Source organism: Rhodanobacter sp. A1T4 (assembly GCF_014207185.1).
Lineage (GTDB): Bacteria > Pseudomonadota > Gammaproteobacteria > Xanthomonadales > Rhodanobacteraceae > Rhodanobacter.
In genome coordinates this window covers 1-56,585 of record NZ_JACHCP010000002.1, presented here as the reverse complement: position 1 = coordinate 56,585, position 56,585 = coordinate 1, and the positions used below count along the sequence as shown (strand labels likewise).

At 56.4% G+C, this 56,585-nt stretch carries 60 protein-coding genes and 1 pseudogene (1 of these 61 running past the window's edge); 43 read left to right on the top strand and 18 right to left on the bottom strand.

Features of this window, described 5'->3' with window-relative positions:
* Window positions 1-578 carry the 5' portion of a response regulator gene (locus tag HDE80_RS03475; RefSeq protein WP_184667942.1) on the bottom strand. The gene continues 136 nt to the left of window position 1, outside the view, so 578 of the gene's 714 nt are visible here — the first part of the coding sequence; its start codon is at window positions 576-578; its stop codon lies off the left edge, out of view.
* Between the two features lie 300 nt (window positions 579-878).
* Between HDE80_RS03475 and HDE80_RS03470 the strand changes: the two genes are divergently transcribed.
* From HDE80_RS03470 to HDE80_RS03445, 6 genes are all read left to right on the top strand, one after another.
* On the top strand, window positions 879-1,175 hold the full coding sequence (locus HDE80_RS03470) for a hypothetical protein (RefSeq protein WP_184667940.1): 297 nt from the start codon (window positions 879-881) through the stop codon (window positions 1,173-1,175).
* Window positions 1,176-1,198: 23 nt separating this feature from the next.
* Window positions 1,199-2,131 (top strand): helix-turn-helix domain-containing protein, encoded by a 933-nt coding sequence (locus tag HDE80_RS03465; RefSeq protein WP_184667938.1) that lies wholly within the window; start codon window positions 1,199-1,201, stop codon window positions 2,129-2,131.
* Between the two features lie 291 nt (window positions 2,132-2,422).
* Window positions 2,423-5,395, top strand: coding sequence for a TonB-dependent receptor (locus HDE80_RS03460; protein ID WP_184667936.1), 2,973 nt, complete (start codon window positions 2,423-2,425; stop codon window positions 5,393-5,395).
* Between the two features lie 332 nt (window positions 5,396-5,727).
* Entirely contained in the window at window positions 5,728-7,398 is a 1,671-nt protein-coding gene (hutU, locus tag HDE80_RS03455; protein ID WP_184668807.1) for a urocanate hydratase, read from the top strand.
* A gap of 78 nt (window positions 7,399-7,476) precedes the next feature.
* Complete coding sequence (locus tag HDE80_RS03450; protein WP_184667934.1) at window positions 7,477-8,193, top strand: hypothetical protein; 717 nt, start codon at window positions 7,477-7,479, stop codon at window positions 8,191-8,193.
* Complete coding sequence (locus tag HDE80_RS03445; protein WP_184667932.1) at window positions 8,190-11,021, top strand: type I restriction enzyme HsdR N-terminal domain-containing protein; 2,832 nt, start codon at window positions 8,190-8,192, stop codon at window positions 11,019-11,021. Before HDE80_RS03450 ends, HDE80_RS03445 begins: the two co-directional genes overlap by 4 nt.
* An 898-nt stretch (window positions 11,022-11,919) precedes the next feature.
* Here the strand turns inward: HDE80_RS03445 and HDE80_RS03440 are convergent.
* Window positions 11,920-12,348, bottom strand: a complete 429-nt coding sequence (locus HDE80_RS03440) for a hypothetical protein (protein ID WP_184667930.1) — start codon at window positions 12,346-12,348, stop codon at window positions 11,920-11,922.
* Complete coding sequence (locus HDE80_RS03435; RefSeq protein WP_184667928.1) at window positions 12,348-13,220, bottom strand: DUF6731 family protein; 873 nt, start codon at window positions 13,218-13,220, stop codon at window positions 12,348-12,350. The genes HDE80_RS03440 and HDE80_RS03435 overlap by 1 nt, the downstream gene beginning before the upstream one ends.
* 542 nt (window positions 13,221-13,762) lie before the next feature.
* Between HDE80_RS03435 and HDE80_RS03430 the strand changes: the two genes are divergently transcribed.
* The 20 genes from HDE80_RS03430 (at window position 13,763) to HDE80_RS03335 (ending at window position 30,948) form a co-directional block, all read left to right on the top strand.
* On the top strand, window positions 13,763-14,401 hold the full coding sequence (locus HDE80_RS03430; protein ID WP_184667927.1) for a hypothetical protein: 639 nt from the start codon (window positions 13,763-13,765) through the stop codon (window positions 14,399-14,401).
* A 222-nt stretch (window positions 14,402-14,623) separates the two neighbouring features.
* The gene (locus HDE80_RS03425; RefSeq protein WP_184667918.1) at window positions 14,624-16,000 is read left to right on the top strand and encodes a DUF6438 domain-containing protein; all 1,377 of its coding nucleotides are present in this window, start codon (window positions 14,624-14,626) and stop codon (window positions 15,998-16,000) included.
* Window positions 16,001-16,140: 140 nt separating this feature from the next.
* Window positions 16,141-16,791: a hypothetical protein gene (locus tag HDE80_RS03420; protein WP_184667916.1), complete on the top strand. Its 651-nt coding sequence runs from the start codon at window positions 16,141-16,143 to the stop codon at window positions 16,789-16,791.
* A 113-nt stretch (window positions 16,792-16,904) separates the two neighbouring features.
* Window positions 16,905-17,759 carry a trypsin-like serine protease gene (locus HDE80_RS03415; protein WP_184667914.1) on the top strand — a complete coding sequence of 285 codons (855 nt, stop codon included), beginning with the start codon at window positions 16,905-16,907 and terminating at the stop codon, window positions 17,757-17,759.
* 386 nt (window positions 17,760-18,145) lie between these two features.
* On the top strand, window positions 18,146-20,362 hold the full coding sequence (locus HDE80_RS03410; protein ID WP_184667912.1) for a hypothetical protein: 2,217 nt from the start codon (window positions 18,146-18,148) through the stop codon (window positions 20,360-20,362).
* Window positions 20,363-20,459: 97 nt separating this feature from the next.
* Window positions 20,460-21,005 carry a hypothetical protein gene (locus tag HDE80_RS03405; protein WP_184667910.1) on the top strand — a complete coding sequence of 182 codons (546 nt, stop codon included), beginning with the start codon at window positions 20,460-20,462 and terminating at the stop codon, window positions 21,003-21,005.
* 68 nt (window positions 21,006-21,073) lie between these two features.
* Window positions 21,074-21,871: a hypothetical protein gene (locus HDE80_RS03400; RefSeq protein ID WP_184667908.1), complete on the top strand. Its 798-nt coding sequence runs from the start codon at window positions 21,074-21,076 to the stop codon at window positions 21,869-21,871.
* Between the two features lie 311 nt (window positions 21,872-22,182).
* Window positions 22,183-22,893: a hypothetical protein gene (locus HDE80_RS03395; protein WP_184667906.1), complete on the top strand. Its 711-nt coding sequence runs from the start codon at window positions 22,183-22,185 to the stop codon at window positions 22,891-22,893.
* Between the two features lie 44 nt (window positions 22,894-22,937).
* Window positions 22,938-23,207: a YlcI/YnfO family protein gene (locus HDE80_RS03390; protein WP_184667904.1), complete on the top strand. Its 270-nt coding sequence runs from the start codon at window positions 22,938-22,940 to the stop codon at window positions 23,205-23,207.
* The gene (locus HDE80_RS03385; protein WP_184667902.1) at window positions 23,204-23,512 is read left to right on the top strand and encodes a type II toxin-antitoxin system RelE/ParE family toxin; all 309 of its coding nucleotides are present in this window, start codon (window positions 23,204-23,206) and stop codon (window positions 23,510-23,512) included. The genes HDE80_RS03390 and HDE80_RS03385 overlap by 4 nt, the downstream gene beginning before the upstream one ends.
* Before the next feature lie 77 nt (window positions 23,513-23,589).
* Window positions 23,590-23,991, top strand: a complete 402-nt coding sequence (locus HDE80_RS03380; RefSeq protein ID WP_184667900.1) for a DUF2784 domain-containing protein — start codon at window positions 23,590-23,592, stop codon at window positions 23,989-23,991.
* A 223-nt stretch (window positions 23,992-24,214) separates the two neighbouring features.
* On the top strand, window positions 24,215-24,745 hold the full coding sequence (locus HDE80_RS03375; RefSeq protein ID WP_184667898.1) for a hypothetical protein: 531 nt from the start codon (window positions 24,215-24,217) through the stop codon (window positions 24,743-24,745).
* Window positions 24,746-24,995: 250 nt separating this feature from the next.
* Entirely contained in the window at window positions 24,996-26,552 is a 1,557-nt protein-coding gene (locus HDE80_RS03370; RefSeq protein ID WP_184667896.1) for a DUF4034 domain-containing protein, read from the top strand.
* 614 nt (window positions 26,553-27,166) lie between these two features.
* The gene (locus HDE80_RS03365; protein WP_184667894.1) at window positions 27,167-27,916 is read left to right on the top strand and encodes a Sir2 family NAD-dependent protein deacetylase; all 750 of its coding nucleotides are present in this window, start codon (window positions 27,167-27,169) and stop codon (window positions 27,914-27,916) included.
* Window positions 27,917-27,964: 48 nt separating this feature from the next.
* Window positions 27,965-28,267 (top strand): hypothetical protein, encoded by a 303-nt coding sequence (locus HDE80_RS03360; protein WP_184667892.1) that lies wholly within the window; start codon window positions 27,965-27,967, stop codon window positions 28,265-28,267.
* Window positions 28,268-28,641: 374 nt separating this feature from the next.
* On the top strand, window positions 28,642-28,956 hold the full coding sequence (locus HDE80_RS03355; protein ID WP_184604081.1) for a hypothetical protein: 315 nt from the start codon (window positions 28,642-28,644) through the stop codon (window positions 28,954-28,956).
* 54 nt (window positions 28,957-29,010) lie between these two features.
* Window positions 29,011-29,406, top strand: a complete 396-nt coding sequence (locus HDE80_RS03350; RefSeq protein WP_184604083.1) for a hypothetical protein — start codon at window positions 29,011-29,013, stop codon at window positions 29,404-29,406.
* An 80-nt stretch (window positions 29,407-29,486) separates the two neighbouring features.
* Window positions 29,487-29,891, top strand: coding sequence for a GFA family protein (locus tag HDE80_RS03345; protein WP_343206000.1), 405 nt, complete (start codon window positions 29,487-29,489; stop codon window positions 29,889-29,891).
* A 67-nt stretch (window positions 29,892-29,958) separates the two neighbouring features.
* Window positions 29,959-30,441 carry a hypothetical protein gene (locus HDE80_RS03340; RefSeq protein ID WP_184667891.1) on the top strand — a complete coding sequence of 161 codons (483 nt, stop codon included), beginning with the start codon at window positions 29,959-29,961 and terminating at the stop codon, window positions 30,439-30,441.
* A gap of 54 nt (window positions 30,442-30,495) precedes the next feature.
* Window positions 30,496-30,948 (top strand): hypothetical protein, encoded by a 453-nt coding sequence (locus HDE80_RS03335; RefSeq protein WP_184667890.1) that lies wholly within the window; start codon window positions 30,496-30,498, stop codon window positions 30,946-30,948.
* 249 nt (window positions 30,949-31,197) lie between these two features.
* On the opposite strand, the gene HDE80_RS03330 is transcribed toward HDE80_RS03335, so the two are convergent.
* Window positions 31,198-32,748 (bottom strand): M56 family metallopeptidase, encoded by a 1,551-nt coding sequence (locus HDE80_RS03330; RefSeq protein ID WP_184667889.1) that lies wholly within the window; start codon window positions 32,746-32,748, stop codon window positions 31,198-31,200.
* On the bottom strand, window positions 32,748-33,122 hold the full coding sequence (locus HDE80_RS03325) for a BlaI/MecI/CopY family transcriptional regulator (RefSeq protein ID WP_184667888.1): 375 nt from the start codon (window positions 33,120-33,122) through the stop codon (window positions 32,748-32,750). Before HDE80_RS03325 ends, HDE80_RS03330 begins: the two co-directional genes overlap by 1 nt.
* A gap of 446 nt (window positions 33,123-33,568) precedes the next feature.
* On the opposite strand from HDE80_RS03325, the gene HDE80_RS03320 reads away from it, so the two are divergent.
* Window positions 33,569-35,812 carry an ankyrin repeat domain-containing protein gene (locus tag HDE80_RS03320; RefSeq protein WP_184667887.1) on the top strand — a complete coding sequence of 748 codons (2,244 nt, stop codon included), beginning with the start codon at window positions 33,569-33,571 and terminating at the stop codon, window positions 35,810-35,812.
* A 160-nt stretch (window positions 35,813-35,972) separates the two neighbouring features.
* On the opposite strand, the gene HDE80_RS03315 is transcribed toward HDE80_RS03320, so the two are convergent.
* The 5 genes from HDE80_RS03315 to HDE80_RS03295 all read right to left on the bottom strand — a co-directional run bounded on the left by HDE80_RS03315 (window position 35,973) and on the right by HDE80_RS03295 (window position 38,466).
* Window positions 35,973-36,461: a PepSY domain-containing protein gene (locus HDE80_RS03315; protein ID WP_184667886.1), complete on the bottom strand. Its 489-nt coding sequence runs from the start codon at window positions 36,459-36,461 to the stop codon at window positions 35,973-35,975.
* A gap of 307 nt (window positions 36,462-36,768) precedes the next feature.
* Window positions 36,769-36,999 carry a hypothetical protein gene (locus HDE80_RS03310; RefSeq protein WP_221437410.1) on the bottom strand — a complete coding sequence of 77 codons (231 nt, stop codon included), beginning with the start codon at window positions 36,997-36,999 and terminating at the stop codon, window positions 36,769-36,771.
* A 71-nt stretch (window positions 37,000-37,070) separates the two neighbouring features.
* The gene (locus tag HDE80_RS03305; RefSeq protein ID WP_184667884.1) at window positions 37,071-37,430 is read right to left on the bottom strand and encodes a response regulator; all 360 of its coding nucleotides are present in this window, start codon (window positions 37,428-37,430) and stop codon (window positions 37,071-37,073) included.
* Between the two features lie 415 nt (window positions 37,431-37,845).
* Window positions 37,846-38,070 carry a hypothetical protein gene (locus HDE80_RS03300; protein WP_184667882.1) on the bottom strand — a complete coding sequence of 75 codons (225 nt, stop codon included), beginning with the start codon at window positions 38,068-38,070 and terminating at the stop codon, window positions 37,846-37,848.
* Between the two features lie 93 nt (window positions 38,071-38,163).
* Entirely contained in the window at window positions 38,164-38,466 is a 303-nt protein-coding gene (locus HDE80_RS03295; protein WP_345776406.1) for a DUF6582 domain-containing protein, read from the bottom strand.
* Between the two features lie 194 nt (window positions 38,467-38,660).
* Here HDE80_RS03295 and HDE80_RS03290 point away from each other — a divergent pair, with 194 nt between their 5' ends.
* The 4 genes from HDE80_RS03290 (at window position 38,661) to HDE80_RS03275 (ending at window position 41,376) form a co-directional block, all read left to right on the top strand.
* Entirely contained in the window at window positions 38,661-38,927 is a 267-nt protein-coding gene (locus HDE80_RS03290; RefSeq protein WP_184603349.1) for a hypothetical protein, read from the top strand.
* 97 nt (window positions 38,928-39,024) lie between these two features.
* Complete coding sequence (locus tag HDE80_RS03285) at window positions 39,025-39,963, top strand: cation diffusion facilitator family transporter (protein WP_184668805.1); 939 nt, start codon at window positions 39,025-39,027, stop codon at window positions 39,961-39,963.
* A 97-nt stretch (window positions 39,964-40,060) separates the two neighbouring features.
* Entirely contained in the window at window positions 40,061-40,696 is a 636-nt protein-coding gene (locus tag HDE80_RS03280; protein ID WP_184667878.1) for an NAD(P)H-dependent oxidoreductase, read from the top strand.
* Between the two features lie 77 nt (window positions 40,697-40,773).
* Window positions 40,774-41,376 (top strand): dihydrofolate reductase family protein, encoded by a 603-nt coding sequence (locus HDE80_RS03275; RefSeq protein ID WP_184667876.1) that lies wholly within the window; start codon window positions 40,774-40,776, stop codon window positions 41,374-41,376.
* Window positions 41,377-41,473: 97 nt separating this feature from the next.
* On the opposite strand, the gene HDE80_RS03270 is transcribed toward HDE80_RS03275, so the two are convergent.
* The 3 genes and pseudogenes from HDE80_RS03270 to HDE80_RS22120 all read right to left on the bottom strand — a co-directional run bounded on the left by HDE80_RS03270 (window position 41,474) and on the right by HDE80_RS22120 (window position 42,399).
* Entirely contained in the window at window positions 41,474-41,845 is a 372-nt protein-coding gene (locus tag HDE80_RS03270) for a nuclear transport factor 2 family protein (protein WP_184667874.1), read from the bottom strand.
* A gap of 158 nt (window positions 41,846-42,003) precedes the next feature.
* Window positions 42,004-42,213 (bottom strand): annotated as a pseudogene (locus HDE80_RS22125) (H-NS family nucleoid-associated regulatory protein); the annotation flags it as partial.
* 30 nt (window positions 42,214-42,243) lie between these two features.
* Complete coding sequence (locus HDE80_RS22120) at window positions 42,244-42,399, bottom strand: hypothetical protein (RefSeq protein ID WP_255483569.1); 156 nt, start codon at window positions 42,397-42,399, stop codon at window positions 42,244-42,246.
* A 516-nt stretch (window positions 42,400-42,915) separates the two neighbouring features.
* Here HDE80_RS22120 and HDE80_RS03260 point away from each other — a divergent pair.
* From HDE80_RS03260 to HDE80_RS03245, 4 genes are all read left to right on the top strand, one after another.
* On the top strand, window positions 42,916-43,179 hold the full coding sequence (locus HDE80_RS03260) for a hypothetical protein (protein ID WP_184667872.1): 264 nt from the start codon (window positions 42,916-42,918) through the stop codon (window positions 43,177-43,179).
* 659 nt (window positions 43,180-43,838) lie between these two features.
* Window positions 43,839-44,558 carry a Crp/Fnr family transcriptional regulator gene (locus tag HDE80_RS03255; RefSeq protein WP_184667870.1) on the top strand — a complete coding sequence of 240 codons (720 nt, stop codon included), beginning with the start codon at window positions 43,839-43,841 and terminating at the stop codon, window positions 44,556-44,558.
* A gap of 149 nt (window positions 44,559-44,707) precedes the next feature.
* Window positions 44,708-45,985 (top strand): divalent metal cation transporter, encoded by a 1,278-nt coding sequence (locus HDE80_RS03250; RefSeq protein WP_184667868.1) that lies wholly within the window; start codon window positions 44,708-44,710, stop codon window positions 45,983-45,985.
* A gap of 51 nt (window positions 45,986-46,036) precedes the next feature.
* Window positions 46,037-47,317, top strand: a complete 1,281-nt coding sequence (locus HDE80_RS03245) for a carbohydrate porin (protein ID WP_184667866.1) — start codon at window positions 46,037-46,039, stop codon at window positions 47,315-47,317.
* A 244-nt stretch (window positions 47,318-47,561) separates the two neighbouring features.
* Here HDE80_RS03245 and HDE80_RS03240 read toward each other — a convergent pair whose 3' ends face one another.
* The 3 genes from HDE80_RS03240 to HDE80_RS03230 all read right to left on the bottom strand — a co-directional run bounded on the left by HDE80_RS03240 (window position 47,562) and on the right by HDE80_RS03230 (window position 49,335).
* On the bottom strand, window positions 47,562-47,903 hold the full coding sequence (locus tag HDE80_RS03240) for an NAD(P)-binding domain-containing protein (protein WP_255483599.1): 342 nt from the start codon (window positions 47,901-47,903) through the stop codon (window positions 47,562-47,564).
* A gap of 48 nt (window positions 47,904-47,951) precedes the next feature.
* Window positions 47,952-48,365 carry a GFA family protein gene (locus HDE80_RS03235; protein WP_184667865.1) on the bottom strand — a complete coding sequence of 138 codons (414 nt, stop codon included), beginning with the start codon at window positions 48,363-48,365 and terminating at the stop codon, window positions 47,952-47,954.
* A 235-nt stretch (window positions 48,366-48,600) separates the two neighbouring features.
* Window positions 48,601-49,335: an SDR family oxidoreductase gene (locus HDE80_RS03230; RefSeq protein ID WP_184667863.1), complete on the bottom strand. Its 735-nt coding sequence runs from the start codon at window positions 49,333-49,335 to the stop codon at window positions 48,601-48,603.
* Between the two features lie 112 nt (window positions 49,336-49,447).
* On the opposite strand from HDE80_RS03230, the gene HDE80_RS03225 reads away from it, so the two are divergent.
* Window positions 49,448-49,810, top strand: a complete 363-nt coding sequence (locus HDE80_RS03225) for a helix-turn-helix domain-containing protein (RefSeq protein WP_184667861.1) — start codon at window positions 49,448-49,450, stop codon at window positions 49,808-49,810.
* Window positions 49,811-50,527: 717 nt separating this feature from the next.
* Here HDE80_RS03225 and HDE80_RS03220 read toward each other — a convergent pair.
* A complete protein-coding gene (locus HDE80_RS03220) occupies window positions 50,528-51,133 on the bottom strand; it encodes a TetR/AcrR family transcriptional regulator (protein WP_184602525.1) in 606 nt (201 codons plus the stop codon).
* A gap of 128 nt (window positions 51,134-51,261) precedes the next feature.
* Here HDE80_RS03220 and HDE80_RS03215 point away from each other — a divergent pair, with 128 nt between their 5' ends.
* Complete coding sequence (locus tag HDE80_RS03215) at window positions 51,262-52,185, top strand: NAD-dependent epimerase/dehydratase family protein (RefSeq protein WP_184667859.1); 924 nt, start codon at window positions 51,262-51,264, stop codon at window positions 52,183-52,185.
* Between the two features lie 2 nt (window positions 52,186-52,187).
* A complete protein-coding gene (locus HDE80_RS03210; protein ID WP_184667856.1) occupies window positions 52,188-52,535 on the top strand; it encodes a DoxX family protein in 348 nt (115 codons plus the stop codon).
* A 170-nt stretch (window positions 52,536-52,705) separates the two neighbouring features.
* Here HDE80_RS03210 and HDE80_RS03205 read toward each other — a convergent pair whose 3' ends face one another.
* Window positions 52,706-53,149 (bottom strand): MarR family transcriptional regulator, encoded by a 444-nt coding sequence (locus tag HDE80_RS03205; protein WP_184602522.1) that lies wholly within the window; start codon window positions 53,147-53,149, stop codon window positions 52,706-52,708.
* 340 nt (window positions 53,150-53,489) lie between these two features.
* Here HDE80_RS03205 and HDE80_RS03200 point away from each other — a divergent pair, with 340 nt between their 5' ends.
* From HDE80_RS03200 to HDE80_RS03185, 5 genes are all read left to right on the top strand, one after another.
* Window positions 53,490-53,798, top strand: coding sequence for a hypothetical protein (locus HDE80_RS03200; protein ID WP_184667854.1), 309 nt, complete (start codon window positions 53,490-53,492; stop codon window positions 53,796-53,798).
* Window positions 53,799-53,894: 96 nt separating this feature from the next.
* Entirely contained in the window at window positions 53,895-54,761 is an 867-nt protein-coding gene (locus HDE80_RS03195; protein WP_184667852.1) for an NmrA/HSCARG family protein, read from the top strand.
* 102 nt (window positions 54,762-54,863) lie between these two features.
* Complete coding sequence (locus HDE80_RS03190) at window positions 54,864-55,364, top strand: SRPBCC domain-containing protein (RefSeq protein ID WP_184667850.1); 501 nt, start codon at window positions 54,864-54,866, stop codon at window positions 55,362-55,364.
* A 221-nt stretch (window positions 55,365-55,585) separates the two neighbouring features.
* Complete coding sequence (locus HDE80_RS22115; protein WP_255483616.1) at window positions 55,586-56,269, top strand: hypothetical protein; 684 nt, start codon at window positions 55,586-55,588, stop codon at window positions 56,267-56,269.
* Window positions 56,203-56,585, top strand: a 383-nt coding sequence (locus HDE80_RS03185; protein WP_255483598.1) for a transposase, incomplete at its 3' end; no start/stop codon positions are given. The genes HDE80_RS22115 and HDE80_RS03185, both read left to right, overlap by 67 nt.

Genomic DNA, 56,585 nt, shown 5'->3' with positions numbered 1-56,585 from the left:
GCGCGGCGGCCGTGCACCAGGTCGAGCAACTGGTCGCGGCTCAGGATGCGCTGCGGGTGCTCGACGAAACTACGCAAAAGAGCGAATTCGCCATCGGAGAGATTGATGAAGATGCCCGTTGGATCACGCAGGTCGCGGCGCATCACATCCAGGCGCCAGCCTTCGAATTGGTAGGGGCGGGCATCTACCGTGACGACGGGTTCGCTGCTGTTGGTCCGCCGCAGTACCGCGCGTACGCGCGCCAGCAATTCGCGTGGGTTGCACGGTTTGGCCAGGTAATCGTCAGCCCCCATTTCCAGGCCGATGATGCGATCGGTATCGCCACTGAGCGCACTGAGCATGATCACTGGTGGCCCCTGTTCATGCGCGAGGCGACGCGCGGCGCTCAGGCCATCCTCACCGGGCATCATCACGTCCAGCACCACGAGATCCGGCCGTTCGCGCGCGATCGCCAGATACATCTGCGCAGCATTTGCTGCGCCCTCCGCGCGATAGCCATGTTCGCGCAGAAAGCCGGTCATCAGGCTGCACAGTTCGGGATCGTCGTCGACGACAAGTATCAGGGATGGTCGGTCCATTACCAGGAATTCGGCTTGTCTAGGCGGGTTGATGTGTTGAATACCAGATCAGTTTACGAGGCGTATGTCGGCTGGGCCAAACACTGACACAAACCTGACACATGTAGACAACCGCATGGCACATGCAGGGCGTAATTTCATCCCTGTGGCGCCAGCTACGGGCTGTTAAGCGGCGTCGCATCGGGCCCTGCGGGGCACACAGGGAGGTGGCTTGCCACGACGCCACGCCGTTCCCGGACTGGAACGAGCACGGTATCCGGCTTACTCGGGTCGGCCCATCAACCTCTACGCAAGATCTCCATGAAGACATCCACTTTTCTGCCTTCGCTGATTTTCGTCAGTATTTTCGGACTGGCTGCCGTGGTCTGCGCACAGACTCCTCCGTCGGCCGATCCATGCGCGTGCGATCCGGGCCGCAACCCCAAGGTCGATGCCGCGCTCAAGGCATGCGAGAGCGAGCTTGGCGGCACGCCGGGACATCCGGTCGCCCGCGAGTTGATAGACAAGTGCATGGAAGCCAAGGGCTTCAAACGGCCTCCCGGTCCGCCGCCGGGTTCTGGTAACCCACCGTCACCACCGCCGACGTCGGGCTCGTGAGTCTTACGATGATCGGAGGGCACATGATTCAAAGCACGAATGCGAATGCGAACCGCCGCGCGGCCGAGCATTTCTGGGCGCAGCTCAAACAGGGGCGCCCGCCAAACGGCGATACCAGTATCTTGCTCAACGGTTATGCCGGCGAGCGTTTGCGCCTGGCTACCTTCAGGCATGCGCCGCACGTGCTTACCAGCGAGAGTATCGCCCGCCCGCATCGTCAGGCGGCGCTGCTCAGCTTGCAGCTGGAAGGTGATTCGTGCGTCGAGCAGCACGGGCGCTACTGCACGGTTAACGCCGGCGATTTCTATCTGCTCGATCTTTCTCGATCGTTTCGAATGGAAACAAGGCAATCGACCGTCCAGACCATCTACCTGCCGATCGCCGTGTTGCGGGATGCTGTGCCGCAAGTCGAACAAGCCTCCGCGGTCGTACTGCATGGTCACCTGAGTTCGGTCGGCTACCTGCGTGTGCTGTACCAGGAAATCTTTGCGCGCGCGTCGCAGCTGACCGAGTCGGTGGCGGGGTATCTGCTGGATGCGATTCCGCACATGCTAGCGGCGGCGCTGCAAAGCAATGCGCCCGCATACAAGGCGCCTTCATCGCAATTGCGTCAGCACTATAAACAGTTGGTGCGGCGCTTTGCGCGAGATCACCTGGGTGACCCCGGGCTGTGCGCAGAGACCATCAGCAAGGGTGTCGGCCTGTCGACCAGTTACCTGTTCGAGTTGTTCGCCGATGAGGAAGCCACTCTGATGCGCTGGGTGCGCAGTGAGCGGCTGTCGCGCTGTCGTCGCGAGTTCGAAGATCCAACGGCGCGTCGCAAGAGCATCGCGCAAGTAGCCTACAGCTGGGGCTTCGGTGACATGGCCCACTTCAGTCGCTGTTTTCGTGAAGTCTTTGGCGTGTCGCCGCGTGGATATCGCCAGAATGCGCTTTTCGGAATGCATGAAAAATGAAATCACGGACGTCTAGACGTCCGATTAATAATCAAGTTATGCCCTATTTTTTGTCATTCTGTCACGTGACTTTAACGTTAAATTGAAATTGCTTCGATACAGCCAGCGCAAAAGGTGAGGGTATCAATCCTCCATTGGCAGATCGTCGTCAGGACGCCGTTCTCGTTACCTTTTCCCCACTGCCGACCAAGCTGGTCGCAGGAACGCCGCATCGCATGCGTGTGTTTCTGCAGTGCTGCAATTCAATTAACCAAGGGGTTTCTCGTTGTGCTTATAAACAGATTGCAAATAATGCACCTCAGCCAGCTCAGTCTCGCGCTGGCTCTGGCCATCGGCAGCACAAGCGCACTGGCGCAGTCGACCACTGGCAGCATCTTTGGTCAGGCGCCCGTCGCCAAGGGTGAGTCTGTGCAGGTAAAAAACACGACCGGCATCAGTCGCGAAGTGCCGGTCGATGCGAACGGTCGCTATACCGTTGGTTCGTTGCCGCTGGGTACCTACACGGTATCGCTGATAAAGGACGGTAGTGCCATCGACTCACGCGCCGACGTGAGCCTGCGAGTGGGTTCGGGTACGGAAGTGTCGTTCGTCGCCGTTGCCGCCAAGAGCCTGGACACGGTCAGCGTATCGGCCAGTTCGCTGCCGCCCATCGACGTAACGAGCGTAGACGCACGCACGGTGATTACCGCACAGGATCTCGTCAGGTTGCCGCTGGCTCGCAGTGCCGAAGCCATCGCCTTGCTTGCCCCTGGCGTGGTTCCCGGTTATAGCGGTTTCACCAGTGGCACCACGGGTGGCTCGCTGGTTTCTTTCAGCGGCTCATCGGTCACCGAGAACGCTTACTATCTCAACGGTTTCAACACGACCGATCCCCTCAGTGGTTTTGGCGGTATCAGCCTGCCATATGGCGCGATCGATCAGGAAGAGATTCTCAGCGGCGGCTACGGCGCGGCCTTCGGTCGTTCCGATGGCGGCGTCATCAGTCAGAGTGGCAAGCGCGGCACCAACGACTGGCACTTTGGTGCCCAGGTGCAGTGGACGCCGGCATTTGCCAATGAAACAACGCCCGACACGTACTACGTGACCGGTTCCAACGCCGGCCAAATCTACCGTCGCAATTCGGACGACAAATCGTGGCTCGCCACCGAGAGCGCCTATATCGGTGGCCCGCTGATCAAGGACAAGCTGTTCTTCTTCGCCGCCGTCGAAGGTCAGAAGCAGTCGGGTAACAACATCGGCAGCACGACCTCGTCTTACAACACGAATTACGAGTATCACAACCCGAAGTGGTATTCGAAAATCGACTGGAATATCAACGACAGCAATATCCTCGAGCTGACCGGCGCGTCGACCACGCATTCCTATCAAGGCAACGAGTACACCTACGATTACACCACCGGCAAGACGGGTGCGTTCAATAGCTCGGACACATCGATCAAGAACAATGCGCAGGTCTACATCGCCAAGTACACCAGCTACATCACCGACGATCTGACGCTTACTGCCCTGTATGGCAAGCAGAAGATGACGTATTACAACGAGACACCCGGATCATCCAGCGACCTGATCTATATCGACGATTCGGAAAACGAGAACCCTGCCATTACGGGTGGCACGCCAATAACCAATAGCCAGACCGTCTCCTCTCAGGCTGATCCCGACCACACGGCAACCACCAACAACCTGCGTCTGGATCTGGCGTACAAGCTGGGCAATCACACCATTACGGCCGGTATCGACAACCTCAACTCGCACGATGTCGATGACGGCACAACGTCGACCATGTGGGTCTATGGCTACGGGGATGCCAACACGGCGATCAGCGACAGCCCCTATGTCGCCGCACCGGCGACTGGCGCCGGTGGTTCGACGGGTTACTACGTGTCCAAGTACATCTATGACACGTCGGCCTCGGTACGCGTCGCACAGCGTGCGCAGTATGTGGAGGACAGCTGGCAGGTCGACGATCGCTGGCTCGTCAAGCTCGGCCTGCGCAACGACCAGTTCACCAACTACAACCCGAACGGTGAAGCCTTTCTGCGTGTGACCAAGCCACAATGGGCGCCACGCCTCGGCTTCAGCTGGGACGTCAACGGCGATTCCTCGTTGAAGGTCTATGGCAATGCCGGTCGTTATTATCTCGCCATGCCGGCCTCGGTGGCTTTGCGCGCGGCGGCGGGGTCGCTGTACACCAACGAGTACTACACCTATACCGGTATCGATGCCAACGGATATCCGACGGGCCTGACGCAGCTCGCTTCATCCACGGGCGGTGCGGTATCGGCCAATGACGAGTACGGCCAGTCGCCGGACGCCAAGACCGTTGCTGCGGCCAACATCAAGTCCGAGTATCAGGACGAATTCCTGCTGGGCTTTGCGCAACAGATCAATACGAGTTACGTATGGGGCATGAAGGCTCAGGTACGTAAACTGCGCAACATCCTGGACGATATCTGCGATACCAGCACGATTCTGACCAAGGCCGAGTCGCTGGGTTACAGCATCGATACCAGCGCGATGAACGGCTGCTACTTGTCCAACCCGGGTCGCAGCAACACCTACGTGTTGAAGAACACCGCCGGTGGCTACGACGATGTCACGGTGTCCGCGGCCGAGTTCGGCGATCCCCAGGCCAAGCGCAGTTACTACGGCCTGGAAACCTTTCTCGAGCATCCGTTCGATGGCAAGTGGCAGGGCAAGATCGATTACGTCTTTTCGCGCAGCTACGGCGATACCGAAGGCCAAGTGCGTTCGGATATCGGCCAGAGTGACGTCTCGGCGACGGTCGACTGGGATTACGGCCAGGTGATGGAGCACTCCAACGGCACGCTGGCCAACGATCGCAAGCATCAGCTGAAGATTTACGGCTCTTACCAGCTGGCGCCGGAGTGGATGCTCTCGGGCAACATCTTCATCGCCTCGGGTACGCCCAAGACCTGCCTTGGCTATTACGGGGCGGACGAAACCAACCCGATCGGTTACGGCAGCTACTACCACTATTGCGGTGGTGTCGCCTCGCCGCCAGGCGCTGCGGGCCGCGAACCGTGGCAGCACATCTTTTCGCTGTCCGCCGAATACCGTCCGATGTGGGCTGGCCAGAAACTTGGTTTCAATGTGATGGTCTACAACTTGTTCAATAATTCGGTACCGACGTCAACCTATGCCATCTATGGCAGCTCAACCGCTCTTAATACCAATTACGACCGGGTCACCTACTGGAGCACGCCGCGATACGTGCGCTTTGGTGTGAACTACGACTTCTAATCACTGCCCCGGTCAATATTTCGCATACCAATAACAAGTGCCTGAGCTTTGCCCGAGCTTACCCCCAAGGCACAACGATACCCTCCGATAGGCCGCGATCCCTCAGTCGCGGCCTCTTTTTTTATGAGGTGTAGCGCTGGCATCGTGCCGGACAATGGGTTGCTGGGGCGTTGGCGACGACCAGGCAGCAAGCAGGATCAGGCGACTCCCATAGGGTCGTGCGCGGTGTTGGGCGGGGGTGGTCTGCCTTGCCCCTGACGCCGATCGACCCGCAACCACGCATTGGCGGCTGACCTATACTTCAGGGAGTCATCCACTTGAGCCCGTTGCCCATGACCGCACCGACCCGCATCGACACCACCCGCGTCATCCGCGCACCGCGCGGCACCGAACTCAGCTGCAAGAGCTGGCTGAGCGAGGCGCCGTTTCGCATGTTGCAGAACAACCTCGATCCGGAGGTGGCGGAGAACCCGGCGGAGCTGGTGGTGTACGGCGGTATCGGTCGCGCGGCGCGCAACTGGGAATGCTTCGATGCGATCCTGCGAGCGCTGCGCGAGTTGAACGACGACGAGACCTTGCTGGTGCAGTCCGGCAAGCCGGTCGGCGTGTTTCCCACGCACGAAAACGCGCCGCGTGTGCTCATCGCCAATTCCAATCTGGTGCCAGCGTGGGCGACCTGGGAGCACTTCAACGAGCTCGATAAGAAGGGCTTGATGATGTACGGTCAGATGACCGCCGGCTCGTGGATATATATCGGCTCGCAGGGCATCGTGCAGGGCACCTACGAAACCTTCGTCGAGATGGGCCGCCAGCATTACAACGGCAGCCTGAAAGGCAAGTGGATACTCACCGCCGGTCTCGGCGGCATGGGCGGCGCGCAGCCGCTGGCCGCGTCGTTGGCCGGTGCGTGCTCGCTCAATATCGAATGCCAGCAGAGCCGTATCGATATGCGTCTGAAGACGCGCTACGTCGACGAGCAGGCCACCGATCTGGATGACGCGCTGGCGCGCATCGAAAAATATACAAAGGCGGGTGAGGCGAAATCGATCGCGTTGCTTGGCAACGCTGCCGACATCCTGCCGGAACTGGTCAAGCGCGGCGTGCGCCCCGATGCCGTCACCGACCAGACCAGCGCGCACGATCCGGTCAACGGTTACCTGCCGCAGGGCTGGACGGTGGAGCAGTGGTTCGAGCGCCGCAAGAGTGACCCCGACGGCACGCGCGATGCCGCCAAGCACTCCATGCGCACCCACGTCGAGGCCATGCTCGCCTTCCACGCGCAAGGCATCCCCACCTTCGACTACGGCAACAACATCCGCCAGATGGCCAAGGATGAAGGCCTCGCCAACGCGTTCGCGTTCCCCGGTTTCGTGCCGGCCTACGTGCGCCCGCTGTTTTGCCGCGGCATCGGCCCGTTCCGCTGGGTCGCGTTGTCCGGCGACCCGGAAGACATCTACAAGACCGACGCCAAGGTCAAGGAACTCATCCCCGACGACAAGCACCTGCACAACTGGCTCGACATGGCCAAGGAGCGCATCAGCTTCCAGGGCCTGCCAGCACGCATCTGCTGGGTCGGCCTTGGCCAACGCCACAAACTCGGTCTCGCCTTCAACGAGATGGTGCGCAACGGCGAGCTGAAAGCGCCGGTTGTCATCGGCCGCGATCATCTGGACAGCGGCAGCGTCGCCTCACCCAATCGCGAAACCGAAGCAATGAAGGACGGCAGCGACGCCGTCAGCGACTGGCCGCTGCTCAATGCCATGCTCAACACCGCTGGTGGTGCGACCTGGGTGTCGCTGCATCATGGTGGTGGCGTAGGCATGGGTTACTCGCAACACTCCGGCGTGGTGATCGTCTGCGACGGCACGCCGGAAGCGGACAAGCGCATTGCGCGCGTGCTGTGGAACGATCCGGGCACCGGCGTGATGCGGCATGCGGATGCGGGGTATGACGAGGCGATTGCGTGTGCGAAGGAGCAGGGGTTGAAGTTGCCGATGGTGTGAGTTTCATAAGCGATTTTTATGCGCATGACCTAATCGCATAGATTCTTAGCAATTCAACCTAAATCTTGGTAGCTGTCGATGACCAAACCAATCGGCGAAGGCATCTGCGTCCATTGCTTGAGGTACGTAGATAAGCTTACCTGGGATCATGTTTTCCCCGTTTCCTGGTATCCACATCGCACCTCCCCAGGCATTGAGATGTGGAAGATGCCCGCGTGCCATGAGTGCAATCATGCATACGGCAGGATGGAAGAGAATTTGCTGCTTCGCTTGGCTATGTGTGTCGACCCAGAGGCGCCCGCAACTAAGGAGATTGTTCAAAGAGCACTTCGCGCTGTCGATGCGGACGCTGGCAGAAATTACAAAGACAAGCTTCGACGCTACAAGAAGAGAGAAAGTATCCTCCGTAATATTTCGAGTGGCGACCAAATTAGCTCCGAGGGTATCTATCCACAACTCGGAGAAAGATGGGGGCGACCTGTTGATCAGCAATCGGCGATTTCCGTGAAGGCTGAAAGCTTTGCAAAGTTCGCTGAAAAAATCGTGCGGGGAATCGTCTTTATACAAGATGGCCATTTGATCGATGACCGATACCAAATCGTATTCGCCGCTTTGACGCCCGAAGGCGATCGTGAACTAGATAGTTCCTTTCGAGATCACGGTTCTATTCATGCTCTTGAGCCCGGTATAGTTGTAACCCGTATTGCGCCCGAATCAGATCCTTGTGTCGGAGCCTTTAGAATCGAGGTCTGGGGGCAGTTCCGAATGTTCGTTACAGTGCAGCTACGCGCATGACTGATTTTTGGTCAAAGGTACCTTTACTAAACGAGTTCCATAGTGAAGCGGATGTTGAGCTCCGGCTAGTGCAGCCGCTATTGCAAGCGCTTGGTTATGAGAGCGACGATATCGCGCCAAAGCACCCGGTTGTCTTTCACGAAGGAAGAGTCGGTAGAAGGCCCGAAGCAGACTTTGTGTGCTTCTGGGGATTGCTGCGCACGCGGGACAATTCGCTGCTCGTCATCGAGGCAAAGAAGCCTGGTGAGTCTATGGAGGACGCCAAAAAGCAGGGTGAGTCTTACGCTCAAAACTTGCGGGCGCCGCTTCTGTTGCTCACAGATGGCAAGACACTGGAACTTTGGCAGATGCAGATCACGTCGGAAAGCCAGTGCGTCCTAAATATACCGGTCACATCCTTGGCGTCCCAACAAGGTAACGTCGAGCGATTTTTAAACAAAGTCGCCGTCTACAACTACTGCAAGTCGCTTTCGTTCAAAACGATCGTCGAGGCTGCGGCTGATTTCGGCGGTTATGAAAAGGCCGAACTGAGACGAATGTTGCGCGCCGAGCCATCCATCGTGCGGACTCTGCGACGCGCAGAAACTACCCTTCAGGCCAACTCACTAGAGACGAGTCGCCTGCTAAGCGACTTTTCTTCCGGCGCAATTGTGATCGCGGCATCCGGCTACGGTAAGACGACGCTATGCAAGGATGTTTTCAAGCAGGCAATAGAAGAGCGTTGGTGTGGACATCATAAATCACTTCCATTTGATGTCCCCCTTCCTGACCTCGAGCAGTCGGGCGACTCGCTGGTAGCGTTCGTGCGAAAGCGTTTGTCGGCGCATCATTCTGGTGTAACCGCTACATCATTCGCTACGATGCTAAGCGACACTGGAGTGACCATCTTTTGCGATAGCTTTGACCGAATCACGGCACAGTTCCAAAAGAAGGTTACCGTCGAGTTTACAAATCTTCTCCGCGACTACCCCCGGATACAGCTTTTCATTTTTTCTCGAGCAGCGCTCAAGCCGAATGTGTCGCTGCCATTGCTTGAGCTTGAAAAACTGTCGGATGAGCAAGCTCTTGAACTTGAAAGGGTCATTCTGAGTGACGGAGATGCCCATAATTTCTCAATCATCGGCATGATGTCTTCAACGTTGCGGTCCCTCTGCGTCAATCCGCTGCTATTACGCCTGACTCTGGAGTATTGGAAGCGTGAGCGTGATTTTCCGCGAAAGATCGAGTTCCTATTTCAATCATGGATCGACACCGTCCTCGAAACCGAGCCGAGCGATCCCGTATCAAAGCTGCAGCGGGAACAAGCTCTTGTCGCATTGGCGGAGGCCACTACTACGGCTCCGATTAGTGGAGCCAAAGCCATTGCTCGATTGAGTGATCGAGGCATTCCGGCAGCGGTGCTCAACGAACTTATCCAATGCAACGCCGTCAGGATGACTGGGGAAGTCCTCGAGCTACAGCATGAAGGCCTGGCCGACTATTTGCGAGCTAAGGCTTTGGCCACTGCAAACGAGGCTGAGCTATCGCACGCAATCACGACGCTTACAGTTCCCCCAGATTCCTTCTTCCCAGTCTTGCTGATGGCACAGCTTCCTAGCCGTAACTTGCAGTCCGCGCTTTGGAAGCGCCTAACGTCAGCCCGCATCGGCATATATCTTGATGCCCTGCGTTATCGCTTTGACGTCTCCGATGAGCTTTCTCAGATGGACTTGGAAAGACTTTCCCAAGAATATCTGCACGATCTCATCGACGGCATCGAAGTTCCCCTCGCCGGATTTTTCCCCGAGATGCGCGCTTCGGTAACGAATATGCTGACCGGCGTTATAGATTCCACTCTTGCAGCGACAGGGTATGCCAGTGCTCAGCCTGGTTTCATTCAATATAAGCTGCATGCGCGGGAGCCCGGGGAGCCCCGTGTGATAGCTGGTGCACCGACATTTCCTGGCATCATCCGTGGAGTTAATCTCGATCTATCTCGCTACCGTATCGACAGCGCGCGCTTGCTTGGCATGACTTTGCTGCAGAATACATTGCAGGATGCAATCAATCACCTCGACATCAAAGGGGGACCAACATGGGCTGCCGAGCGGCTTATTGGGCGTGTGCGCTACCTTGTCGAGAATCATGGCGTAGCCGCAGAAATAACGGATGATTTAGATAAGTTGTACTCACTATTGAAGCCGTCAGAGAGCATTTGGATCGATGACGGCTCGTACTTTTGCAAAGAGAGATTTTCCATCCAATCGCTTCTGGATGACATCGCCACATTGCGGGTGGCTGGCGTAACTAAGCTCGAACCTTGGTGGTCCAATTTGGGATGGGACGACGACGCCTTAGTAGTGGATGAAGAAATCTACCGTCGCGTACTGGATGAAGAGCATCGACGGGTGCAAAAGGTTTATGCCGAAATTGTTGAGGCGTCTTTTCGTGGCATGAAAGCGGAGATGATATATTTTCCACTATTGCCGATTCGTTGGAAGTTGACCGTACATAGGCGTGATCGTCGCGAAGGGCTTTCGACCATCTATTTCCATTGGTTTCCGGTAGAGTCTTGGCAAGACGCGGGAGCGGATGTCTCTTTTTCGAGTGCTGGCCCGAGTGCGATGCCCGATTGGAAAGAAGTGCAAGAAGCACTCGTCAAGCTAGGACGCCCATCTACACGTATTCCTTCTTTTGGGGGATGGACGATGCATTTTCCTTACGATGGCACGATGCCTAATGGTTATTTCAGCGGAGCAACGTCTGTCACAAACGAGGTTTGTTCGTGGCTCGAGGATGACCTTAAGCATCTCTTTGAGGGACTACCTTCAAGCGATGGCGCGTTTTAGTTTTTGTGGTATCAGGAAAATGCCGCCGATGTTTCACTTCTGTGATGCGAGTGTATGAGCACGTCGTCGTGGGCGAACGCGTTGCATTGGTGGCTCAAGCATGTCCTAGGTAGTGTCGACGGCTTTTGCGCACGGGTTATCAAAAGGATGTCCGCACCCATCTTTCAGCGCCGGTGGTAGTTCGTGTGGCTGTTGTGGAATCTGAGTGACATTGAAGCGTTCGGCGACCTCGCTGCTTAGTTCATCCCTACGACTAAAGCCATAGATGCTTAAAGCGCGATTTGGCTCAATGACTGTCTCTAGGCACGCACCTAGAATTGCGAATAAGTCCGCGCGAATGAGTGTGAGCATCACCTCGTCGCGACTCCATCCAGGGCCACGTCGAGCCAGCTGAGGCGTGCCTCCGTGGGTGTACTTGTGAAGCCACTTTGATCGCCCGCCCTTCTGAAATCCGTCAACAATTACTTGTATCGGTGGAAATATTAGCGTCAGGTCTTTTGCCATATCTCGTAACAGCGGTAAGTCAGCCGCACTGTTCTCAACCGGAGTCGTTGGCAATGCTTGTATGCTTTCGCAGCTTGCCACATACATCAGCCAAAAAGCGGCAGTCGAAGCCTCAAGTAAGGGACGTAAGAGAGCGCCAGCAGTTCCGAACTCTTCTGCCTCAACCAATCTGATAAGACCAGAGTGATGCTCGTGTGCGAGATCGACAGCGCAACGGGCGAAGTTGGCCCTAAGTGAGGGCGCTGGCCCCTGCGGTAGCAGTACTCTCACTTGGTCATTTTGCGCTCTTGACTGCGAAGCGCGTTCTCGAATCGTACGAAGACATTCTTGATCCATTCTTGGCTCCGTACAGATTTTTTGTCGATCGCGTCCATTAATTACTAAAGTGCCGGGTTTAGTTGCGTGTGGCGAGTAAAGAGGTAGCAACTCTACTAACACGAAAAATTGCCACTATAGAAAAAACGGTCAGGCCGCCAAGAAGCGCCTCAAGCTGCCAGTATTTTTCTGGTACCCAAAAAGCTATCCAAGTAAAAAAACAAAGAACGAGGCTTGACCATAATGCTTCATTCAAATAAACAAGCAAATCCTTGAGATATTCAGATTCACGCAATCTGGTGAATGATTCATTACTCATAGAGAAGAGAAGGGCATTTAACGTTGCCATAAAACCAGAAAAAATTCCGCCTAAGGTAAGCAAGGCGGATTTATAACCATCTCCGCTGGGCATTTTCATGTCCAGAGCATAATGTGCGATTAACAACCCCCCTGTGCAGACGATGCCGCACATCCAAGGATAAAATCGCTCTCGCTGCAGCTCAGTCATTACAGGACATTTCTCCAGTTACTCCAAGCCCACGCTAGTGCGCGGAAACGCTCGTTCTGATCCAGACGCCTTCCTGGGCCAATCGTAATATGCGATTCAGTTACTAACTTTTCATCGAGAAGATCAACCACCTCAATGTGCCCGTCTGGCGTCTCACGGCCTGCGATTTGCGCGCTGGTCACCATATCGGTGTGCTGAATCATTTGGGTCAACGCATCTTTGACGCGCCCAGTCAGGCGTCGTTTACGCTCGGTGCCTACCGAAATAGTGATCTTTAGTTTCGCTCCGTCCAGATCCGCGCCTATCGCCGCGATGGTGCCTAGGCCTATACCTTGCTGACGATCTTTAGCTCGCATTTTGGTTAGATCTAACGCCATTTCAAAGCGCCGTACTTCATTAGCGGCCAAAAATCTACGCTGTGCATCGGGATCAAGTTTGATAGTTAACTCATAAGAATTGGCTTGATTTGCAGCATATGAGGAAAAGTACCCCGCCATAGCAGAGGGGCGCACTCCATAATGATTGTATTGCGTGATGAGCCATTTCTTCTGTGGGATATATAGGGCAGCAGTTTCCTCCCCGAAATATTCATCTGGGGCTAACGCAATGTCATTTACAGCAACGTCCTTGGATGCCTTGCCAGGCCCATGTGTATCTCGAAGCTTGACGAAATCAATGTAAGTTAGCTTTTCGCCCGAGGCATTTATCGGATCAGTTTTAACCCGATCAATCCGTACGCTGGAGGTAATAACTGTCCGAATTCTGTCTGAGATTCGGTGGTTGCTAATCGTATTGATCAGTGTTTCGAGAGGTACACTATTCGCTGTTTTCGATACCTTGAACGCATGGATGTAAATCTTAGCTGTGGTCATCGCTGTTCCCCTGTGGTCCTGCCATGGACGGGAGCCGGTGGTAGCCCTCCCCCTCGTCGCTAAGCCTACACCCACATTCGATGGGCCTCACTTCCAACGTGCGGCACGTCTCAAGCAGGGGATTCGGATAAGGCTCAGCGATCGAACGCTTCTCTGCCAGCAGCAGTAAGCCATGAAGTTTGATTTCACGGAAAAGGGGGCGGAGGCAATTAATTTGGGTTAATTCCCTCCATCCGCCCCTTTTCCCAAATAGGTTCACTTATCCACGCCTCCCTTGACTCCCCTCTATTGCAGTAGCAGACTCGATTCCAAGGAGCCTAGAAACTCCGTCGTACAGCGGTACCCACCTCCGATAAACCGGTGGGGTTTTTGTACCTACGTGTGTTGTAGGTGCAACCGACGCGATGCCTGCGTCGGGAGGGCGGCTAATACAACACCCGCAAGGGGAATACGCCCGCCGTCTGTACGCGGTTTCTAGCCTCCCGACTTCCCGTCCGGCGTCATGCCGTGGACGGGCACTTCGATGGAATCAGGAGGCGGCCATGTCAACGTTCGATTCGTATGATCGGGAAACGATGGGTTATTTTCTGCCGGAGAACAGCCAGCTCCGGCTGCAGAAACTGCACGAGTACGCTGAGTTTCTTTCGCATATCGCGCAACCGCGCACGCCGGACGTGCAGCAGGAATGGATCCCCGAGATCAATGTGGAGCAGGTGGCGATCTGCCTGGAATTGCTGGCGGAGCAGGTAGGGCTCGTGCTGGACGACCTCTCGTTTCCGGCCTACCGCTCCGAAAGCGACGCAGCGCCTGCGGCCAGCGCGACGCCTGAAGCCGCAGAGGCGATGCCCAGCGACGCGGCTGGCCGCTACCTCTTCGGCATGACCCTGGAGCAGGTCGATACGCTCAACCAGCTGATCGACATGATCGTAGCTCATGGCGATGTGGTGACCGCCAGCCATGACGCCGAGCTGGCCGACCACACGCTGTCGCTGCTGGGACATGCCATCTTCAGCGACGCGCGCGCGGTACGCGAGATCATCCGTCAGGTGGAATCGCAGAGGCTCAACCCACCGCGCAGTTCGCACACCGGCGTAAGCGAAGAGCAGGGTGTCTACCGCGTCGCGCGAAAACGGGCTCGCGTTCACTGGGTAAAGAACGCGAGCACAGGTCAGATTCACTAGAATCCTGGTAACTCCAGGTTCACTTACTGAGCTAAGTAAGCTGCGTGGGTCAGAGCCACTTACTCGACTTCTACGAGAATTTTCTGAGACGCGCGAATGAGCGCTGACCTGGTTGACTTGCACGTCTATTCGATTGACTGATGCCACAATACCGCTTCCGCCTGCTGCCCATAGCGGGCATCCGATTTTTTAGGTGAGTTGGGTCTTTGAAGGGGAACATGTATGAATGCGATTCAGAACAAGGAAGTTCCGTATGGTTGGTCGAGTGCGCTGATGCTGGCGATTGCCCTCTGCGCCATGCTCTCGACCGCCGCCCATGCTTTTGATGCTCAGCAAAGCGAACCAGCCAACACGACGATTAGTTTGACCCGCTCGGCTTGCTTCGGTGATTGCCCAAACTACACCGTAGTAATTCACGGCGACGGACAGGTGCGCTTCACCACGGATATATCGCCAGTCAGCGATGTCGATGCGATACATCGCCAATTCGCTCAGTCAAAGGGTGTGCTCGTACCTGGGACACATCAGGACCGCGTGCTTCCGCAATCAGTTGCAGATTTGCTCGCACAATTCCAGCGTATTGGGTTCTGGGGTTTGCAAGATCGCTATGAGGCGCGCGTGACCGACAATCCCACGCAAATCATCACGCTAGAAATAGGTGGCCGCCACAAGAAGGTCGTCGACTACGTGGGGACCGAGGCGGGTATGCCGCAGTCGGTGCGAGACTTGGAGGACTCGATCGACCGCGTAGCGGGCACGGCACGCTGGGTAGACGGCACTACCGCTCTTATTCCATGGTTGGTAGACCAGAAGTTCGATTTCCATTCAATGCAGGCGACCGAACTTGCTGTTGCCGGAGAAAGGGGTGCGGCTGATCAAGCCACTGTGCTGGCGCTGATCGATCGCGGCGCGCCGCTGAATCTTCCCGTCGCGGGCGATCCATCACCAATCGACGGCACGCCCAACCTTGAGCCAGGCGGCATCTTAATGATGCAGGCGGCAATCTTTCGCGGACATGTAGAGTTGTTTCGCCGTTTGGCTAAGGTCGGCTGGCTTGCCCGCTGGGGCAAAAATAATGCGGCTGAATCGTTTGCGATGAACGCAGCAGGCTGTTCGCCGGAATTGGTCGATGCGGCAGCCGCTGCAGGTGTCGATATCGACGCGGCACAGCGGCCGATAGCTAAAGCCGCTGCCTGGGAAGGGCAAAGTCGCACAGCGCTTAGTGAGCTTGCCGCCACGTATAGGTGCAACGGGAACGAAGACGCACAGCTTCAAACCGCCAAGCGTTTGTTGGCGCACGGCGCGAACCCCAATCATCGCGATAGCTTGGGCCGTACCGCGCTATACGGAGTTGAGAATCTACAGCTGCTCAACTTTTTGTTGGCCAGGGGAGCAGATGCCACTATCAAATCCAACGATGGGAAAAGCGTGATCTTTGGAAGTTGGGCCGACACAATCGTCTTGCGCTTGTTGCAAGCTGGAGCAAGCCCTGTCGGGCACTACGATGACGGCAAGACATTGGCGCAACAGACTGTATCGCGAGACATGCCGCAAGTTGCGAAGTGGTTGGCTGATCACCCTGAGTCATACCATCGATAAAAAATAACGGTGCCGAAAAAGGAGGCCGGTTCGTTTAATTTCGTTTTGTAAATCGCAACAAAAAGGCCAGGTTCACTTTCTTTTGGCACGGTCGAGCGAAACGCGGGGTAAAGGATATGTACTCTCAGGGAAAAGCACCGATGGGCGATCATCTTGAAATCATGAGGCGTGTGGGTAAGGTCCTGATCGTTGTAGGCCTCATCGACATCTGCTTCATGGTGTACTGCCTCGCCAATGGAAAGGGCTACTCGTCGAGCCTCAATATCTTTGCCTTGGTCGCCGGAATTTTCTTATGGCGCGGCAGCATGCGAGCAGCCCGCCTCGTGACGCGGTATTCGGCATTTGGTCTGGCCGGCGGCTTGGGCCTATGCCTGCTTCTGGTTCCTTTCATGCGTCCCGCGGGGTTATGGTTGGCGGAATTCAGGCTGAGTCCTTTGGTTACTTTGGCCTCCATAGCCATGATGGTGGTGATGTTGGGATTGCTACTGTGGACCTATCGCGAGATGCGTTCGCCGGCAGTCGTTGCGGGGCTGGTTGCGGCTAGCGAGGATTCGGCGGTCCCTGTCCGTTACTTCGTCATTGGTGCGCTGATCCCACTGTTCATCGCCGTAATTTTTCATTTCACGCTGCATGGCGATATCGGTGCGAAAGCCATCGAATTGGCCAAGGCGAAGTACGGAGACAGCTACCAATACAGCCCGACTTCCTTCAGTGAGGCAGGTAGCCACGCCTCGGTGACGCTCGATGCCTACAACAGTCACGAAATTAAATCGGTGACTGTCGGTTGGTAGCGACAAAGGGCTCGAACTAAGTGGGTCCGGGTCCCTTGATCGAATCCGACCCCGCGTGAGTTCGTATCGAGATCAGAGAATTTCCCCCCGTCCTTTCTTACCTGAGAACACGCATGTTGTCGAAGTCTCTTTGCCTGGTGTTGTTGGTCCTTTCCTTCTCCGCCAGTGCGGTCGTCATTCGCGACGATGTCGACGACGCGAAGTATCGGGTTGCGGATGCCGAACTGCCTGCACTCGCCGATATACCGACGGAAGGCCAAGGCGTGTTGATCGATCCGCGGTGGGTAATCACGGCGGCACATGCGGTGACATGGCAATCCGGCGGCATCAACGAGGTGACCATTAATCATGTCCCTCGGCATGTTGAACGCGTTGTGCTTTATCCGGGGTATCAGAAACTTCCTCAACCCCTTGTCGACAAGGCACTAAAAACCAATGACGCGACGCAGATCATCGCTTTCCTCTCAGCATCGAATGACGTCGCGTTGTTGAAATTGAGCGAGCCGGTCACTGATGTTGCCCCGATCGCCATCTACAGAAAAAACGAAGAACTGGGAAAGATCATCAAGATCGTGGGTAAAGGTGCGACTGGAACGGGAGCGAGCGGGCAGGTTGCCAGCGGTGCCCATCGCACGGCTCTCCGTCGTGCATTCAACAAGATCATTGGCGTTCAAGACCGATGGCTCTGCTACACATTCCATAAGCCGCCATCGGCATTGCCGCTGGAAGGGATATCGGGCGATGGCGACAGCGGCGGCCCCGTACTCATCCAGGTCAACGGCCAATGGCAAGTGGCTGGGCTGGTTTCCTGGAAACGTGGGAAAGACAATTCAATCCTTATGCACCCAGGCTTTTATGGCCAAACCAACTACAACGTCCGCCTGAGCCATTACGCGAAATGGATTGATAACGTCATCCTTACCGACAAAACACACAGCGGTAGTAGCACCGTGGATGGTGAGAACTGATTAGCGAAGGGTGTTAGGGATATTTTCCGCCTTACGTAATCCGGCGGTGCAGTCGAAGTTTCCTCAGCGTTCGATAGCGACTTTCTGCAATTCCACTTGTAGGCCTCAACTTTAGTATTTAATTGCCAGATTTGTGGTGCCTGATACGCTGGTTGGCATCGGGCTTTTGTAGGGACGCCCGATGACAATACACCGCAGGACATATGAGGTTACTCGGGAAGGGGCAACCTTACACTTTTAGCTCGAAACCTTAGATCGCGACCCCGTCTAAATTGCGGATACGCCTCCTAATTTTTGCGTAAATAGTAAATGGTGCTTGAGAGAATAGACTGCGACAGATTCAATGATCGCCACAGGTCGTGGCAGCGGGAAAACAGGAGTAGTCATTGAAAAGCATTTTCATCGTGAAAAGCGGTTGGTCGCGCCGGTTCGCTATCGTCGTATCAGTACTACTAGGTTGCGCTGGCGCCTGCAAAGCTTCGACGACTGCAGTGTTTCCAGATGGGTTTCTCCGATATCCACCGTACAACGCGTTTGATTTTGAAGCCACGCGTCTTGTTCCGGCCTCAGAGGGCGCCCTGACAATCTTTGAGATGTCGGACTCCGACATGAGGTATATCGGTGCTGGCGTTCGATGGATGTCCTACGCTGACTATGAGAAGAAGGAAGCCGAGGCCGACTATGACGGAGTTGAGGCTAAGTTGTGGTCGGAAGTTCAAGCGATGCGGGCGGCTCCAGACGGAGATGCGGCATATGCTGCGGGCAAATCTCTACCGGTAGCGATCCGCCTGTACATCGCAGGCGCCCTTGATTTTCACGTTGCCCATCCGGCTAAGGTAAATGCATCTCAGGACGGGTCGGTACAAGGAGCTCGGCCGGCGCCCGCTGTTGCGATGAATGCTGCACAAAGAGTGGCCTTAAATAGAGCCATCTCTCGTTTCCAGGCTATAGTGCAATTGCCCGTCGCTGAGGCGAATTATCGGGACGTGGCCGCCGCTTATATGTTGGGCAAGTCCTTGATACTTCGAGGATCGCCCGGAGATGAAGTCAAGGCGCAAAGCGCGTTCGTGCTCTGTCGAGATTTGGCGAAACGCGGTATGCGAGATCCGCTGGGATTGGCCGTTTCAAGTTTCGGTGAACAAGCCAGGCTTGAACGCGCGCTGGGCGACATTCCGTCAGCTGTCGCGCTTTATGCTGAGCAAGCAAGTTACCAGTCGAGCCAGGGCGTAGCGTCACTGAAGTGGGTGGCCCAGGCTCTTTATGCTGATCCAACATCGATGGCCAAAGCCGAGCGCCATCCTTTGGTGCAACGGCTTCTGGTTGATTACGCGCTGGCGATCAACGACAACGGCATCCTTGAAGATTTCATCTATAAGGACTACTCGACTCCGTCTACACACAGGCATGCATCACCCGCTCTCTACGACGTCGCCGGAATAGGACCAATTTTGGAGGCCGCGAAAAGCTGGCCTCTCGATGAGGTGGCAGCTCCCGATCATCTAGCCGCGCTTGCTTATCGATTCAATAATCTTGTCTTTGCACGGAAGCTTTTGGCAAGACAAAACAGCGCATTAGCTTGGTGGCTTCGTTCGAAATTAAGCCTCGCCGGTGGAGATCGGCCATCAGCAGAGCGCGCTCTGCTCGCCGCGCGAAAACTCACTGCTTCTGATAGTTTTCAAAATGCGTCAAGCGGATTGTCATCCTTCAATGCTGAGGGAATATGTCACGAACTCATACAGCTTGAGCGTGCGCGAAGCGAATTTCAGTTGGCGTTGAGTAACGGCCTTGCATGCGACAGGCAGGCTATTTACGTCGATAACATGGGTGAACTCAGCTACATCGCCAATGGAATTTTGACGACAGCTGAAGAGATAGCCTTTGTAAATTCTCATACGAAAGGTGATCAGAAGGATGGGGCAGGCGATGGCCTGAGGTCCGAATTGGCAACGCGACTCGTCAGAGAGGGGCATCTCCATCAGGCGCTTGAGTATGCCGAACACTATGGCGCCGCCTACACGGATGCCGCAGGGACGGATGGCCCGGAGAAACCAAGGAGCCAGTACGATCTGCTTCAAGAATACGTCGGTGCACAGGATCAGATAAAAAGCGGCGGTTCACAGGTCAAAAGGGCGCAGGCTTGGTATGTATCGGCCGTCTTGACGCGAGTCCATTTTGACTCAATCTTTGGCGGTGACTCTTACGCAGGTGAGCATGCAGCGGCTGGTTATCCTTTTCCCGCCGTCTCTCCAGCCGAAAAAAATCGCGTAAGAGCTGGAGCTCAAAAGCAACATCAGCGAGATACCCATTGGTACATCGCCTACGACGATGCGCTTGAAGCAGCGAAACTGGTTCAACCAAGATCACAAGCTTATGCGGCCATACTTTGCCATGCAGCGCATTGGATGCATCAGGCGCCAGCCGTTGGAGGGCATAAACCTGCTGCTGCGTTCGCCGCGACATATCGTCTGTACATCAAAAACGGCGCATACGTACCGTGGGGGAAAACGTTTGGTCAGGTATGCCCTCAACCCGATTTTCAGGAAAGAAAGGGGCAGATTCATTTTCCACTATTTGGATATGAGCCAGACGCCTTTATGCGATAAAAAGCGGGTAACTCCGGAGCGCACTTTTACGCCGACTTAGGGTGTCGACTTTGACTACAGTGTCGATGCAAATACGGCATACCAGGAAGGATGGCGTATGAGAATTTTGCTGTTTTTGGTATTGACCTTTGCGGCTCCGAATATTGCGCTGGCCGATCCCTGCATCGACAACATTCCGTCGAGGCTTCAGGCGGCTTTGCGGCAGCGGTTCACCGATGAGCGCTTACCCGTCGCTACCGATTCAGCCGAAGAGAATCAGCTAGCAGCCAAGAAAGAGGGGAAATGCCTTCTGGAAGCTCGCATGGATTTGGATGGCGATGGCCGCAAGGATTTTGTGCTGCTGATGCCCTCTGCGAAACACCCCAAAGAGTATCGGCTTGTCGTAGCGTTTCAGCGGTCTAATGGCTGGCATCTGATGACGATAGAAAAAGATTTGGGCTACGAATTCGCCACCCTTGCGATAGATCCCGCACCTCCTGGTCTCTATGTGCATACGGATGCTTTTGCGTTCGTTCCCTCACCTAGGGAAGTCGAAAGATTCCACGCTAAGCACAGTGGCTTTTATCTGGGCATTGTAGAGGGTGCGGCGGACGCTTATTTTCTGAATAAGGGACACTGGCTACACGTCCATTCGATTGATTGATGCCGCTTCGATTGCACGAGAAGGCCGTTTATGTTCCTGTTTCACGCGCGCTCACATGAGGGGACACAGTGTTTAAGCGTCTGCTTTTTTTGATCGTGTGCTTGAGCGTGGCTCGACTGTGCCCGGCAGAAGATTTCCGTCCGTTCGATGGTCCGCAGCCGGTTCTCGTCGCTATTGAAACGGACCCTTGGGCGATGGTGTTGGGTTCCGACTCGCCGAGGGTCGCTATCTACGAGAATGGCGATGTGATTTTTGTGCGGGGGAGCGGAGTCAGTGAAGCCTATTACTTCACTCGGCTGGCACCAAACGAACTCAACGGACTTTTACTACAAGCCAAGACGGCTCTTGTCGGCCAAGGACTGAAGCATCGCTACGACCTAGGCAGCGCGACGGATTTGCCTATGGCAAAGTTTTATTTCCATGACGGCGGTACTTCCGTGGCTACCGAGGTCTACGGTCTGGACTGCTTGCCACCCAACCGATTCCAGCGAAAATCCGGCTCGGGAATGCCACCACATTCTTTGCTGGATTTGAATAAATCGCTTTGCAGTCTAGATGTCGCCAACAGCAAAAAGTGGGTGCCGCGATACGTCGAAGTGATGATGTGGGACTATGGATATGCGCCAGGCCGTTCTGCTTTTTGGCCAAAGGATTGGCCAGGACTGAATTCGCCGCGAACGATCAAACGCGGCGACGCTTACTCGATCTTTTTGGATGGAACAATGCTCCCAAAATTGCAGTCTTTTCTGAGAGGCATCGGGCAAAAGAGTGCGACAGTGATCGACGGAAAAAAGATGGCTGTTTCCTATCGCTATCCCTTTCCGAGCGAGCCGATTTGGAGCAAGGCATTTCGGTCGATCGAATAGAAGGCAAAGAGCTATCGGGATCCTATTCGCTTATCCGCGCATGTCTTGACTCGCCTTCCTTGCAGAGTAGCAGACTCAATCCCAAGGAGCCTAGAAACTCCCCAAACAGCGGTACCCACCTCCGACAAACCGGTGGGTTTTTTGTGCCTGCATCTGTGGGCGCAGCCGACGTGACAACTGCGTCGGGAGGGCGGCGAATACAACACCCGAAAGGGGAATAAGCCCGCCGACTGTTTGCGGTTTCTAGCCTCCCGACTTCCCGTCCGGCATCATGCCGTGGACGGGCACTGCGATGGAATCAGGAGGCGGCCATGTCAACGTTCGATTCGGATGATCGGGACACGATGGGTTATTTTCTGCCAGAGGACAGCCAGCTCCGGCTGAAGAAGCTGCGCGAGTACGCCGAGTTTCTGTCGCATATAGCGCAGCCGCGCACGGCGGACGTGGCGCAGGAATGGATCCCCGAGATCAATGTGAGGCAGGTGGCGATCTGCCTGGAATTGCTGGCGGAGCAGGTGGGTCTCGTGCTGGACGACCTCTCGTTTCCGGCCTGCCGCTCCGAAAGCGAGGCGGCGCCTGCAGCCGACGCAAAGCCTGAAGCCGTGGAGGCGATGCCCAGCGACGCAGATGGATGCTACCTCTTCGGCATGACCCTTGAGCAGGTCGATACGCTCAACCAGCTGATCGACATGATCGTAGCCCATGGCGATGTAGTGACCGCCAGCCATGACGCCGAGCTAGCCGACCACACGCTATCGCTGCTGGGGAACGCCATCTTCGGCGACGCGCGCGCGGTGCGAGAGATCATCCGCCAGGTGGAATCGCAGCGGCTAGGGCCGGCGCGCGGTTCGCACACCGGCGTAAGCGAAGAGCAGGGCGTCTACCGTGTCGCGCGAAAACGCTTGGAAAGCGGGACGGGGAAGTTAAATCACCTCGTAAGCCAGCCCGGAACGAGCATGCGCTGCGTCCGCCCTGGGGTCTCGGGGGCCGCCTTTTTTCCGGTGATTTGTCCGGGTCGTTGAATTGCGCCAATATGTATCGCAATTGCATCGCATCAGGAGGTTTCATGAAGAGCGCGACTATTCCTTCGCTACGTGTGGAGCCGGTTCTGCGCCGCGCTGCGGAAGAAGTTCTGCGTGACGGAGAAAGTCTGTCCGGCTTTGTCGAGTCCGCATTGCGGGCGCAGATTCAGCAGCGGCAGCAGCAGGCTGCCTTCATCGCACGGGGACTGGCTTCCCGGGATCAGGCTAAGGCTACCGGGGTGTACTTTTCGTCGGCTGCCGTGATGAAAAAGCTGGAAGCGCGGCTGGCCAAGGCAAAGAAAACCTCGGCGTGAAGTTCAAGGTCCGTTTCACGGAGGAGGCGCTTGCCGACCTTGAACGGCTGTATGAGTTTGCCCTGACTCGCGACGACGGTGACTGGACCACGGCCGAGCGAGCACTGGCTGCTATCCGCAATGGCTTGGGCTTGTTGGAGACGTCCCCCTTCAGTTGCCGAAAGGCCGCGCCTGACAACACCTTCCTGCGCGAGTTGATCATTGCCTTCGGCGTATCCGGCTATGTTGCGCTGTTTGAAATCGATGATGGCAAAACCGTTACCGTGCTGGCGGTGCGGCACCAACGCGAAGACGATTACCATTGATTCTGGAACTAGCGGGGTCAGCCTACGTACCTTCCCTTTGTTCGACTCCTCCGTTCTGACGACACTCCAGGATTTTGATGGCCGCGATCATCGTGCTGGCGCTCCACCTCGCAATCATCGCGTTCAACCTCGCGGGTTGTGTGCTTATTCCGCTTGGCGCGTGGCTCGGCTGGCGTTGGGTGCGTGGGTTTCGGTGGCGGCTGGCGCACCTGCTCAGCCTCGCTGTCGTAGCGGTTCAAGCCATGCTGGGGCGCGCCTGTTTTCTGACCATCTGGCAGGACGAACTTTCCGGTACGGCGCATGTGCAGCCGTTGATCGAGCAATGGATGAACGGGCTGATCTACTGGCCATTGCCGCTGTGGGTATTTGCCGCCGCGTACGTCGCGGTGTTTGTGTATGTGATCGCGTTGTGGATATGGGTGCGGCCAAGAAAGTCGAGATCGGGAAAAGGTGTCGAGGACCATTTTCCAACACGATGAACGAATAGCGCGGGGCAGGTCCACTTAACTGAGTCATGTAAGCGTCCGCGTCTCTAGTAGGATCTGGCCAACTTAATTGGTGGAGACGACCTTGCAATGGCTTTCTAAGCATCGACGGAATTGGATCTTTCTAGCGACAGTTCTGGTCACGCCTTATGCCAACGCTCAAGCGATGGGCGGTAGCAATATAAGCACTTACATAGCTTCACCGTCCGACTCATGTATGACGAAGCTATGGAACGGGTTGTTACCTCTCGTGGCCAAAGATCACAGTTACATCAGCTTGGCTGATGTGGAACGCGTCACTGGTGTAAAGATGCAGCATGTCGTCCAAGTGGCACCGATGGATTCTATCGGTAGCTACGAAATGCATCGCCCCATGCTGCTTCATTCGTACGATCCTTGGATGCTCTCCGTCCGCGACGAAATTCAAGGCGAGCCGTCACCAGCCGAACCGAATAGCCGCAATTCTTCTTGGCAGGTTGCTCAAGGGCGGGCTACTGGCAGCCGAGGTTTCACCTCTGTTCTCGACATCGCTTGCAGTGGCATGGGCGCGCTCACCCTTGTCAAGGTTGAGGCAGATTTACAGACGGCAGGCTTCAAAGTGGCGGCGAAATCAACAAGGCCACTTCAACAATATGTGGAGATCTTCGCGAATCAGTGGGGTGATCAGATCCATGTCTATTACGAAGCTCCCGTGGACGTTGCCCCTGTCGTGACCTCGCTTCATATCGTTGGTAGGAATGTGCATTGAAGGGGCCAGCAAAAACATAGTTCAGAGTGGAGTTCTTTGAGGGCGATGTTGGAAAGTCGACTCTGCCCCCGGTTTCGGCGGCGAAGACCATGCGCACCTTTCTGACATGATTCGCAACCCTCTGATAATCTCGTGCGCTTGGAAGCCAAAGGGGATCACGATGGACTTGTGGAAGCAATGGAAGCGGTTGGCCGGTATGTCGCTGCTTATGGTTTTGGCAGGCTGTACGACGGCAGTTACAAGCAAGCAAATGCCGAGCGCCATGCAAAATGGCGCGCACCCACCACAGGTGACGCAACCGCCCACGCACAACATGCCGTTCGCGGGAATGGGTCGTACTACTTTCGTCTACTCGATCGATGACATTCATGCGTTCCTGACCAAGGTCAAGGCGGCGGAAGCGATCAACAGTCTGGTGCAGCGTTGCCTCGCCTATCCCGATCCGCCGAATAGTCACTGGTCGCACGCGACTGTCGTGGCCTATTGCCGCTACCACCTGCAGAAGGTGATCTCGTTCGCCGAGGCGCAGAAGCTCATCCAGACCGGACATGCCGCCGATCTCGACCACCAGCTTGAGCAGGATCTGCAGGCACAGCTCAGTGTACCCGCGGCACCGGGCGTGCTGGACCGTACCTATTACAACGCTTTCGACAATGGCTCGTTCGATGTCCGCTCGACGCTGGATGCCTGGAAGCGCGCGTCGCCATCCAGCGCGTTCGCCTATGCGGCCAGTGGCATGGCGTATGTGGCGATGGCTTCCGATGCACGCGGTGGGGCCTATATCCGTGATACACCTCAAAGCAACATCGACGCCATGGACCGCCTGCTGGCACAGGCCGACACCGACCTGCAGCGCGCGGTTGCCCTGAACCCCAAGGTCACGCCGGCCTATGTCTCGATGATCCATGCCGGCTCGATGAGTCTGGGTGATGACTACACGCTCAATGCCGCCAAACGCGGACTGGCGGCCGCGCCTGACAACTATTCGATCTACGGCGTGCTCAGTGGTGCGGCGGAGCCCAAATGGGGCGGCTCGCTGGAAGCCATGGATCGTGTTGCTGTCCAGGCGCAGGCTTACGTAAAACAAAATCCGTTGCTGGCGATCCTGCTTTCGGCGGGGCCTGCTTACAAGTATGACGTGTGCAACTGCGAATCGTCGGCCAATTGGTCGGCTTTTCCCGTGGTGTTCGACAACGTCGCCAGCACGTCGCTCCTGTCCAACGCCGGTTTTGCCGCCAGCGAAAACGGGCATCCCGAACTGGCGGTGATCTATCTGTCAGAGGTGATGCGTTTTCAGCCTGGCGCTTGGGGTGTGCGCCGGCGGCGTGACTTCGAACTTCCTGCCGTGGGCGAATCCGACATGGCGATGGAGGACGCCAACCGCCTCATCGCCGGCAATCCCCAGATTGCCGCCAACTACCGGCTGCGTGGCGACATCTACATGTCGCTGATGGACTACCCGTCTGCCGAAAAGGATCTCGAGCACGCACTGGCCATGGCTCCCGACGACATCGAGGTGCTTTCCTCATTGGGAAACCTCTACACCAACCAGACACACGAGTGGGACAAGGCGTGGGATATTGCTGATCGCATCATCCGCAAATACCCCGGCAGTCCAGGCGGGTGGGCCATGCGGGCGACCATTGTGGAGAATCAGCCGCGCGCCGATTTGAGTGCCACCTATCAGTATTTTGTAGATCACTTTGGCAACGACCCGATCATGCAGTGGCATATCAGCCGCATGCGTGAACTCCTCACCAAATCATCGCAACCGGTTCCGGCAAGTCTGACTCCGCAGCACCCCTAGGACGTGACTCTCGTGTCACCGGTATTGCCGATCTCTCCACTCGCCGCATCACGTTCCACCACGGACAAAGGAAAGACATGATCCGCTTGTCCGTTGCCATCCTCGTCGTCTGTTGCGGTCTCGTTTGATGCGAGATGTATAACCCGACCCGGGTCGGTCTATTAGGTAGTTAGGCCGCAATGACGAAAGCAAGCCAGCCGAGCTACACCGATAAAATTTGCCCTGTCTGTGGCGGCAGCACAGTAGTTCAGGCTGCCCCTGCATTGGGCACTCGGTCATCGAAGTTCCATTGCTCAAGTTGCGGCGCCCACTTAAAGGTCGGCTTTACGCCGCGGTTGCTTTGGGGCATCGCTATGGCGCCCATTGTTCCAGGAGGCGTACTTCTCTTGTACTGGCTACAACCGCACATCGGCTTGCCCCGTGTGGCAATGGCTGGGTTAACCGGCGGCTTCATCGGTCTTGCTGTCGCCTATACTTTCAGCTTAATTCGCAAAGTCATGGTCTTTCGCCCTTACCAAAAACAGCCCTAGACTCGTATGCTGAGGTTTGTGCCTAACCATTCGTTCAAGGCGGACGCCTCCGGCGCCGCTTAACTCCAGCGTTAGAGCCCGCATGTGAAGCCCGACGTTCAACCAAACAAGATTGTGGTTCTATCCGGCTCTGGTTTGAGTGCAGAGAGCGGCTTACCCACGTTCCGAGATTCCAATGGCCTATGGAACGAATATTCCTGGCACGAGGTTGCGAGCCCCGAGGGCTGGGAGACCCGCCCTGATGCTGTTCTCGCCTTCTACAACGAGCGCCGGCTAAAGGCATGGCATGCCTTGCCAAATTCAGCGCACGCCGCAATTGCTTGGCTAGAAGCGGCCTTTGACGTAGTTGTTATTACGCAGAACGTTGACGAGCTTCATGAGCGCGCCGGATCTAGTAATGTGATCCACCTTCATGGGCAGCTGGCGTATGCACGGAGCACATCGGGCAACCCCAAGCGGTATCGTATAGATGACGCCCCCATTTCGCTCGGCCAGCTCTGCGAGGATGGGACTCAACTCAGACCAGACATAGTTTGGTTTGGAGAAGAAACCCAGCATATGGAGGAGGCCCGGTTGCACATGGCCACTGCCGCAAAGGTTCTGGTGGTTGGCACATCCCTTACCGTGCACCCTGCTGCTTCCTTAGTTAAGGCCTCCCGTGGCAGAGCTGAGAAGGTACTTGTCTCGCTTGAAATGGAGAGAATTCCTTACGGGTTCAAGTTTCTGCGCGGCAACGCCACCAGCATCATTCCAAGCTTGGTCAAAGAGTGGCTCACGCGCAGTGGGGCGGGCTCTAACAATTCGTTCAAGGCGGACGCCTCCGGCGCCGCTTAACTCCAGCGTTAGGCACCAATGCGCCACCTCGGCAAATTGAGGCACACAATGAGTTCGAAACAAGATCGTTATGTTCTGCGCCTGGCTTGGTACGACGAGGAGCAATGGCAGCTACTTTGTGCGTTGGTACCCAATCGCGGCGAGCTCGATGACACGTACGAACAATGGCAGCAATCTGCACACCAAGCTATTCGCGAGATCGAGTCCAACGGACGTAAAGTGGAGCGTGTCTCTGTCGACGTGTTAGCCATGTCAGAATGGTGCCGTGAGCGTAATGTTTCGCTAACGGGGGCGGCGCGCGCCGAGTACGTAGCCCAATTGGCAAAAGCGCCTCGCGGCGGTTGTGCCTAACCAATCATTCGAGGCGGGCGCCTCCGGCTCCAGCGTTAGGCGTCAAGAGAAATGACCTCATCCATCGACAAACTCCATGATGCGTCTCTAGTTGCCGTTAACTTCGACTGGCAGGCACGCACATGCAGCTTCAATTTCTCGCACACCACATAAGCTTGAGCCGTTCACGGTCACTTTCTACAGCGTCACTGAGCTACTAATTCCCGCATCCTATCCTTGGGGTTCGTCGGTCTCAGTGTTGGAATTTCGCGAGAAAGGTGAGGGGCTTTACGAGCTTGCTATGCAGTCTGGCGACACAATCACGGTAGTGGCGCCTAACTGCTCGTTCAAGGCGGACGGCTGCGCCGCCGCTCAACTCCAGCGTTAGGTGGCAAATGAAGTCGACAGCATCGAAATGGAAAATTGCGGCTTTGATCCTAGTCACGTTGCCAACGGCTATTTGGCTCTCTCCAAAGAATCCAGATCTTCCCGTATCAAAGTTTGTGTATTTCCTTGGCTTTTTACCGCTTTTCATCGCAGCCGCCATGGAGCTTCAAAGTGAGTGGGAGGCTGTCTTAGACAAGTGGCGCAACCCCGAGTCTCATGTAAAAAATGACCAGAAAGGCAACAAAGTTTTTTATATTCTTTGTCTTACCCTTGCTGGCCTTGTGCTACTTATAATTTGCGTTGGCTCCATGCTGCACACCTAACATTTCGTTCAAGGCGGACGGCTTCGCTGCCGCTTAACTCCAGCGTTAGCCAACATGCGCATACTCGCCTTTATTGTCTTAGCCATCGTCTGTTCACAGACACTTGCATCGCCTTGCAGCGCAGTGAGTCAAAAGCTCACAACCGCGCAAAAGGTCGCATGGGCGCCTGTCTTGGCACAACAACTCAAGACCAGCTCGGCTTCGGTGCAGCAGGTCTTTTCTTTTGCCAATTGGCACATCATCTATGTCGAAACATTCGACTCCGATTCTCCTTTTCTGTTCCTCAAAGGCGAGCCTGTCCGCACTCACTTCGTAACAATATGGAGCGGTGCGGCCCGTCCAGCAGAAGAGCAAAGCATCAGGGCTTGGGCGATTCAGCACGCGCCAGGCATACCTCCCGAATTAGCCAGTTGTTTCGCTTGGCACGTTTCTAAAGCGCGTAACAGGTAAAGTTGGCGAACAACTCGTTCAAGGCGGACGGCGCCGCCGCCGCTTAAATCCAGCGTTAGGCCTCATTGGAGGAATCAGCAGTGATCAAGGAAGTTGGCGGAGTCCCCATACAACCCAAGCATCGGGCTACTTGCCATTGCGGCTCAGTGGAGCTGGAATTAGATCTCCCGGATGGCATCGTCAATCCGAGACGTTGTGACTGCTCCATTTGCAGGCGCAAAGGCGCTGTCGTAGCCTCCGTATCGCTGAGCGGCATCCGCATCGTCAAAGGAGCCGAGTACCTCAAGCTCTATCAGTTCAACACTCTCATAGCCAAGCACTACTTTTGCTCCAACTGCGGTATCTACACGCATCATCAACGCCGTTCAAATCCGGAGCAATATGGCTACAACGTTGGCTGCCTTGAGGGTGTCAATCCCTTAGCCATTCCAGATGTTCCCACAAATGACGGCGTCAACCATCCAGCGGATCGGCATGAGGCCTGACATCTCGTTCAAGGCGGACGCCTCCGGCGCCGCTTAACTCCAGCGTTAGGCCGCAGAAAAGTCCACGATGATCGAGTATCGAGTCACAAAGTACGATCCAGCCCTCCGCGATATCGGGGGCGCGTACGCTCTTCCCGAATGGTCTTCGTTTACCGACATCGGCTGCATGTTCAATGGATCACCGCTGTCTGAAGCTGAGTATTTGCAGGTTGAAAACGCCTACATCAGTTCTGCTCTTGAATTCCTTTGCGAGTCCGGTGTTTCTTCACTGGCAGTTCGCGAACTCGAGAATCATCGCGGGGCACAGCTAACATTCGGCGAGGGTTCAACCCTGTCGCTAGAGCAGCTCAAAACCGCACTCCCCCGCGTACTAAGAGAGGAATTTTGGTGCAAGTTTGAGGGGCCAGATTCGTTCATACATATCGGGTACGACTACTATATGTACGTTGGCGTGCCGACACCTTGCTCCAAGGCGGAGCAAGTAGCTGCCGGTATCGGCCTGTTCGTAGAGCCGTTCAAGTCGCCATACGGTGGCTTGGTTGCGGCCTAGCAATTCGTTCAAGGCGGACGCCTCCGGTGCCGCTTAACTCCAGCGTTAGAGCTCATGATTGACGCACAGGCACGATCCAAACTTGCAGAGCTTTCGCGTTCATTGGTCGCGGGGCTCATCACGAACTATCAGTTTGACGATCGCATTCCGAGATCAAGCGATCCCGCAATTCGTGAAATTTACAACAAGGCTTTCTGGCTCATGTACTGCGATTTGCGTCAGTACCACCTCAAAGGGCGCGATCGGCTTTCTCCGCAAGTACGCGAAGTCGCTGCACGCTGCATCCTCTTTCTCAAGTCGGGGCTTCCATACGGTTGGCCTGTTCTCTCACAGCCTGCAGCTGTTCTGCTCACCATAGCCAATTTGTTCACACTGGGCATTGCCGGCAGGATTTACTCGCATCGGGCCACTCGCGGTCGCGACATTTCCTATTGGCCATTTCTTTCAGGCGAGCAATACTCAGCGACGTTACGTTCACCGGCCTATCTATCGGACAATGAGTTCTAACTAGTCGTTCAAGGCGGACGGGCTTCGCCGCCGCTTAACTCCAGCGTTAAATCTCAGGGGAATGGCTGCTTTGCGGCATGAATTATTAGCATGCGACCGGCCGTTGTTGGCCGATGGTTGCCCTTGCGGTGCTGGTGACAGCCGTGCAAGCTGCGACGAGCAGAGGTCGACCCGAAGCGGACATCTGGGCGCCTCGCATCAGATATGAGGAGTCCCCTCATATACAAGGAGGTCCATCCGAATGGTGGTTTACTCGCGATGGACAGAACCAACGATGATGCCGTTCGAATCCATCACGAACCATACTTCCTCGCTGCCGTTCTCATGGCGCACTAGATATTTGTCCCATCCCTGGGGTGTCACGCCAGTGAACTCATGCGACGTCGTTGGGCCAAGCTGCTTCTGGTGCTCCTGATAGCGTGCCATCTGCTGACGCATCACCTGGGCCAGTGCCGGGCCTATACGTGGTGAATTTGGATCATGATTGAGCACGATCTGAAACGCCTGCTCACTGCCGGGGAACGGCTGTTGGGCCTTCACTCTTGCATCCAGCGCCACGGCGATTTCCTGTGCCTTGACGGCATCAATGCGCGGTGCAGTGGTATCACGGCCGCCCTGATGTAGTACGAGCGCAGTGGCCTGTCCTTGCGGACTCTGCACAAAACTGATGCTCGCCTTAACCATCGTGGCGAAGAACTCCGTATCGCTGCTCGCATAGATCGGAACCGGCTCCTGCCCGAGTATTTGAGTGACAAGGTGCGATCCATCCACCTTGACGGACATGGCTCCATACGGAGCAGAGAGTAGATAGGAGCCTGTATAACTCGCCAGCACGGCAGGACTTACATTGACTTGATTGACTGATGATTCATTCGGTACACCCGGCGGCGTCACTTGTGCAGCAAACGCCGCCATGCCCACCGAAGCAACGATCATCGCGAGCGCCGTGAGGCGTGCCCATTTCCCTGGTTTCAGCAACATGATTTTGATCCTCTGCTCTAGAAATGATCCGGACTCCGCCATGGCAGCCACGGCACCGATGTAACTGGATTGGTTCTGACCAACTTGTATCAGTGTTTCGCAGTACTGCGTCATCTCCTGTCCGCTACGCAGCACGCGCGCATCGCAATCCACCTCGATGGCGCGGCGAAGACGGTGCAGTTGCCACCACAACGGCAGGTTCCAGGGCATGACGATCAGCAGGCACAACGCGACGGTGAGCATCTGCGGATCGCGTGCATCCAGGTGGGATTGCTCATGCGCAAGCACGGATTGCTGGTGAGTAGCGGATTCCTGCAGCAGCCACGCCGGCACCACGATGCAGGGGCGCAGCAAGCCGACCACCGCGGGCCCCACGTCCGACGCGATCAGCACCGGTGTATGACCCAGTTTGCCTTTTGCCCAGCGTCGCTTTCGCGCATATAGCAGGCATCCGCTGAGCGTCAGCGCCACCAGCATCAGCAGCGAAGCACCCAGCCAGATAGCGTGAAACAAACTGTCGAAGCGATGAGGTTGCGCGCGCAGTTCCAGCATGCCCAGGTCGTACATGGCGGCCGGCATATGAACCGAGGTGGCTTCGCGCAGCACGATTGGCTTGGGCACATCCACTGGCTTGATCAGCGCCGGTACCTGCACCGTCACGGATGAAATGATCAACGGCAGTGCAATCGATGCGACGATCGTCATCAGCCAGATCCATCGTTGCGAAGAGACGCGCTGCCTGGCGGCGTGCTCGGCAATCAGCGCGGCAATGCTGAGCAGTACGCCGATCACCAACACATAGATCATCATGGCAAACATCACGGCTTTTCCTTGCCTGACTTATCAGCCAGCAACTGGCGCATGCGCTTGATCTGCTCGGGACTCAATTTCTGGTCCGACACCAGGTGCGAGAACAGCAACTCCGCCGAGCCCTTGAACAGCTTGTCGGTGAGGTGCTGCAAGGCATTCTTGCGCGCTACTTGCTGTTTCGCGCTGGCAAAGTAGCGATGGCCGCGGCCCTCTTCGTCATGCCCCACGTAGCCCTTGGCTTCCAGGGTGCGAAGTACGGTAAGCACCGTGGTGTAGGCAAGCGGGTCGCTCAAGCGATCTCGCACTTCGGCGACCACCGAGGGGCCGTGATCCCATAGCACCTGCATGACATCCGCTTCCCGGTCGGTAAGCGCAATCTTCATCACAACTACCTCGTCTACTATGGTTATAGTAGATGGTGCGCTCTTCAATTCCAGATTGTCAACTACATCTATAGTAGATGCCAGCAGGATCAGGCTCTTGCGGTACGGTGCAGTGATTCACGCCGCTGCCAACGATCCCACCTCTGGGACTTCTGAGCTTCCGAATACTGGATTCGAGTTCGGCGCTTCATATGCCAATCCAGAACGGGGGCAGGTTCACTTAGTAAAGTACGGAAGTGAATCTGAGGTGGCCCGGGTTTCCGACCGCGGGGAGTACGGGCTAGGACAGGGATGCGCCATGGATTCGCCATAAACGTCTGCCAGATTGCGGGTGTTTCCCAAACTGTAGTTAGAGTGCCATTTCTTTGAGAGCGACGCCTTGATAAGTCGACTTTGACTACGGTCTCCAGACCCCGGTTTCCACTCACACACATTGAGGCCTATACATGGAAGTAGCCACGCCACTCGTTTTTCCGCGCGGAATCGCGCGCGCACGCTCCGCATGGATGCTTGCCGTGCTGGCGTTGCCCACGCTGTGGCTAGCCGCGTGTGCCAGCATGTCGGCGGCAGGTTCGGACTGTGCCACCGGGCAGGCGGAATGCACCACCAGGGCCAAGGTTGTCGTCGATGCGGACGAATGGAAGAACGCCGGCGATCCCCGTGGGCTGATGGTGCTCATCCAGTCGAACCTCGATCGCGTGTCGGCGGGCCAATCCGTTTGGCCGACACCGAAAGGCGTCGTGCCCGATGGCCGCCTGCAAATCGTCGATGCGTACGCCGATTTTCTGCACGGTGATTTCGGCGGAATGGATGCAGCGATTGCTAAAGCCGAACAAGCTGCCGACGTGTTTCGGCCGGAGTTTCCCGGACAGCATGCTTACGACTGGAAGGCCAACAACGCCGAATTCCATGCAAGCTTCCTTGTTGCCACGCATAGCTCGTCGCCACTGGTCCGTCTTTACGCCGCACTGCGCGACGTGGATGGCAGCTTGTTCAGTACGCTAGGCAATCCGTTCGATCGCACAGGCCCACAGATGTACGTGACGGCCTCCCCATTGAACGGAGCATGGGTGCGCCTACCTTGCCGCACGGTGATCGGGCGCGTGCCGCAATTCGTCACGGCAACCGATGTGCTCAAGGCGCTGGGCGGCCCTGTACTCGACTGCTCCGTCGATGGCCCGGTCAATTACGCAAAAGACGAATCGCTCGCCCTTCATCCCGAACGTTTGAGTCCGCACGTCGCACCGCCGCCAGCCATGCGTGAAGTTACGGGCTCGCCTGGCGCATCTGCTGCACCGCCGCCACCCGACAGCCGCGATGCGGCGCTCGCCGAAATGGACACGCATCCGCAACAGGCTGCGCCCATCCTCGAACACGCTTCCCATGTGGACGCACAGGGCGAACTCGACTACGTGCTGTTCCTGCATACCTTCGAGCCGCAGACGCCCACACGCGATGCAACCATCCGCGCCCTGCAAAGCGACTTGTACACGAAGGCGATGGCATCGCCAGGCAAGGTTGGCGACTTTCCCCTCACGCCCTACGACGGATCTGACGATTCGCTGTTGAACATTATCAGGCTGGCCTCCGAAGCCGGCATAACGAATAGCGCGGACTACGACATCCCTTGCCCGTTCCTGACCGCGCATCCCGCGCTTATTGCTGCAACGGAGCCGTACTACGGCAGCAATCGCGACAATTTCATGCCCCGTTCGAACTGCGGCGATGGCGATTACGCCCGCATGGGGTTCCCCGCCAAGGCTGTGGCTACTTTTGAAGCGGCTTCCACCCAAGCTGACGGGAACTTCATCGACACATTCCAAGGCACGATGGTGTACGGACTTGAAGCTGGACAAAACGCGGCCAACACATCAATGAGGATCAATCCGCAGGCCATGTTGTCTTCGACAAAGGACTACCCGTCCCCTAGCTTCGACTACCCATACCAAGTCTGGGGTTATACCAGCCTCAACAATTACGTCGTCAGTCTGCGCCTACGCAAGCTTTACCTTACCGCCCGCGATCAGCTCGCCACGTACTACCGGAAGCACATGCAGCTCAATCGCGCCGACAGCGAGCAGGCCGCAAAGGTCACCCTATTTCAGGCGACGTTCGGCGGCAACTGCGGTGGCGATGTTCCTGCGACATCGTTGCGAAGGATGTTGTTGGAGCATGCATCGCTGCATGACATCACGCAGCAACTGGGCACCGACGACAACGCAGGCGCGGCGGAAGTTGATGCCTGCTCCCGATACGCCGGCCTCGACCCATTGCTGCTGGTTGCGGTTGCCGACCCCGCGGCTTTTTCGCTGGTCATGCAGCACGAGCCAGACATCAACAAGCGCAACGCCATCGGCAAGACGGCGCTGATGGAAGCCGCCCAGTTCGACCAGCCCCGCATTGTGGATCTGCTGCTGGAGCATCGCGCCTCTGTCAACGCAACGACTTGGGGTACCCAAGACGGGTTCACTCCACAACTCGGCGATGACGCACGCACCGCCCTGATGTACGCGGCGGCCAACGGCTCGCTGAAACTGATCAAGGCATTGCTGGCCGTCGGCGCCGACCCGTACCAAGCCGACACCAAAGGCTATCGCGCCATCGACTACATGCTGGGCTACGGCCCGGCGCCGCCGAACCCGCATTTGAGCGAGCGCCAGCGTAAGCAAGCCGCGCAATGGCTTTTCTGATGCGCGTCCAAATAGGGGGACAGAGGTAATTAAACGTGGATAACTACCTCCGTCCCCTTTGATTTGGCTACCTGTTGCCTGGGATGAAGAGCGTCACCGGCAGCACGTGCTAAAACTGAAAACAGAGCCGCCTGCATTGACTGTCAGCTGATTGAAGCCATCACTCGCGCGACTGCGCCACTACGCTGCCGTCGGTTGGGTCGACCAGCAGGTTGATGTCGCTGCCTTGCGGTGATTTGGCGGCGACGCTCCACAGGCCGTCATCGAATTTGACGTCAGTGAAGTTCTGGTAGCCGGCCGTTGCCAGCTTGGCTTTGACTTCGTCCGCGTTGAGGGCAGACGGCGCATCGGCTGGATAGACTCTGCCGGTGACCGGGCCGACGGCCAACTTGGACCATTGCTTGTTGCCGCCGCGGGCCTTGGTGCGCCAGACGCCATCCTTGAACGCCAGGCCTTCGACTTCTTTGTAACCGGCGTTGGCGATGGACGTTTCGATGGCGTCCTGGGTCAGCGCGCCGCTGGCTGGAGTCGCCCATGTCACGGTGGTGGCCGTCATCTGGGTGGCGGCGGCCGGCGCCGGTGCGTTTTGCGCCATAGAGGCACTGCAAACCGACAATCCCAGCAAGAGAGGAAGCATGCGCTTGTTCATGGTGAAGTCCTTCTGTTCAACGAAGTTTGGGAGGCCAGCTTGCGCAGGCGCCCTGCAAACCGGCGTGAACGGGCGAATTCCGTTTAGCCCCGACTCAGGCCGCCGCAAGGGGACCTCCGTGCCAGAGGACGCTACGGCGTAAAATGAAGGGGTAGTTCAGGTTCATTTAATTTGGTTTTGGAAATGAACCTGACCGCATTGTTCATTGTTCGGAGCGCGGCTTACTGCCGGCGTCGCCCTCGCTTCAACCAAACGGTGGCTGCCCTTTGTCCATGAGGCAGGATCGCATCGAACTAGCGATCACGATTCATCCGTCGAATTTGACCACGTCCTTGAAGATCAGTTGACCCCAGCTATTTCCGCGCGCCTGCACAAGCAGTCCGCCTTCCGAAAGGCTGCCAAGTTGGATCGGTGCGAAACCGAGACTTTCCGCAAGCGCTCCAATCTCCGCTGCGTCGCCGTCATCGTCGCTGGCCAGGAACACGACTCTCCTGCCGCCATGGTCAGCCGGATCTTGCTCAAGGACGGCCGCGGCCAAATGGTTGAAGCCCTTGACCAGTCTTGCACCAGTGAACGCCTGCGCGACGACCTTGGAAGAAGGTTGTCCCCTCAGTTCATCTGACTAGCTCGAGCGATGGCATCTAGCAGATCATGGCTATCGAACGGTTTTATGAGCAATGGCATCGCTCGTATTCGAGGCGAATCAATATTCGCCAGCGTCAGTCCTGTGATCGGAACGAAGGGGATACTTAGTTCTTCCAATAATTCGATCAATGGCAATGCTTGATCGCCAGCGAGATCAATATCCACGACCGCGCAATCGCAGAGTGTTTCTTTGACCAGAGCCATCCCGTCAAGCAAATTGTTGGCGGTGCCGACGATCGTACCGCCCTTTTGCTTCAAGACATCCGCCAGAAGGTTTCGGATCGCGACATCGTCTTCCACAATGACAAGGCGTATAAGTTCCATAGTGTATTCCCCAGCAACCTATTGGCCCCATCATACGCCCGTCCAGATTCGAGACCTTGCAGAGTTAGGAGGCCTGGTGTGCTTTGTGAACTTCAGTCGACGTCACGACTGACATAAAGATCCCAACACCTCGGGCATAGCCGCGAAGTGACCTCCCACACGTGCAAGTCGTTCAGGCGAATCACTGTAGGTGCGAATCGGATTGGTCCGGCGATCTTCTTCGGCTCGAGCCCGCGTGGTGCGACTTCCAGAAAGACACGTCCGGACTCTCATTACGCCGAAAGCTATACAACGAGTACGGCATGCCTTCAAAAACCTTTCAGCGCCGACCGGCTTCTGGCGGCAAACGACGAGCCAGGCGTGCTACTGAGATGGATCGTTTGATATCTTCTCAGCTGCTCGAGTCGACGCATGTCTAAGCGACGCCTTTTGCCCGGTGGTCGAACATGCGCCATTGACCGTCAACGCCCTCGACGGTGATCAGAGAGTCATTGCCCTGTTGATGCGCCTTCAGAGCAGAGCTGACTGCAAACCGAAGTGCGTCATGGCGGCTTTTGAATTCTGGATTACCATCATTGCTCACCTCCACAGACCATTCGCCGCTATGCAACGGCGCATACGGAATATCGAAGATGATCATAAATACCCATAGGCGGTTGGATCATCTGAAGCGTGGCCTTATTGCCGTGACTACACTGTAAAAGTCGACGACGGCTCGTAGCCAACTTTTGTGTCAGCCTTTGCTCATCTCGTGACGACTCTTTTCGCTGAGTTCGACGCCGTACTTCTTCGCAGCTGCCTGGATGCGTTTCCATGCCTCATCTTTTTCTTCAGCGCTTGCGCCTTCGACTTGGTTAAAACGCGCGACGGCATTGCGCACATGCGCGGCGTCTTCAAGAGGTTCCTTGCGCTGTCTGGGAAACGCGAAGTGACTCTCTGTTAGGTCGTCGCGTTTTTCCGTGTCGATTTTTGCCATGTCGTTTCTCTTTTCATGCTGATTATTGGAATTTCGCAGTGGAGATGGAGTTTTCACCATCAAAGCCTACTCAAGAGCGACTTTGACCGAGAAACTACTGTGGCCCTCACGCATGCATTTCTTGCGTGAAGTGGTTGCTACGTTGTGTGAGGGACTTCCAGCGAGGCTTGATGCAAACGCGGTCTGAAGCTGAAAATTCTCAGGCTGTTCACGTCGATGAAAGCATCGTGCGAGAGAACATAAGGAGGCCTTGCATGCTGCAACTCAATCCGCCCCTACCGATGAACACACCCAAAGGCGAAGGATTTGCCCACATCCTTATCGACTATGGCCCGGAATCTGATCTCTATTGGACTGTTTTGATCACGGCGACAGGTGAGATATGGACGTTTGCCAATCGTCATGTGCGCGCGTCAAAGAACATCACACTGGGGCGAACAGATCCTGCCATGCCTCAGGCGTATGGCTCCGACCCCGTTCCGATGCGTCCCCGTGGCGTAGAGAACCAGGAACGATCATGAGCCTTCAGGCGGTGATGCCTTTCATCATGCATCTGACATGACGAGATTGAAGCACCAACTACAGGCCTGACGCTTGCCTACCACCGGTTCGCGCAAAGTGGTCTACGTTGCCCTCGCCGGTAATCTGATGATCGCCATCGCCAAGTTTGTGGCGGCAGGGATATCCGGCAGCTCGGCAATGCTTAGCGAAGGGGTGCATTCCCTGGTCGATACCGTCAACGAACTGTTGCTTCTGTACGGCTTGCACCGCGCGCAGATGCCGCCGGATCGCACGCATCCATTCGGTCACGGTCGTGAGCTGTATTTCTGGAGTTTCATCGTCGCGTTGCTGGTACTTGCACTGGGTGCAGGTGCATCGCTCTACGAGGGAGTGATGCACATACGCCAGCCTGAGCCCATTACTCACCCGTCATTGAATTACGGCGTAATTGCCGTGTCGCTGCTTTTTGAAGGAAGTTCCTGGTATGTGGCACTCCGCGAGTTTCGTTTGCACAAGGGGCGAATGGGTTACTTCGAAGCCTTTCGTCGGAGCAAAGACCCCAGCACGTTCACCGTGCTGCTGGAAGATAGCGCGGCATTGCTCGGCCTGATCGTAGCCTTGGCAGGTCTTGCCGGCGCGCAACTGCTCAACCTGCCCGTGCTCGACGGTGTGGCATCGATCGGCATTGCATGCGTGCTCGCTGTTTCAGCTTCGCTGCTGGCGCGTGAGACCAAGGGGCTGTTGATCGGTGAAGCCGCGCATCCGGTGGTAGCCGATTCCATTCTTGCGATTGCCGCGGGCGATGCCGATGTGCGCTGTGCCAACGGCGTAATGACCGTGCAGATGGGGCCAAACCAGGTGGTAGCTGCACTCAGTGCCGAGTTCGAGGACGCGTTGACCACGCCGCAGATCGAGGACTGCATCAACCGTATCGAGAGGCAGGCCAAGATCGCACATCCGGAAATCACCTCTCTTTTCGTCAAGCCCCAGACTGCACAAACCTGGCGTGAGCGGCGCGACGCGATCGAACACAATTCAGATAACGCGGAATCCTAGATTTGCTGACAGTAGTCTGCGTCTACGTTTCATCATCCCACGACGCCTCCCTCCCTAATCTCGATTTCCCTTAGTCAGCTGCAAGGGCAAATGGATCATGGACAAGAAGGGCTCGAAAGAATCCAAGTCACTCACCGCATTCGGAATGAACTGCACGCTAAAGCAAGGGCCGGAGGAGTCTTCCACCCAGAAGCTGTTGGACCAGATTCTGCACGCACTGACTCCGTACGGTGTAGGGGTATCCCATGCCCGCGTTGCGGATTACGTCGTCAAACCTGGCGTCAAGGCTGACGAGGGTAGTGGCGATGAGTGGCCCGCTCTGCGCAGCAAGGTGCTCGATGCGAACATTCTTGTCCTCGCCTCACCGATCTGGATGGGTCAACCTTCCAGCGTGGCCAAGCGCGTGTTGGAGCGGATGGACGCCTTTCTCGATGAGATCGACAAGCAAGGTCGCTACCCCACGTTCGGCCGTGTCGCCATCGTCGCCGTCGTTGGCAATGAAGACGGCGCACACCATGTCACAGCCGAACTCTACCAGGCACTCGCCGATGTCGGCTTTACCATTCCGGGTGGCAGCTCTGCATACTGGGTCGGTGAAGCCATGGGCAGTGTCAATTACAAAGATCTGGCTCGCACGCCACCCAAACTCGCCAGTACGATCAAGACATTGGCATGTAATGCGGCGCACCTCGCGGCACTATTGAAAAATAGTCCCTACCCAGCGCCTGGTTGATCGCAGTACGCCGCCCTCTCAAAAATACATTACTGACAGCCTCCCAGCCATGCTAAGTATCGAGAGGATCCTCCGAGATGCGCAAACTGATCTTGCAAATGCAGGTGTCCGTCGACGGCTATGTCGGACAGGCCGGTCGTGAGCCCGGCTGGCAGCTCTGGGACTGGGGTGACAAATGCCCTTGGGACGAGAAGCTTCGGGCGGAATTCAATCGATTTTTCGAGGAGGCCGACACCATCCTTCTCAGCCGCAAGATTGTGGAAGGTGGCTACATCGATCATTGGTCCGAAACAGCCCGCAAGCATCCGAGAGCTGCGACGTTCGCGTTCGCACAGCGCATCATGGATGCGCGGAAAATAATCTTCTCAAATATCCTGAAAGCCTCGCCTTGGCCGGAGGCAGAACTTGCTTACAAACCCCTCGTCGAGGAAGTCGACTACCTCAAGGCCCAGCCGGGCAAGAATATCGTCGCCTTTGGGGGAGCGGGTTTTGCCTCTTCACTGATCACCGCGGATCTGATCGATGAATTTCAGTTTTATACCAATCCGATCGCACTGCATGAGGGCATCTCGATCTTCGCGAAGAAGAGTGTCGATCAGGATTTTGAACTGATCGGCAGCAACCCATACGCCTGCGGCATGGTGGTAACGAAGTATGTTCCACGTGGATGCGTCCGATAGTCGGCTTCGCCTTCTCGACAAATTCGTTGGCTCCTGGAATTTCGAAAGTTGGTTTGACCAACTAAGGCGTCATCTTCTGCCTTCACCATCACTTTGGTCAGACGAATTTGCCGGCAGCAGCGTCATGCGGAATTGACCACCCGAAATACACCTCCACGCCCGTAATTTTGCCGTGTTTCACGGTCAACAATTCGGTGTTCCTGAAGCGCTTTCCATCCGTCATGCGACTCTCGTAGATCACGAAAGCCCGCTCTCCATTCACCACGAGGTGCTGTAGATCAATCGCAGCGGTATTGTTGCTGTTTGGCCAACACCGATTGAAATAGGTCTGCCTGTCGATTCTGTTGTCTAGCGGACTGGTGAAGTAAAAGTCCTCACTGATGAGCGACTCAATCGTCGGTCTGTCCTTGTCGGGATAGCTCTTGAAGTAAGAGCGAACGATTCTCGCGATTTCTTCTTGCCTGTTCATCATCTCCTGTCCTTTCGATGGTTTGAGACCCAGTACGAAATTCTGGGGCACGTCAGGATACGAGCAGTGTTTGATGGGAGGTGGATCAAAATTCGACAAAAATCGCCGTGCGAACTGGCTCAATTTTGGATGAAACTCAACGGCAATTTTTTACCTCGTTAGCTCTTTGATATCTTGGCTTTCTTCACTGAAGTTTTGGCTACCTTTGCGGCTCTTGGTGCGCGGGTAATCAAAAGACTTTCAGTAGTGACACCACGGCGTTTCAATGCCGCCACAAACCAGAGTGGCTGACGGCCACGGCCGGACCAGTTCCGAGAAGGATCTGATGGGTTCCGGTATTTGGCTGCAACGGTTCTTTTCGTGCCGGCCGTTTTTTTTCTGCCACGCGTTGGGTAGACCTAAATTAATGTCAGGCCACTGATAGTCAGCAATGCATCAACCTTTTTCCGAACATCCTGGATCAGATTCACGCGCGCCTCTTTCATCCTTGATTGCGCTTCGGCGATGACAGCCTGCAGTTCTTTCGGCGAGAGATTTTTTAAATTGACTGCCATGGACGTGCCTGATATTGGGACTTTAACGAGTCTATGCCGAGTTATGCCATGGACAAAATGTGATTGTTTCTGGCGAAGCAATCCTTTAAGTCGAAATCACTCATTTCAAAATAGCGCTGCGTCCAGTAGCCGAGACAAGCGTCGCAACCACATCGTCCTTTACAAGACGGGCGTAAGCAAGACTCTATACAGATGCAGGGAGCCCGCAGCGGTTCAAACCAAAGTCGGGCTAACAGATTAGGCGTAAACCATCCCTCCGTTTTTGGATAGCGTCGAAAACCTTCCTGGGTAGGTTTGCCCATTGAACACCGTCCATCAGCGCATCTGAAATAAGTGAGAACTACCGAAGTTATTTAAAAAGCCATGGTCATCTACGGGTGTGTAAGCTCGATCCTTGTCCAACTGAAAATTAATGATGGTCAGTTTTCTCCTCTTTAGACGACTCGTCACGCGATATTCCCTTGTGTCAGCTCATAGTGAAAACAAGTGACTTTGGCGTGATTGAGGATTACAAAAATGAACGAGCTAGAAACTTATTCCCGGCCGATACAAAGCATGGGAAACAACGTGGATAGAGCTCTGGATGACAAAGGGAAGAAGCCTTCTCAATTCGAAGTTACGCCGGATATATCTCGTAAACATGACGCCGAGGTTCTTGTTGATAAGCCTGTGGCGGTTCCTTCAAATCCCCGTTCCGATGGCACCAAAAATATTCCTTTGGTTGATAGCTCATCTACCAAACATCACCCTTTGTGCCATGCGAAGAAGGAGGCGGACTGACTGACATCAGCATTCTTGAGTACTTGGCGATGAGGATATCTTCGCAGTCCCGTGTCATCACAAGGCAAACATCAACGCAGCTTTTTTGCGCTCGTTTGAAGCGATGCTGCGGACCATCATCGGAGCCGACTTTAAAGACCAGCACCTCCAGGGATTTACCAGTCTGTTAAACAGACCAAAGACCGGAAGTGGCGTCGATGATTGAGAAACAACCATCACAAACGTAGCACCTAACGTTTTAAAATTGTGTGGAAACGTCAGATGTTTCGTACTTCATGGTCTTAGCGGAAACGAATCGTAGAACACTCACTTTCCGGCGAAGCAACTCGAAGGCTGGAAGTCCGTTTTCCCCTTCGCACTGTCTGTTTTGGCCAAGCAGGAAGCCAGTGTCGGCATCGTAATATTCCGCACTCGTTCGTTCTTCAGTTGTCATGACGGAAAGCCCAGGCTCAGCGCTGAAGGGTTCAGCAGACTGTGACGATATGGTGTCCTTCCGTTTTGGATGGGTCTGTGCGCTGCCGTACGAAGCGACAGATTTCTTGGTACTTCGAGGAGTCCAGAGTATCCCCAAACCTTGAAGTGCCTATACTCAAGTTGGCTGGTCCCGCCAGGGTGCTGTTATCAGCAGGCAGGCTTCCAGCAGATACTAGAGGTGGCGCATGGCTCAGAGTGATGATCCGAAGCATAACCAACTACTCAGCAGCCTTCCCAAGGACGAATATGCCCGTTGGTTGCCACACTTAGAGCCCTTGGATTTGCCGCTGGGTAAAGTGCTCTACGAGTCCGGAAGCAACTTGTCCCATGTCTACTTTCCGACCTCATCCATCATCTCTTTGTTGTACGTGATGGAGGACGGTGCGTCGGCTGAGATTGCCGTGGTCGGCAATGAAGGCATCGTGGGCATTTCTTTGTTTATGGGAGGCAGGTCCACACCAAGCCGGGCCGTTGTGCAAAGCGCAGGACGGGGATACCGGCTGGCTGCTGCTATGTTGATGGAGGAATTTAATCGGTCCGGCCCAGTCATGCACTTGTTGCTTCGCTATACCCAAGCCTTGATTACACAAATGTCCCAAACGGCGGTTTGCAACCGTCACCATTCGTTGGATCAGCAACTTTGCCGGTGGCTGCTTTTGAGCCTGGACAGGCTTCACTCGAAAGAGTTGGTCATGACCCAGGAGCTGATTGCCAACATGTTGGGCGTACGACGCGAAGGGGTGACAGAAGCCGCAGGCCGTTTACAGAAAGCAGGACTTATCCAATATCGGCGAGGCCATATCGTGGTTCTGGATCGTGGCGGTTTAGAAGAACGTTCTTGTGAATGCTATGCCGTCGTCAAGAAGGAATACGATCGCCTGCTCTTACCAGGTGGAATCACTTAGCGTTGATGAATTTTGTTTTATAGGAATGCGAATTGACCATGAGATTGGAGTTGGAGCTTACTCGTAGCCGAGAGCGTCACCTTCTTAACGGGAGACATTTACGCCACGCCTGCGCTTGATGCGTAAACACATTGATAGAGGGCGCCTGCTTGAACGACTTATCGTCCGCGAAATCCAAGCCCTCCCTGCTGCGAAAATTGAGTGCGGGTCTGATCACGGGAGCAGCGGACGATGATCCGAGCGGGATTGCCACTTACTCGCAAGTAGGTGCGGCCTATGGCTATGCCACGATCTGGAGCCTCTTTCTTGCGATGCCGCTGATGATCGCGATCCAGACGATCAGCGCGCGAATTGGTTGCGCCACGGGCAAGGGGCTGTCCAGCAGCATGCGTAAGTACTATCCACGTCCATGGGTTTATGGACTGGTGTTCTCTGTGCTGGTAGCCAACGTGATCAACCTGGCTGCCGACATCGGTGCCATGGGAGCCGCGCTGAAACTGCTGATCGGAGGCCCCGCGGTGTTGTATGCGGCAGGTTTCGCAATCGTGTCTCTGCTGCTGCAGATGTATGTCCCGTTTTCCCGGTATTCGCCCATCCTCAAAGTTCTGACACTCAGTCTTTTCGCCTACGTGGCGACGGTATTCGTCATCCACGTTCCTTGGGGTGAAGTGGTGAAAGGCATTGTCGTGCCCAAGGCGCGGCTCAATGCCAAGTACGCCGTCGCTATCGTTGCCGTGCTCGGTACGACCATCAGCCCCTACCTTTTCTTCTGGCAAGCGGCTCAGGAGGCCGAGGAAATCCGCGATGATGGCGATCGCCGGCCATTGAAAGCGGATCCATCGCAGGGACCTGAACAGATCGAACGGATTACCGTCGACACGACGATCGGGATGGTGTTCTCGAACATCGTAGCCATTTTCATCATCTTGACGGCGGCCGTCGTTCTGCATGCGCACGGAAAGACAAATATTCAGTCAGCGTCGGACGCCGCCGAAGCACTGCGCCCCCTCGCTGGACGATTTGCCTTTGGGCTGTTTGCCGCAGGCATTATTGGCACAGGTCTACTTGCCGTGCCCGTACTTGCTGGATCGACCGCCTTCGCGGCAGCAGGTGCGCTGGGATACCGCAGCGGACTTGAGTACAAACCGCATGAAGCCAAATTCTTCTATGGCGTACTCGTCTTCGCCAGCCTTGTGGGGATCGTGCTCAATTTCACTCCCGTCGATCCCATCAAGGCGCTCTATTGGTGTGCGGTAATCAATGGTGTCGCCGCGGTACCCATGATGATCATGATCATGCTGTTGGCCATGAATAAAAAAGTGATGGGAAAATTCACCCTCAACACATCGCTCAAAGTATGGGGGTGGATCGCTACGGGAGTGATGACAGCCGCCGCTGTCGTGATGTTCGCCACCTGGGGTCAATGAGTGAATCGATGCGCAACAATTATTGTTGCGACAATTGTTGTGTCTGTGAGCATGAGTGACGCCATCGCCGACGACGTCCAGTACTTTGTGCCGCAATTGCTCGGCGCGCAGTACACGTTCATCACGCAGATCCAAAACAGCTTGCACTCTCCCTACGAGGGCCCTCTCAGCCTAAATCCGCGAGGAGACCATGCACGTTCCCACACATTCGGAACCTATTTCGGGCTACCCATGACGTCGCGCCTTTCTGCTTATTTGGATATAGAAATGTTCCGGGGCGAAGCTGTCAGCCACAGCACTGGGCTGGCCGGTTTGACCAACGGCGATGTGATCCGCGGTGGTGGCGGCACGCTCGGGCGTGATGCTTACGTCGCGCGTGCCTTCCTTACGTACGACATCCCATTGGGCGACAAAACGACGAAGGTCAAACGAAAGATGGATCAATTGCCGGGCGATCAGGTTGACGATCGCCTGAGCTTCAAGTTCGGGCTCATGGCTGTAAACGACGACTTCGATCAAAGCCGCTATGGCAATTCGACGCGAACCCAGTTCATGAACTGGAGCTTGTTTAACAGTCCAGCTTGGGATTTTGCCGCTGACACGCGTGGTTACACCGTCGGCGGGCTCGTGACTTACGTTGTCGGCCCGTGGACTTGGCGTTACGGCGTGTATCAGATGCCTACGCAGGCCAACGGGCCAAACCTGGAAGGCCCCATCGGCCGGGCAAATGGCCAGAACGCTCAAGTGACTTGGCAGCACGATCCCGAAAGCAGCAGCGTGTGGCTGCTCGTATTTCAAAACAAGGCACGGATGGGCATTTATGAAGATGCTTTGCTTGAAGCTAAAGAAACGGGCAGTGTTCCCGACATTCGCGCAGATGATCAAAACGGTCGATATAAATATGGAGCGGCAGCGGGCGTTGATGTTCCACTCGCTGACGATGGAGACACTGGTTTGTTCGGACGTGTCGCGTGGAACGACGGGAAGACAGAGTCATTCGCGTTCACCGAAGCGGATCGTAGCGCCAGCATTGGCGCACAGCTCGCCGGAGCAAAGTGGGAGCGTCCCAAGGATCGAATCGCCATTGCGTTTGCAGTGAACGGGCTTTCGCCGGAACACCGAAACTACCTGGCAGCAGGCGGATCAGGCTTCACGTTGGGGGATGGGCGGTTGAACTACGCCACGGAGCAGATCGGGGAGGCGTACTACGATCTTGCCGTCACGTCGTTTGCATTCGTGACGGCAGATATCCAGCTTGTTCACAGCCCCGGATACAACCGGGACCGCGGACCAGCCCGGGTTGTGGGATTGCGTGTTCATTTGGAGTACTGATCGATGAAGGCGACGGAACGGATCACCGGTTAAACCTTTCCGAGCAACAGGAGAAAAGCGGACGTGCCGATTGACCGAGCACAACCTCCTCAAGATGCATCGAAAGTTGGCAGAGCTGCATCTGGTTAAAGCTCCGTCAGATTGGTCAGAAGCAGTTGAGCAGTCGGCAAGAGAAGAGCGGAGCGATTAGTGGCAGCAGAGTGGTCAGAACCAGCGGCGTAGGCAGAATTTGCCAGCGCGGCGGTCAGTAATTTCCAGCGCCGTGGTCAGTTCCATGCAGTACTTCCAGTTTTCCCTTCCAGGTCGGCAGCGCCTTCGCGACATCCTGGTGCGATTCGAAACGGACGGCTAAAAAGACGATGTCCGCCTTGACCGCTTCCGCCAGTTTTTTGGGAATGATCTCGGGTCCGATCGCGGCCGCAGCGGATGCAAAGCTTTCCGGGTCGCGCGTGGTTGCAACGAATACGTCGATGCCATTGCGGGCAAACGCCTTGGCCAGGGCCTGGCCGATCTTGCCGAAGCCGATAATTGCGTAGCTCATAAACTTCTCCATTCCTCGGATCGGATCGTGTCCGATCGACTTCATTGCTTTCACTGTTGGTTCCGCGCATCGCACGTACGCGTTCAACCCAGTTCAAAGGAGGCGCGTGTCGGCCGGCGCATGCTTAAGGTCGTCGTGACGGCCGTCGTTATATTTCAACGATTTGACGAGTTGGTCGGCGTCTTGCTCGATACCGTCCAGCGTGGCGATAGCCACGGCGTAGAACGTACCTCCGTTTCCTTCTGCGAAGGTGCGGACACCGCAGGTCTTGCAGAAGCGATAGTGAAGGTGGGCCTCGGATTTGCCGGGCGGAATCCACGTGTAATCGGACAGCTGGTCTTCGCCCTTTTCGACTTTAAAATCTTCAGGCCCCACGATCGCGAACCAAAAACGCGACTTGGTGCAAATCGAGCAATTGCAGCGCGTCGTTCCTTCATCGAAGTCAATCTTGGCCTCAAAGGCGACCGCACCGCAGTGACACGAGCCGTGGAAGGTTTTCTTCGCCATCGTGTTTCCTTGGTCCGCTTTGAGTAGAGAGTCGCAAAGCCCCCTTTCGGAGCCCTACCGGCATCGAGATTCGCTGAAAGGTTGGGACTGGAGGGCCGGCAGATTAATCTTGGATAGAAGTCTGCCGGGCTCACGTACCGTATGACGTACGGCGTGAACGGAGTGAAAGTCTTTCCGCTTATTTTACTGAGCCCTACGACGCTCCGAATCGCATGGAGCGCCTGGGCTTAACACGTCAGAGTTGCGCCAGGCCGCCGTCGACGGCGACCTCGCTGGCGGTCATGAAGCTGCTGTCCGACGACGCGAGAAAGGCGGCCACCGCTCCGATCTCCGCTGGATCGGCCATGCGCTGAAGCGGAGTCATCGAGGCGTAGACCTTCTGGCCTTCCTCGCCCAGCGCTTCCTTCGCGAGTTCGGTCGCCGTCGCCCCGGGCGACAGCACGTTGACCCGGATGCCGCTGCCTTTCAGGTCCTCCGCCCAGGTCCGCGCGAGGTTGCGCACGGCTGCCTTGCTCGCGCTGTAGGCGCTCATTCCCGGCGCGCCCGTGGTGCCGGCGCTCGATCCGGTCAGGATGATCGAACCGCCTTGGCCCATCAACGGCAGCGCCTTCTGGACCGTGAAGATCGTACCCTTCACGTTGGTGTCGAAGGTTTCGTCGATGTGCTCGGCGGTGATCTTGCCGAGCGCAAGCTGGCTTCCCGCACCGGCATTGGCGAAGACGATGTCGAGGGTTCCGCGTTCGGCCTTCACTGCCGCGTAGAGTCGGTCGAGGTCGCCCAGATCGGAGACCGAGCCCTTCACCGCGCGGGCATTAGGTCCGAGGTCGGCCACAGCGGCGTCGAGCGCTTCCTGCCGGCGGCCGAAGATGAAGACGAACGCGCCTTCCTCGATGAAGCGCTTTGCTGCGGCGCGGCCGATGCCGGTAGCGCCACCGGTGATCACGGCGGTCTTTCCATTCAGTCTGTTCATGACGTGCATCCTTGTTTGGAGTTGTACGGAAGCAGGGAACTGCTTGCTTGAGGACAAGTATGCGGACTGATAACCTAAGGGCAAGTATGCACCTTTTGGTAAGTATCAAATAATGACGACGTCTTCTGAAACCTGCGATCCCGGCTGCGGGCTCAACGCCACGCTCCGCATCATCGCGGGCAAGTGGAAACCGCTGGTCCTGTTTTTCCTGCGTGACGGCCCGAAGCGCTACGGCGAGCTCAAGCGCCTGATCCCGGGCGTCAGCGACAAGGTGTTGATCCAGACATTGAAGGACCTACAGGCCGATAATGTGCTGGCCCGGACCGACTACAAGGAGGTGCCACCGCGCGTGGACTACGCATTGACCTCGCTCGGTCGCAGCCTGGCTGACGCGATCATTCCGCTGTGCACCTGGGGAACCGAGAACATGGAGGAAATGGCAGGCATCTTCGCCAAGCGCGAGATGTTGCCCTAGCAGAATCCTGAAAAAACGGGGACACAGGGGTCAGAGTGTGCTTTTTGAGGTCGCTACCTTGGAAAGTCGACTCTGACCCCGGTTTGCCAGATCTGAGAGGCTGCTTTTATGGATGTGAATAACCCTGGCGTGTATCGAATGGTGCTGGTAATCGGGTTTGTTTTGGGTCTGATCGGGACAATGAATACCTACAGGCGTGCCTCGTTCACTGCACAGGGGACGATCGTATCGTCCAAGTCGATTTGCCTAAACGGGCACCAAGCTCGGTGCTCCAGTACCTACGTTTTGGTAAAGGATGGGGGCGTTTTCGAGACATTTGTAGCGGAGCCTGCTGAGTACTCTTTGCCGAAGCGGCTACCGGTGGGCACACGAGTCGATAAGAAGAAGTGGCGTCTGACTTACTCAATAAACGGCGTGGAAGGAGGGTGGTACTCAGCGGCTTCTAGCGCCGGACTGATCGCCTTCGGCGTCTTCATGATGATCTACGCAGCTTCAAAGAGTGCCGCCTGGCGGACCGATGGAAAAGGTGGCCGCTTGTAAAGGAAACAGGGGGCAGAGTGGAGTTCTTTGAGGGCGATGGTGGAAAATCGACTCTGCCCTCGGTTTCGAACAGCATTCGCCAGTGAAACGGACCACAGCCAGCAGCCAAACGGCACTTCCTCGCCAACGCGCAGTTGCGCTCCACAGACAGCGGCTCGACACCCTATGCGGCGCTAATTAGCGAAGTGCAGCCGCCACCGCCTCGTCAATCTGCAGCGCAAAGCGTGCTTCAACATCGGGCACCGTGAAGCCAATTGACAGTTCCAGATACGCGTCGCCCAGCACCAAATTAATGAATGTCGCTGCCCGCAATGCAGCCGTTGATTCGTCGAATCGCTTTCGCAAAATTTGTGCGGAGTAGGCACGCACGACCTTTGCACCATTCTCGTAAAACACTTGGCCAAGTTTCGGAAGACGCTCGGCCTCAGCAACGATGGCCCGATAAAGCCGCAGATAATCCGGCGTAATAAGGCTTCGTGCCAGCATCCATCCCAATTCGCGCAACTCGACCTCGGGTGCGCCATCGGTTTGCTCGCCCTGAGTGCTGGCAAGCAGCGCGCCCACTTGAGCGCACATCTCGCTGACCAGACCGACGAAGAGCGCCTCCTTCGACTTGAAGTGGCGGTAGACCGTCTGTTTGCCGACGCCAGCGGCCGAGGCGACATCGTCCATCGTTGCCAAGGCAAAACCCTCGCGTAAGAAAACGGTTTTCGCGCCGTCGAGGATGGCGAACCGCTTACGGCGTTGCAGCGGACTCAGGTCGGGGAGAGAAGGAGTGTCCATGCGAGATAAATAGCAGATCGTCGAATTGTTGACAAGACTGACCAGTCTCGTTTAGATTGGTCGTAACGAGACCAATAAGTCTCGTCTGTGAGGCTTGTCGGCGTCACAGCCAATCATTGGAGAACGCTTTGAAACTATTCATTACAGGTGCTACTGGCTTCATCGGGCAGGCGGTCGCGCGCAAGGCCATCAATCTCGGCCATCAGGTGACGGCGCTGGTGCGCCAGGACGGATCGGCAGCGGCCAGCGCGCTGGCACGTCTCGGTGTGACACTGCACATCGGCGACCTGCGTGAGCCACAGTCTTTCGCTGCGACGGCCGGCGCCGCTGATGGCGTGGTGCACGCCGCGTCGACCAACGATGCTTCCGCCGCGATTGCTGATCAGGCTGCGGCTGTAGCGATGCTTTCGCATCTGCATCCCGGTGCGGCGTTTGTCTATACGTCAGGCATCTGGGTCTATGGTGATACGGAGGGGAAACCCGCCACGGAAGCGTCGGCGCTAAATCCGACACCACTCATCGCCTGGCGGCCCGCCGTGGAGCAAGAGGTGCTGGCGCTAGCAGCACGGCGCTCAATAGCCGCGGTCGTCCTCAGGCCGGCGATGGTGCACGGCTACGGTGGCGGTGTCTTCGGCATGTTTGCCGGCATGGCTCGTCAGACCGGTAGTGTGAGAGTCGTCGGTGATGGTCGTAACCACTGGCCCGCTGTTCACGTCGATGATCTCGCCGCGGCTTACCTGAGCGCGGTGGAGCGGGCGGCAAGCGGGGACAGTCGAGTTACGGGACAGATCTTCAATGTGGTCGCCGAAGATGCCGTTGCCGTTGCCGACATGGGTGAAGCGATTCGGGCTTCGATCGGCGCCGATCGCGTCGAACCCTGGCCGCTCGATGATGCGCGCCAATCGCTTGGACCGTTCGCTGACGCACTGGCGCTCGACCAGACAGTAAGCGGCCAGCATGCCCGCGGAGTTCTTGCGTGGAAACCCCATGGCCCTGGTCTGATCGTGGACCTCTTGGCATCAAACCACTTTCAACAAATCAACGGAGCATGACGATGGCGTGGAACAGTGCGTCTTTCGAATCGATCCTCGCGATGATCGTAGCGGCTCTGTTCGCGGTTGCCGGGGTGGTCAATCTCGCAAGACCCGGCGCGGTGAAGCGAGACTTCGCACGCTGGGGTTATCCGGCATGGTTTCAGTGGCTCTGTGGCGCTCTCGAGTTGCTCAGTGCGGCACTTCTTCTCGGACAACAAACCCGAGTCTTCGGCCTCACGCTGACCGGTGCGATCATGCTGGGCGCGCTCTTCACGCTGCTACGTAACCGCGAGCCGTTCGGGCATCTCGCCCCGGCGCTGGTCTTCTCGGCTCTCATTGTGGTTACTGTAACGGTCCGCTTTTTGTAGCGATGACTGGCCTTTGGCGATGAACTGCCCATTGGTCAGATGAATGGCAAAGCTGGCCAGTTCATTTGTCTGGCAAAACGGAAGTCAGAGTGGCGTTCTTTGAGAGCGATGTTGGAAACTCGACTCTGACTCCGGTTTCGCTATCCCTTGTGCGGGGCGGGTTCACGTTTTCAGGGCGTGCGCGTTTCCTCAAGAGCGGCGGCAAGCTCCATGAGATCCCGCCGCAACCGCGATACTCTCGATTTGCCAAGCTTCGCGATAGCAATGGAGTGCAGTTCCTGTCTCACCTCCGCACACGCCGCGTGTAAGGCAACCCCGCGCTTCGTCAGGCGCACGATCTTGGCGCGTGTGTCGGTGGAGTCGGGCGCCTGCTCGACATAGCCGCGTGCCTCCAGTTCCCGAACCAGCTGACTCATCGCCTGTTTGGTGATTCCGGCTCGCTGCGCCAGGGTGCTGGGACGGGCGCCGGTCGCATCCAGCAGTGGCATGAGGCTCGCGAAGGCGGGCGTCATGCCGTTGAACCCGCGACTAGCAACCTTGGCCATCATGGTGCCGCTCATGGCGCGGACGGCGCGACCCAGGGCCGGTGGGATGTCGTCTTCCTTTTTTTCCATTGAGTTACTCACAAGCGCTTACGTCGTCCGAGCGAGAATAATTAGTAAAGACTCTTGACCATATCGTCAAAGTACTTTACCTTCTTTAGTCAAGGTGATTTACCAAGTCGCAAGACTCGGTGGCAGAGCCGCGAGCTCAGCGGCAGGCTGCCGCTCGCCTCAGGCGGTTACTTGATAGTACGCAACTTTGCCGCGCCGTTCACTTCTAGGCGCAGGGCCAACCCGGCTGATTCTCAACAACATCGGAGAAAAACATGAGTGTTTTACTCGCGGGCGCCACCGGCAACGTCGGCTCGGTTGCCTCGCTCGCCATCCCCAGCCTAAATGGCGAGACGACCCAATGAAAATCATACGCCATCGATACACGGTGAAGCCTGACTACGTTGCGCAGAACAGGCAAAACCTCGATGAGCTCATCGCAGCGCTGACGGCGGCTTCGGTGCCAGGCCTTTCCTATCGGGTATTCCTTGAAGAGGACGGGCAAACCTTTCTTCACCTGGTGACCTCTCAAGACGATCCGTCTGCAGTCATCACCGGCCTTCCATCGTTCAAGACGTTTCAATCGGAATTGTTAGCGAGCGACCCTGTCGTAAAGCCAGACCAAGTGGGCATGTCGCTCGTGGCGACCAGTGGAGATTCGTATGGGTAGGCGCCTGCTCGGTCACTGTCTTCAGTCTTCTGATCGGAGATCTCTGGCGGTATTCCGGCACGCCTTCCCCGGCACACGCAAGAAGGTATGAAAACTATGTCTAATGAAAACGTGGTGCTTGTTACTGGTGGAACCGGCAGTCAGGGCGGTGCGACTGTCACTCATTTGTTGGCGGCGAAAAAGGTTCGAGTGAGGGTTCTGACGCGGAACTTGGAATCGCCGAAGGCCAAGAGCCTGGCCGCGCGTGGCGTGGAGCTGGTCAAGGGTGACTTCGACGACGTGGCTTCGCTTAGGACAGCGTTGGCAGGCGTCTCCGCTGCGTTTTCGGTGCAGCAATGGACGGAAAAGGGTGGAACCGCGGCGGAGGAGCTACACGGGAAGCGGTTTGCCGATGCGGTGAAGGCATCGGGCAGCCCACATCTCGTCTACTCGTCGGCGGAGGGGGTCGAACGGAACAGCGGCCTCGGCCACTACGAGAGCAAATGGGCGATTGAGCAACACATCCGTGATCTAAAACTCCCGGCGACGATTCTGCGTCCGGTCGGGTTCATGGATGCGTTTGGCGTCCCAGCGATGCAGCGCGGAATGTTCCTCGGAATATTCAGAGCGAACTTTGGAGTTTCACTCCCCGTCCAATTCGTGGCGACCTACGACATCGGTTGGTTTGCCGCGCGCGCGCTCGAAGAGCCAGAGCGCTACGCCGGGCGCGTTATCCCGCTCGCCGGGGACGAGTTGAGCATCGGCGACATAATCAAGACCTTCAAGACCGTCACTGGGCGCAAGCCCTGGGTGGCGCCGATTCCCGCCTTTTTGGCCAAGAGGGCGATGCCGAAGGAGTTCTTGGATATGTTCACGTGGATTCGCGAAAAGGGCTTCAAAGCGAACATTGCCGAAGTGCGGCAAGAATACCCGCAGCTACTGACATTTGCCGGTTGGGTAAAGAAATACTCTGACGAACACTGACCGACGGTCGTGTTTTAGGCCTGCCGCGCGACAGCGCATGACCATCACGGCAGCTAGCACGGGCTTTCGCGCATTAATATGTTTCAACGTTGGGAGGAGACTTTGACGAAGCCCGCACAAACTCCAGATCCGCGTATCACTTGGCCCGCCGAGCACGCACCCGCGTCGGCGATGGTGTTCGCGCAAAATATCGTCGATATTGCGGCTTCTCCTGAAACGGTCTGGTCGCAGCTCGTCGATTGCGTTGCGTGGCCGCAGTGGTACAAGCATTGCTCGGACGTCTCCATGCTCCGCGGAGGCTCGCGATTGAACCCCGAATCGAAGTTTCGATTTAAGACGCTAGGCTTTTATTTTGAGCCTGAAATCGTCACGTTCGAACCGCATCGAATGCTCGTTTGGTCGGCGAAGGGGCCCGCTGGAACGAGCGGCTCACACGCTTGGTACATCGAGCCGAGTCCGCGCGGCTGTCGCGTCATTACAGAAGAGTCACAGATCGGCTTGTTTCTTTTCTTTCTGCGTGCGCGCACGCGCGACCGGCTTCTTGCGTCGCACGAAGAATGGCTTCGTTCTCTAAAGGAACGTGCGGAGGCTCGTAGAGATTAGACCCTACCGACGAGGACGCTGCTGAAAAAGGCGTTCGCATTAGGCCAGCCGTAATCCACGGCTACCAGCCACCGCAATCGGGGTCAGGTTCGAATGGCACTTACTTAAGCGCTCCATTCCGGTGAAATTCGTGGCAAGCGGTTGATTTGAAAGAGTGGCTGGCGGCCGGGCAAACTGTTGGTCCGACCCAAACAGACGGCCCACAAAGGCCGCCAGCCGCCATGCACACTAATTGCCGATCGCGTCGGCCGCAACGTTGCTGGATCCGGCAACGCTCGCGGGCCATCCACGCCTACGACTTCTTCAACGCGCTGACCGATCCTGATCTGCTGGACGTCGTCGACCAGCAGTTGCCCGCGCATCGTGAGCGACTGTTTCCGCCGACAACCACGTTATCGTTGTTCATGGCGCAGACCTTGAACGCGGACGCGTCGTGCCAAGCGACGATGGATCGCCACGTCGTGGAGCGGATCGCCAACGATCTACCCCCGTGCAGCACGGCCACGGGTGCGTATTGCAAGGCGCGACAGCGCCTGCCGTTGACCATGGTGCATTCGTTGTTGCAACACACAGGTCACGGGCTCATGGACCGAGGCGCCAACGCCTGGCGATGGCAAGGGCGTGCCGTGAAGCTGGTGGACGGTACGACTATCACGATGGCCGATACCGCCGACAACCAATGGCGTTATCCACAACCGCGCACTCAGCAGCCTGGTCTGGGGTTTCCTGTTGCTCGGGTAGTCGCCTTGCTGTGCCTGGGCACTGGCGCCGTACTGGATACCGCGCTGGGGCCGCAGGGGCAGGAAAGGAGGGAAGTGAGCACGCGTTATTCCACGCCCTGCTGCCCAACATCACCGAAGGCGACATCCTGCTCGCTGATCGTTATTACTGCTCCTACGTCATGATCGCTCTGCTGCAGGCGCGCGGTGCCGATGTCGTGTTCCAGCAACACCACCGACGGCATACCGACTTTCGTCGGGGCCGACAGATCGGCACGTATCACGTGGTGGTGTGGAACAAGCCCGTTCTCAAACCGCACTGGCTCAGTCAGGAAGACTTTGATGAGTTGCCCGAAACCATGCAGCTTCGCGAAGCCCGCGTCGGTTCCAAAGTGCTGGTCAGCACCGTGCTGTCACCCACTCAGGTCAGTGCACAAGGTTTGAAAGCATTGTACGCACAGCGCTGGAACGTCGAACTGGATTTACGCAACATCAAGACCAC

Bases quoted from the DNA above. Each gene is read 5' to 3' on its own strand.
- HDE80_RS03220 (WP_184602525.1), bottom strand. From the start codon at position 51,133: ATGGACACTCCTTCTCTCCCCGACCTGAGTCCGCTGCAACGCCGTAAG.
- HDE80_RS03340 (WP_184667891.1), top strand. From the start codon at position 29,959: ATGATCGAGTATCGAGTCACAAAGTACGATCCAGCCCTCCGCGATATC.
- HDE80_RS03230 (WP_184667863.1), bottom strand. From the start codon at position 49,335: ATGAACAGACTGAATGGAAAGACCGCCGTGATCACCGGTGGCGCTACC.
- HDE80_RS03460 (WP_184667936.1), top strand. From the start codon at position 2,423: ATGCACCTCAGCCAGCTCAGTCTCGCGCTGGCTCTGGCCATCGGCAGC.
- HDE80_RS03335 (WP_184667890.1), top strand. From the start codon at position 30,496: ATGATTGACGCACAGGCACGATCCAAACTTGCAGAGCTTTCGCGTTCA.
- HDE80_RS03465 (WP_184667938.1), top strand. From the start codon at position 1,199: ATGATTCAAAGCACGAATGCGAATGCGAACCGCCGCGCGGCCGAGCAT.
- HDE80_RS22120 (WP_255483569.1), bottom strand. From the start codon at position 42,399: ATGGCAGTCAATTTAAAAAATCTCTCGCCGAAAGAACTGCAGGCTGTC.
- HDE80_RS03200 (WP_184667854.1), top strand. From the start codon at position 53,490: ATGAAAATCATACGCCATCGATACACGGTGAAGCCTGACTACGTTGCG.
- HDE80_RS03330 (WP_184667889.1), bottom strand. From the start codon at position 32,748: ATGTTTGCCATGATGATCTATGTGTTGGTGATCGGCGTACTGCTCAGC.
- HDE80_RS03390 (WP_184667904.1), top strand. From the start codon at position 22,938: ATGAAGAGCGCGACTATTCCTTCGCTACGTGTGGAGCCGGTTCTGCGC.
- HDE80_RS03235 (WP_184667865.1), bottom strand. From the start codon at position 48,365: ATGGCGAAGAAAACCTTCCACGGCTCGTGTCACTGCGGTGCGGTCGCC.
- HDE80_RS03415 (WP_184667914.1), top strand. From the start codon at position 16,905: ATGTTGTCGAAGTCTCTTTGCCTGGTGTTGTTGGTCCTTTCCTTCTCC.
- HDE80_RS03320 (WP_184667887.1), top strand. From the start codon at position 33,569: ATGGAAGTAGCCACGCCACTCGTTTTTCCGCGCGGAATCGCGCGCGCA.
- HDE80_RS03300 (WP_184667882.1), bottom strand. From the start codon at position 38,070: ATGATCATCTTCGATATTCCGTATGCGCCGTTGCATAGCGGCGAATGG.
- HDE80_RS03445 (WP_184667932.1), top strand. From the start codon at position 8,190: ATGACTGATTTTTGGTCAAAGGTACCTTTACTAAACGAGTTCCATAGT.
- HDE80_RS03225 (WP_184667861.1), top strand. From the start codon at position 49,448: ATGACGACGTCTTCTGAAACCTGCGATCCCGGCTGCGGGCTCAACGCC.
- HDE80_RS03405 (WP_184667910.1), top strand. From the start codon at position 20,460: ATGAGAATTTTGCTGTTTTTGGTATTGACCTTTGCGGCTCCGAATATT.
- HDE80_RS03470 (WP_184667940.1), top strand. From the start codon at position 879: ATGAAGACATCCACTTTTCTGCCTTCGCTGATTTTCGTCAGTATTTTC.
- HDE80_RS03275 (WP_184667876.1), top strand. From the start codon at position 40,774: ATGCGCAAACTGATCTTGCAAATGCAGGTGTCCGTCGACGGCTATGTC.
- HDE80_RS03270 (WP_184667874.1), bottom strand. From the start codon at position 41,845: ATGAACAGGCAAGAAGAAATCGCGAGAATCGTTCGCTCTTACTTCAAG.
- HDE80_RS03425 (WP_184667918.1), top strand. From the start codon at position 14,624: ATGAATGCGATTCAGAACAAGGAAGTTCCGTATGGTTGGTCGAGTGCG.
- HDE80_RS03315 (WP_184667886.1), bottom strand. From the start codon at position 36,461: ATGAACAAGCGCATGCTTCCTCTCTTGCTGGGATTGTCGGTTTGCAGT.
- HDE80_RS03255 (WP_184667870.1), top strand. From the start codon at position 43,839: ATGGCTCAGAGTGATGATCCGAAGCATAACCAACTACTCAGCAGCCTT.
- HDE80_RS03195 (WP_184667852.1), top strand. From the start codon at position 53,895: ATGTCTAATGAAAACGTGGTGCTTGTTACTGGTGGAACCGGCAGTCAG.
- HDE80_RS03395 (WP_184667906.1), top strand. From the start codon at position 22,183: ATGTCAACGTTCGATTCGGATGATCGGGACACGATGGGTTATTTTCTG.
- HDE80_RS03430 (WP_184667927.1), top strand. From the start codon at position 13,763: ATGTCAACGTTCGATTCGTATGATCGGGAAACGATGGGTTATTTTCTG.
- HDE80_RS03420 (WP_184667916.1), top strand. From the start codon at position 16,141: ATGGGCGATCATCTTGAAATCATGAGGCGTGTGGGTAAGGTCCTGATC.
- HDE80_RS03260 (WP_184667872.1), top strand. From the start codon at position 42,916: ATGAACGAGCTAGAAACTTATTCCCGGCCGATACAAAGCATGGGAAAC.
- HDE80_RS03290 (WP_184603349.1), top strand. From the start codon at position 38,661: ATGCTGCAACTCAATCCGCCCCTACCGATGAACACACCCAAAGGCGAA.
- HDE80_RS03245 (WP_184667866.1), top strand. From the start codon at position 46,037: ATGAGTGACGCCATCGCCGACGACGTCCAGTACTTTGTGCCGCAATTG.
- HDE80_RS03440 (WP_184667930.1), bottom strand. From the start codon at position 12,348: ATGACTGAGCTGCAGCGAGAGCGATTTTATCCTTGGATGTGCGGCATC.
- HDE80_RS03350 (WP_184604083.1), top strand. From the start codon at position 29,011: ATGCGCATACTCGCCTTTATTGTCTTAGCCATCGTCTGTTCACAGACA.
- hutU (WP_184668807.1), top strand. From the start codon at position 5,728: ATGACCGCACCGACCCGCATCGACACCACCCGCGTCATCCGCGCACCG.
- HDE80_RS03355 (WP_184604081.1), top strand. From the start codon at position 28,642: ATGAAGTCGACAGCATCGAAATGGAAAATTGCGGCTTTGATCCTAGTC.
- HDE80_RS03240 (WP_255483599.1), bottom strand. From the start codon at position 47,903: ATGAAGTCGATCGGACACGATCCGATCCGAGGAATGGAGAAGTTTATG.
- HDE80_RS03435 (WP_184667928.1), bottom strand. From the start codon at position 13,220: ATGACCACAGCTAAGATTTACATCCATGCGTTCAAGGTATCGAAAACA.
- HDE80_RS03370 (WP_184667896.1), top strand. From the start codon at position 24,996: ATGCCGAGCGCCATGCAAAATGGCGCGCACCCACCACAGGTGACGCAA.
- HDE80_RS03325 (WP_184667888.1), bottom strand. From the start codon at position 33,122: ATGAAGATTGCGCTTACCGACCGGGAAGCGGATGTCATGCAGGTGCTA.
- HDE80_RS03205 (WP_184602522.1), bottom strand. From the start codon at position 53,149: ATGGAAAAAAAGGAAGACGACATCCCACCGGCCCTGGGTCGCGCCGTC.
- HDE80_RS03280 (WP_184667878.1), top strand. From the start codon at position 40,061: ATGGACAAGAAGGGCTCGAAAGAATCCAAGTCACTCACCGCATTCGGA.
- HDE80_RS03305 (WP_184667884.1), bottom strand. From the start codon at position 37,430: ATGGAACTTATACGCCTTGTCATTGTGGAAGACGATGTCGCGATCCGA.
- HDE80_RS03295 (WP_345776406.1), bottom strand. From the start codon at position 38,466: ATGGTGAAAACTCCATCTCCACTGCGAAATTCCAATAATCAGCATGAA.
- HDE80_RS03210 (WP_184667856.1), top strand. From the start codon at position 52,188: ATGGCGTGGAACAGTGCGTCTTTCGAATCGATCCTCGCGATGATCGTA.
- HDE80_RS03375 (WP_184667898.1), top strand. From the start codon at position 24,215: ATGACGAAGCTATGGAACGGGTTGTTACCTCTCGTGGCCAAAGATCAC.
- HDE80_RS22115 (WP_255483616.1), top strand. From the start codon at position 55,586: ATGCACACTAATTGCCGATCGCGTCGGCCGCAACGTTGCTGGATCCGG.
- HDE80_RS03360 (WP_184667892.1), top strand. From the start codon at position 27,965: ATGAGTTCGAAACAAGATCGTTATGTTCTGCGCCTGGCTTGGTACGAC.
- HDE80_RS03380 (WP_184667900.1), top strand. From the start codon at position 23,590: ATGGCCGCGATCATCGTGCTGGCGCTCCACCTCGCAATCATCGCGTTC.
- HDE80_RS03450 (WP_184667934.1), top strand. From the start codon at position 7,477: ATGACCAAACCAATCGGCGAAGGCATCTGCGTCCATTGCTTGAGGTAC.